At 64.7% G+C, this 53,487-nt stretch carries 57 protein-coding genes (1 of these 57 only partly in view); 30 read left to right on the top strand and 27 right to left on the bottom strand.

The annotated features are described in order from the left end of the window. Together ABZO33_RS25025 and ABZO33_RS25020 are read left to right on the top strand one after the other, a co-directional pair. A protein-coding gene (locus tag ABZO33_RS25025; protein WP_414538235.1) for an OsmC domain/YcaO domain-containing protein crosses the window boundary here: on the top strand, positions 1 to 499 show its 3' end. The gene continues 1,700 nt to the left of window position 1, outside the view; only the last 499 of its 2,199 coding nucleotides appear in the window; its start codon lies beyond the left edge, outside the window; the stop codon is at positions 497 to 499. 337 nt (positions 500 to 836) lie between these two features. Beyond that, positions 837 to 1,739, top strand: coding sequence for a DMT family transporter (locus ABZO33_RS25020; RefSeq protein ID WP_414538234.1), 903 nt, complete (start codon positions 837 to 839; stop codon positions 1,737 to 1,739). Between the two features lie 72 nt (positions 1,740 to 1,811). Here ABZO33_RS25020 and ABZO33_RS25015 read toward each other — a convergent pair whose 3' ends face one another. The 4 genes from ABZO33_RS25015 to ABZO33_RS25000 all read right to left on the bottom strand — a co-directional run bounded on the left by ABZO33_RS25015 (position 1,812) and on the right by ABZO33_RS25000 (position 3,998). After that, a complete protein-coding gene (locus ABZO33_RS25015) occupies positions 1,812 to 2,321 on the bottom strand; it encodes a cysteine hydrolase family protein (protein WP_414538233.1) in 510 nt (169 codons plus the stop codon). A gap of 91 nt (positions 2,322 to 2,412) precedes the next feature. Beyond that, entirely contained in the window at positions 2,413 to 3,486 is a 1,074-nt protein-coding gene (locus ABZO33_RS25010) for an NAD(P)H-dependent flavin oxidoreductase (protein WP_414538232.1), read from the bottom strand. A 31-nt stretch (positions 3,487 to 3,517) separates the two neighbouring features. After that, entirely contained in the window at positions 3,518 to 3,688 is a 171-nt protein-coding gene (locus ABZO33_RS25005) for a hypothetical protein (RefSeq protein WP_094011390.1), read from the bottom strand. Between the two features lie 7 nt (positions 3,689 to 3,695). Continuing rightward, positions 3,696 to 3,998 carry a DUF1883 domain-containing protein gene (locus tag ABZO33_RS25000; RefSeq protein WP_046855131.1) on the bottom strand — a complete coding sequence of 101 codons (303 nt, stop codon included), beginning with the start codon at positions 3,996 to 3,998 and terminating at the stop codon, positions 3,696 to 3,698. Positions 3,999 to 4,159: 161 nt separating this feature from the next. Here ABZO33_RS25000 and ABZO33_RS24995 point away from each other — a divergent pair, with 161 nt between their 5' ends. The 7 genes from ABZO33_RS24995 (at position 4,160) to ahpF (ending at position 11,280) form a co-directional block, all read left to right on the top strand. Beyond that, on the top strand, positions 4,160 to 4,519 hold the full coding sequence (locus ABZO33_RS24995) for a hypothetical protein (protein ID WP_414538231.1): 360 nt from the start codon (positions 4,160 to 4,162) through the stop codon (positions 4,517 to 4,519). Positions 4,520 to 4,664: 145 nt separating this feature from the next. Beyond that, the gene (locus ABZO33_RS24990; RefSeq protein ID WP_414538230.1) at positions 4,665 to 5,315 is read left to right on the top strand and encodes a c-type cytochrome; all 651 of its coding nucleotides are present in this window, start codon (positions 4,665 to 4,667) and stop codon (positions 5,313 to 5,315) included. Then, on the top strand, positions 5,312 to 6,226 hold the full coding sequence (locus tag ABZO33_RS24985) for a c-type cytochrome (RefSeq protein ID WP_414538229.1): 915 nt from the start codon (positions 5,312 to 5,314) through the stop codon (positions 6,224 to 6,226). The genes ABZO33_RS24990 and ABZO33_RS24985 overlap by 4 nt, the downstream gene beginning before the upstream one ends. A 232-nt stretch (positions 6,227 to 6,458) precedes the next feature. Next, positions 6,459 to 7,298 (top strand): UTP--glucose-1-phosphate uridylyltransferase GalU, encoded by an 840-nt coding sequence (galU, locus tag ABZO33_RS24980; protein WP_010223914.1) that lies wholly within the window; start codon positions 6,459 to 6,461, stop codon positions 7,296 to 7,298. A 96-nt stretch (positions 7,299 to 7,394) separates the two neighbouring features. Then, positions 7,395 to 8,750, top strand: a complete 1,356-nt coding sequence (gene gorA / locus ABZO33_RS24975; RefSeq protein WP_414538228.1) for a glutathione-disulfide reductase — start codon at positions 7,395 to 7,397, stop codon at positions 8,748 to 8,750. 264 nt (positions 8,751 to 9,014) lie between these two features. Further along, complete coding sequence (ahpC, locus tag ABZO33_RS24970) at positions 9,015 to 9,578, top strand: alkyl hydroperoxide reductase subunit C (RefSeq protein WP_414538227.1); 564 nt, start codon at positions 9,015 to 9,017, stop codon at positions 9,576 to 9,578. 139 nt (positions 9,579 to 9,717) lie between these two features. Beyond that, positions 9,718 to 11,280, top strand: a complete 1,563-nt coding sequence (ahpF, locus tag ABZO33_RS24965; RefSeq protein ID WP_414538226.1) for an alkyl hydroperoxide reductase subunit F — start codon at positions 9,718 to 9,720, stop codon at positions 11,278 to 11,280. A gap of 70 nt (positions 11,281 to 11,350) precedes the next feature. On the opposite strand, the gene ABZO33_RS24960 is transcribed toward ahpF, so the two are convergent. Both ABZO33_RS24960 and dkgB read right to left on the bottom strand, forming a co-directional pair. Further along, the gene (locus ABZO33_RS24960) at positions 11,351 to 12,532 is read right to left on the bottom strand and encodes an MFS transporter (RefSeq protein ID WP_414538225.1); all 1,182 of its coding nucleotides are present in this window, start codon (positions 12,530 to 12,532) and stop codon (positions 11,351 to 11,353) included. A gap of 58 nt (positions 12,533 to 12,590) precedes the next feature. Then, on the bottom strand, positions 12,591 to 13,394 hold the full coding sequence (gene dkgB, locus ABZO33_RS24955) for a 2,5-didehydrogluconate reductase DkgB (protein WP_414538224.1): 804 nt from the start codon (positions 13,392 to 13,394) through the stop codon (positions 12,591 to 12,593). A 307-nt stretch (positions 13,395 to 13,701) separates the two neighbouring features. Here dkgB and ABZO33_RS24950 point away from each other — a divergent pair, with 307 nt between their 5' ends. Beyond that, positions 13,702 to 14,562: an AraC family transcriptional regulator gene (locus tag ABZO33_RS24950; RefSeq protein WP_414538223.1), complete on the top strand. Its 861-nt coding sequence runs from the start codon at positions 13,702 to 13,704 to the stop codon at positions 14,560 to 14,562. A 77-nt stretch (positions 14,563 to 14,639) separates the two neighbouring features. Here the strand turns inward: ABZO33_RS24950 and ABZO33_RS24945 are convergent, their stop codons facing one another. The 3 genes from ABZO33_RS24945 to ABZO33_RS24935 all read right to left on the bottom strand — a co-directional run bounded on the left by ABZO33_RS24945 (position 14,640) and on the right by ABZO33_RS24935 (position 18,505). Then, complete coding sequence (locus ABZO33_RS24945; RefSeq protein ID WP_414538222.1) at positions 14,640 to 16,205, bottom strand: hypothetical protein; 1,566 nt, start codon at positions 16,203 to 16,205, stop codon at positions 14,640 to 14,642. 169 nt (positions 16,206 to 16,374) lie between these two features. After that, positions 16,375 to 16,869 (bottom strand): DUF934 domain-containing protein, encoded by a 495-nt coding sequence (locus ABZO33_RS24940; protein WP_023629994.1) that lies wholly within the window; start codon positions 16,867 to 16,869, stop codon positions 16,375 to 16,377. Next, positions 16,853 to 18,505: a nitrite/sulfite reductase gene (locus tag ABZO33_RS24935; protein ID WP_414538221.1), complete on the bottom strand. Its 1,653-nt coding sequence runs from the start codon at positions 18,503 to 18,505 to the stop codon at positions 16,853 to 16,855. Before ABZO33_RS24935 ends, ABZO33_RS24940 begins: the two co-directional genes overlap by 17 nt. A gap of 216 nt (positions 18,506 to 18,721) precedes the next feature. Here ABZO33_RS24935 and ABZO33_RS24930 point away from each other — a divergent pair, with 216 nt between their 5' ends. After that, positions 18,722 to 19,798, top strand: coding sequence for an ABC transporter substrate-binding protein (locus ABZO33_RS24930; protein ID WP_414538220.1), 1,077 nt, complete (start codon positions 18,722 to 18,724; stop codon positions 19,796 to 19,798). A 304-nt stretch (positions 19,799 to 20,102) separates the two neighbouring features. Here ABZO33_RS24930 and ABZO33_RS24925 read toward each other — a convergent pair whose 3' ends face one another. Both ABZO33_RS24925 and ABZO33_RS24920 read right to left on the bottom strand, forming a co-directional pair. Further along, entirely contained in the window at positions 20,103 to 20,321 is a 219-nt protein-coding gene (locus ABZO33_RS24925) for a DUF2970 domain-containing protein (protein ID WP_094011402.1), read from the bottom strand. Between the two features lie 46 nt (positions 20,322 to 20,367). After that, positions 20,368 to 21,309, bottom strand: coding sequence for a LysR family transcriptional regulator (locus tag ABZO33_RS24920; RefSeq protein WP_414538219.1), 942 nt, complete (start codon positions 21,307 to 21,309; stop codon positions 20,368 to 20,370). A 140-nt stretch (positions 21,310 to 21,449) separates the two neighbouring features. On the opposite strand from ABZO33_RS24920, the gene ABZO33_RS24915 reads away from it, so the two are divergent. The 4 genes from ABZO33_RS24915 (at position 21,450) to ABZO33_RS24900 (ending at position 25,550) form a co-directional block, all read left to right on the top strand. Further along, positions 21,450 to 22,679: an acyl-CoA dehydrogenase gene (locus tag ABZO33_RS24915; RefSeq protein ID WP_414538218.1), complete on the top strand. Its 1,230-nt coding sequence runs from the start codon at positions 21,450 to 21,452 to the stop codon at positions 22,677 to 22,679. Positions 22,680 to 22,857: 178 nt separating this feature from the next. Further along, positions 22,858 to 24,255 carry a PAAR domain-containing protein gene (locus ABZO33_RS24910; RefSeq protein ID WP_414538217.1) on the top strand — a complete coding sequence of 466 codons (1,398 nt, stop codon included), beginning with the start codon at positions 22,858 to 22,860 and terminating at the stop codon, positions 24,253 to 24,255. After that, positions 24,248 to 24,646, top strand: coding sequence for a hypothetical protein (locus ABZO33_RS24905; RefSeq protein ID WP_414538216.1), 399 nt, complete (start codon positions 24,248 to 24,250; stop codon positions 24,644 to 24,646). The genes ABZO33_RS24910 and ABZO33_RS24905 overlap by 8 nt, the downstream gene beginning before the upstream one ends. 508 nt (positions 24,647 to 25,154) lie before the next feature. Then, the gene (locus ABZO33_RS24900; protein ID WP_414538215.1) at positions 25,155 to 25,550 is read left to right on the top strand and encodes a hypothetical protein; all 396 of its coding nucleotides are present in this window, start codon (positions 25,155 to 25,157) and stop codon (positions 25,548 to 25,550) included. Positions 25,551 to 25,775: 225 nt separating this feature from the next. Here ABZO33_RS24900 and ABZO33_RS24895 read toward each other — a convergent pair whose 3' ends face one another. Further along, positions 25,776 to 27,188 (bottom strand): purine-cytosine permease family protein, encoded by a 1,413-nt coding sequence (locus tag ABZO33_RS24895; protein WP_414538214.1) that lies wholly within the window; start codon positions 27,186 to 27,188, stop codon positions 25,776 to 25,778. A gap of 270 nt (positions 27,189 to 27,458) precedes the next feature. On the opposite strand from ABZO33_RS24895, the gene ABZO33_RS24890 reads away from it, so the two are divergent. Beyond that, the gene (locus tag ABZO33_RS24890; RefSeq protein WP_023631215.1) at positions 27,459 to 27,884 is read left to right on the top strand and encodes a bifunctional (p)ppGpp synthetase/guanosine-3',5'-bis(diphosphate) 3'-pyrophosphohydrolase; all 426 of its coding nucleotides are present in this window, start codon (positions 27,459 to 27,461) and stop codon (positions 27,882 to 27,884) included. Positions 27,885 to 27,890: 6 nt separating this feature from the next. On the opposite strand, the gene ABZO33_RS24885 is transcribed toward ABZO33_RS24890, so the two are convergent. The 3 genes from ABZO33_RS24885 to ABZO33_RS24875 all read right to left on the bottom strand — a co-directional run bounded on the left by ABZO33_RS24885 (position 27,891) and on the right by ABZO33_RS24875 (position 30,129). Beyond that, positions 27,891 to 28,580 (bottom strand): endonuclease, encoded by a 690-nt coding sequence (locus ABZO33_RS24885; protein ID WP_046855152.1) that lies wholly within the window; start codon positions 28,578 to 28,580, stop codon positions 27,891 to 27,893. A 6-nt stretch (positions 28,581 to 28,586) separates the two neighbouring features. Continuing rightward, positions 28,587 to 28,829 carry a DUF1654 domain-containing protein gene (locus tag ABZO33_RS24880; RefSeq protein WP_414538213.1) on the bottom strand — a complete coding sequence of 81 codons (243 nt, stop codon included), beginning with the start codon at positions 28,827 to 28,829 and terminating at the stop codon, positions 28,587 to 28,589. Positions 28,830 to 29,040: 211 nt separating this feature from the next. Then, positions 29,041 to 30,129, bottom strand: coding sequence for an asparaginase (locus tag ABZO33_RS24875; RefSeq protein ID WP_050705237.1), 1,089 nt, complete (start codon positions 30,127 to 30,129; stop codon positions 29,041 to 29,043). Between the two features lie 342 nt (positions 30,130 to 30,471). Between ABZO33_RS24875 and ABZO33_RS24870 the strand changes: the two genes are divergently transcribed. From ABZO33_RS24870 to ABZO33_RS24840, 7 genes are all read left to right on the top strand, one after another. Beyond that, positions 30,472 to 31,416: a sugar ABC transporter substrate-binding protein gene (locus tag ABZO33_RS24870; RefSeq protein ID WP_414538212.1), complete on the top strand. Its 945-nt coding sequence runs from the start codon at positions 30,472 to 30,474 to the stop codon at positions 31,414 to 31,416. Positions 31,417 to 31,570: 154 nt separating this feature from the next. After that, positions 31,571 to 33,124 (top strand): sugar ABC transporter ATP-binding protein, encoded by a 1,554-nt coding sequence (locus ABZO33_RS24865; protein WP_414538211.1) that lies wholly within the window; start codon positions 31,571 to 31,573, stop codon positions 33,122 to 33,124. Beyond that, positions 33,121 to 34,113 carry an ABC transporter permease gene (locus tag ABZO33_RS24860; protein ID WP_414538210.1) on the top strand — a complete coding sequence of 331 codons (993 nt, stop codon included), beginning with the start codon at positions 33,121 to 33,123 and terminating at the stop codon, positions 34,111 to 34,113. Before ABZO33_RS24865 ends, ABZO33_RS24860 begins: the two co-directional genes overlap by 4 nt. A gap of 4 nt (positions 34,114 to 34,117) precedes the next feature. Continuing rightward, the gene (locus tag ABZO33_RS24855) at positions 34,118 to 35,143 is read left to right on the top strand and encodes a LacI family DNA-binding transcriptional regulator (RefSeq protein WP_414538209.1); all 1,026 of its coding nucleotides are present in this window, start codon (positions 34,118 to 34,120) and stop codon (positions 35,141 to 35,143) included. 9 nt (positions 35,144 to 35,152) lie between these two features. Next, positions 35,153 to 36,061 (top strand): ribokinase, encoded by a 909-nt coding sequence (gene rbsK, locus ABZO33_RS24850; protein WP_414538208.1) that lies wholly within the window; start codon positions 35,153 to 35,155, stop codon positions 36,059 to 36,061. Next, a complete protein-coding gene (rbsD, locus tag ABZO33_RS24845) occupies positions 36,058 to 36,462 on the top strand; it encodes a D-ribose pyranase (RefSeq protein WP_414538207.1) in 405 nt (134 codons plus the stop codon). The genes rbsK and rbsD overlap by 4 nt, the downstream gene beginning before the upstream one ends. A 151-nt stretch (positions 36,463 to 36,613) precedes the next feature. Further along, a complete protein-coding gene (locus tag ABZO33_RS24840) occupies positions 36,614 to 37,624 on the top strand; it encodes a nucleoside hydrolase (RefSeq protein ID WP_414538206.1) in 1,011 nt (336 codons plus the stop codon). Here ABZO33_RS24840 and ABZO33_RS24835 read toward each other — a convergent pair. Then, positions 37,596 to 37,808: a hypothetical protein gene (locus ABZO33_RS24835; RefSeq protein ID WP_023632517.1), complete on the bottom strand. Its 213-nt coding sequence runs from the start codon at positions 37,806 to 37,808 to the stop codon at positions 37,596 to 37,598. The two genes, ABZO33_RS24840 and ABZO33_RS24835, sit on opposite strands and share 29 nt — an antisense overlap. Positions 37,809 to 38,096: 288 nt before the next feature. On the opposite strand from ABZO33_RS24835, the gene ABZO33_RS24830 reads away from it, so the two are divergent. Next, positions 38,097 to 38,414 carry an I78 family peptidase inhibitor gene (locus ABZO33_RS24830; protein ID WP_046855162.1) on the top strand — a complete coding sequence of 106 codons (318 nt, stop codon included), beginning with the start codon at positions 38,097 to 38,099 and terminating at the stop codon, positions 38,412 to 38,414. Between the two features lie 49 nt (positions 38,415 to 38,463). Here the strand turns inward: ABZO33_RS24830 and ABZO33_RS24825 are convergent, their stop codons facing one another. Continuing rightward, positions 38,464 to 39,078, bottom strand: a complete 615-nt coding sequence (locus ABZO33_RS24825; protein WP_414538205.1) for an NAD(P)H-dependent oxidoreductase — start codon at positions 39,076 to 39,078, stop codon at positions 38,464 to 38,466. A gap of 93 nt (positions 39,079 to 39,171) precedes the next feature. On the opposite strand from ABZO33_RS24825, the gene ABZO33_RS24820 reads away from it, so the two are divergent. Next, positions 39,172 to 39,768 (top strand): TetR/AcrR family transcriptional regulator, encoded by a 597-nt coding sequence (locus tag ABZO33_RS24820; RefSeq protein ID WP_414538204.1) that lies wholly within the window; start codon positions 39,172 to 39,174, stop codon positions 39,766 to 39,768. Between the two features lie 25 nt (positions 39,769 to 39,793). Here ABZO33_RS24820 and ABZO33_RS24815 read toward each other — a convergent pair whose 3' ends face one another. Continuing rightward, positions 39,794 to 40,699: an AraC family transcriptional regulator N-terminal domain-containing protein gene (locus tag ABZO33_RS24815; RefSeq protein WP_414538257.1), complete on the bottom strand. Its 906-nt coding sequence runs from the start codon at positions 40,697 to 40,699 to the stop codon at positions 39,794 to 39,796. Between the two features lie 177 nt (positions 40,700 to 40,876). Between ABZO33_RS24815 and ABZO33_RS24810 the strand changes: the two genes are divergently transcribed. Further along, entirely contained in the window at positions 40,877 to 41,929 is a 1,053-nt protein-coding gene (locus tag ABZO33_RS24810; protein ID WP_414538203.1) for an NAD(P)-dependent alcohol dehydrogenase, read from the top strand. A gap of 14 nt (positions 41,930 to 41,943) precedes the next feature. On the opposite strand, the gene ABZO33_RS24805 is transcribed toward ABZO33_RS24810, so the two are convergent. Together ABZO33_RS24805 and ABZO33_RS24800 are read right to left on the bottom strand one after the other, a co-directional pair. After that, positions 41,944 to 42,603, bottom strand: a complete 660-nt coding sequence (locus ABZO33_RS24805; protein ID WP_414538202.1) for a DUF3313 domain-containing protein — start codon at positions 42,601 to 42,603, stop codon at positions 41,944 to 41,946. Then, entirely contained in the window at positions 42,600 to 42,938 is a 339-nt protein-coding gene (locus ABZO33_RS24800) for a hypothetical protein (RefSeq protein WP_414538201.1), read from the bottom strand. The genes ABZO33_RS24805 and ABZO33_RS24800 overlap by 4 nt, the downstream gene beginning before the upstream one ends. Before the next feature lie 121 nt (positions 42,939 to 43,059). On the opposite strand from ABZO33_RS24800, the gene ABZO33_RS24795 reads away from it, so the two are divergent. Next, complete coding sequence (locus tag ABZO33_RS24795; RefSeq protein ID WP_414538200.1) at positions 43,060 to 43,806, top strand: response regulator; 747 nt, start codon at positions 43,060 to 43,062, stop codon at positions 43,804 to 43,806. Then, positions 43,803 to 45,137 (top strand): ATP-binding protein, encoded by a 1,335-nt coding sequence (locus ABZO33_RS24790; protein ID WP_414538199.1) that lies wholly within the window; start codon positions 43,803 to 43,805, stop codon positions 45,135 to 45,137. The genes ABZO33_RS24795 and ABZO33_RS24790 overlap by 4 nt, the downstream gene beginning before the upstream one ends. A gap of 5 nt (positions 45,138 to 45,142) precedes the next feature. Here ABZO33_RS24790 and ABZO33_RS24785 read toward each other — a convergent pair whose 3' ends face one another. Next, positions 45,143 to 46,450, bottom strand: coding sequence for a substrate-binding domain-containing protein (locus tag ABZO33_RS24785; protein ID WP_414538198.1), 1,308 nt, complete (start codon positions 46,448 to 46,450; stop codon positions 45,143 to 45,145). 122 nt (positions 46,451 to 46,572) lie between these two features. Further along, positions 46,573 to 47,970 carry a purine-cytosine permease family protein gene (locus ABZO33_RS24780; RefSeq protein WP_414538197.1) on the bottom strand — a complete coding sequence of 466 codons (1,398 nt, stop codon included), beginning with the start codon at positions 47,968 to 47,970 and terminating at the stop codon, positions 46,573 to 46,575. Positions 47,971 to 48,231: 261 nt separating this feature from the next. On the opposite strand from ABZO33_RS24780, the gene ABZO33_RS24775 reads away from it, so the two are divergent. Further along, entirely contained in the window at positions 48,232 to 49,119 is an 888-nt protein-coding gene (locus tag ABZO33_RS24775) for an EamA family transporter (RefSeq protein WP_414538196.1), read from the top strand. A gap of 16 nt (positions 49,120 to 49,135) precedes the next feature. Here the strand turns inward: ABZO33_RS24775 and ABZO33_RS24770 are convergent, their stop codons facing one another. The 4 genes from ABZO33_RS24770 to ABZO33_RS24755 form a co-directional block, all read right to left on the bottom strand. After that, positions 49,136 to 49,720 (bottom strand): LysE family translocator, encoded by a 585-nt coding sequence (locus tag ABZO33_RS24770; RefSeq protein ID WP_414538195.1) that lies wholly within the window; start codon positions 49,718 to 49,720, stop codon positions 49,136 to 49,138. Between the two features lie 49 nt (positions 49,721 to 49,769). Continuing rightward, a complete protein-coding gene (locus ABZO33_RS24765) occupies positions 49,770 to 50,600 on the bottom strand; it encodes an AraC family ligand binding domain-containing protein (RefSeq protein ID WP_414538194.1) in 831 nt (276 codons plus the stop codon). An 80-nt stretch (positions 50,601 to 50,680) separates the two neighbouring features. After that, positions 50,681 to 51,295 carry a LysE family translocator gene (locus tag ABZO33_RS24760; RefSeq protein WP_414538193.1) on the bottom strand — a complete coding sequence of 205 codons (615 nt, stop codon included), beginning with the start codon at positions 51,293 to 51,295 and terminating at the stop codon, positions 50,681 to 50,683. A gap of 34 nt (positions 51,296 to 51,329) precedes the next feature. Then, a complete protein-coding gene (locus ABZO33_RS24755) occupies positions 51,330 to 52,250 on the bottom strand; it encodes a LysR substrate-binding domain-containing protein (RefSeq protein WP_414538192.1) in 921 nt (306 codons plus the stop codon). A gap of 103 nt (positions 52,251 to 52,353) precedes the next feature. On the opposite strand from ABZO33_RS24755, the gene nfsB reads away from it, so the two are divergent. Beyond that, on the top strand, positions 52,354 to 53,007 hold the full coding sequence (gene nfsB / locus ABZO33_RS24750) for an oxygen-insensitive NAD(P)H nitroreductase (protein WP_414538191.1): 654 nt from the start codon (positions 52,354 to 52,356) through the stop codon (positions 53,005 to 53,007). Between the two features lie 240 nt (positions 53,008 to 53,247). Here nfsB and ABZO33_RS24745 read toward each other — a convergent pair. Then, a partial coding sequence (locus tag ABZO33_RS24745; protein ID WP_414536749.1) for a PAAR domain-containing protein occupies positions 53,248 to 53,487 on the bottom strand: 240 nt, incomplete at its 5' end.

The following is a 53,487-nucleotide window of genomic DNA, read 5'->3' as shown; positions in this document are numbered from 1 at the left end:
GCTGGACAACCGCTCGCTGAAGCTGCTGCTCAAGCGTCTGGACAATGCCGAGGTGGACGACTACACCACCATCACCACGCTGATCGGCGTCGAGTTCGACGACAACACGGTGTGGGGCCAGTTGACCATCCTCGAGCTGAAGCTGTTGATTCACCTGGTGCTGCAGCGCTTCGAGGACGCCAAGGAACTGGTCGAGATGTTCCTGCAGTTCAATGACAACACCGTCGAGCGCGGGCTGTTCTATCAGGCGTTGAACGTGGTGCTGGAGGTGGTGCTGGACGATGAGCTGGAAATGGCCGACTACGAAACCAACTTCCGCCGCATGTTCGGCAACGAGCGGATGGACGCGGTGCTGGGCTCGGTGGACGGCAGCGTGCGTTTCCATGGTTTGACCCCCACCAGCCTGAAGCTCGAGGGGCTCGACCGCCACCTGCGCCTGGTCGAGAGCTACAAGAAGCTGCACGCCGCACGGGCGAGGGCGGCCGGGTTGAACAGCTGATCACGTCTTGAATGCCAAGGGCCGCGTAAAGCGGCCCTTTTCATTTGCAACGGAGTGCTCTGTAGGCGCGCATGGTCTTTGTCGTTTCCCGTCGCATGATGCGTCGCAATCAGACAAGCACCTGTCTGCGCCGATCTGCTTGCTTGGCCCTTGGATCTGAATAATTGATCCATCAGTCAACCCCGCGCCAAGGGCTGGCTGGCGCAACAGATTCGAGTAAGCAGCCTCGCCTCACAATTCCAACGCTGCGGCGCCCCACAACTACAGCCCCAGAAACCCATGGCGCACACGCGGCCGGCCACGGCAGCGACGTGCGCGCTTGTGAGACTTGACTGCCATGATCGCTACTTCCGTTTCCGCCGCCGATACATCGGGCGGCCATCGCAATGCATTGCTTGTCGCCCATCTCGCGGCGATCCTGTTCGGCCTGACCGGCATCCTCGGCGCGCTGATCCAGGCCGATGCCAGCCTGATCACCGTTGGCCGCGCCACCTTCGCCTTCATCGCCCTGGGCTTCGTCGCCGGGCTCAAGGGCACCCGCCTGCTCGATGCGCTGAAGCGGCGCAACCTGCCGGTGCTGGCGCTGACCGGCGCACTGCTGGCGGCGCACTGGCTGACCTTCTTCGTGGCCGTCAAGGTCGGAGGTGTGGCGGTGGCCACCCTGGGCTTCGCCAGTTTCCCGGCCTTTATCGCACTGATCGATGTGCTGGTGTTCCGTGAACGCATCGGTGCCGTCGAGATGCTGTTGCTGCTGATGGTCACGGCCGGACTGGTGCTGGTGGTGCCGTCGTTCGACCTGCTCGACAGTGGCACCCAGGGTTTGCTGTGGGGCCTGGCCTCGGGGCTGTCGTTTGCCTTGCTGGCGGTGGCCAACCGCCGTCGCCCGGCCGGCATGAACGCGATGCAGGTGGCTTTCTGGCAGAACCTGGTGGTGGCACTGCTGGTGGCGCCGTTTGCGTTCAACCACCTGGAAGGAGCCCGCCTGGATGGCGCCGACTGGGTCAACCTCGCCTTGCTGGGCGTGTTCTGCACCGGGCTTGCGCAGTTCCTGTTCGTCAAGAGCCTCGAGGGCCTGGAGGCACGCACGGCGGGCATGATCCTGGCCCTGGAGCCGGTGTATGCCATCGCCGGTGCGTGGTGGTTGTTCGCTGAGCAGCCATCACCACGCATGGCTGCGGGGGCGGCATTGATCGTGCTGGCGACCGTGTGCTGCGCCTGGCGCAAGGCGCCGACGCACTGAGCGTTGGCCTCCAGCTGTGACGATGCCAGGCCCGAGCTGGCCGGGCGGATAACGGGCGAAGCTCAGGCCGGGCTAGTTGTTTCTGGGGCGCGTAACATCGCGCTGATCGTGCAGCGCAGCCAGCACGTCGGCGGCAGTGGTGACATGACCGAAATGGTGTTTCCACAGGTCGATGCCCAACTGCCCGGAGCGGTCCAGCGAGGAACCCAGGGTCAGGTCGGTGACCAGTGTCGGGGTAAGCCCTGCATCGAACAGGGCGAAGCCTGCGGCCAGCACGCAGGTCTCGGTCTGCAGCCCGCAGACCAGCACGCGCTCGACGCCGAGGCTTTTGATGTAGTCGAGCGTCTCGGCGGTCTGGCCGTAGCCATGCTTGACGAATACCTTGTCCGCCTCGACCAGGGCCACGTCCTCGCTGGCCGGGTGCCAACCGAGCTGGCGCTGGAACGGCGTGACCTGCTCGTCGTGCAGTTCGACCGAAGCGATCGTGGGGATGTGCGCGGACAACACGCGGATGCCGTCCACCAGTTTCTCGGAAGGGCTGAAGGTGGATTGCACATCGACGATGAGCAGGACTTGCTGCATGACGGTTTTCCGGGCGAGTTTCGAAAGCTGGCGAGTATACCGCCGCACGCCAAGTTATTGCGGCAAGGGGCTCTCCATGAACGTGTCGCGTTTACCGGACAATCCGCTTCAGGGCCTCGCCTGCAATTTCGCGGGTCAGTTCCTCTGCACCCATGTGCCTTCCCAGGCGCAACGCCTGCCCGGACCACAGGTTGCTGAAATCACTGTTGCCTTGCGGGTCGGTGATCGCGCGCAGCGGCATCAGCGCGCCGCCGGCCAACGGGAAACGCGGGGCGAGGGCGCTCATCGGGCCTAGCTCGCGCATGAGGCGGTTGTTGATGCCGCGGGCCGGGCGGCCGGTGAACAGGTTGGTCAGCGCGGTATCGCTGGCGGAGGCGCTTTCCAGGGCGCGGCGATGGGCCGGGGACACCTTGGCCTCGGGACAGAACAGGTAGGCGGTGCCGATCTGCACGGCCGAGGCGCCCAAGGCCAGGGCGGCGAGCAGGCCGCGGTGATCGGCCACGCCGCCTGCCGCGATCACCGGCAGGCTCACCGCATCGACGATTTGTGGTATCAGGGCGAAGGTACCGATCTGGCTGGTAATGTCGTTGCTGAGGAACATGCCGCGATGGCCGCCGGCTTCATAGCCCATGGCGATGATCGCGTCGCAGCCGTGCTGTTCCAGCCAGATCGCTTCCTCCACCGTGGTGGCGCTGGACAGCACTTTGGCGCCTGCCGCCTTGACCCGCTGCAGCAGCGCCGGCGCTGGCAGGCCGAAGTGGAAGCTGACCACTTCCGGGCGCAGTTCCTCCACCAGCTTGCAGCTTTGTTCGTCAAAGGGCGCGCGATTGGACACCGGCGTCGGCGCCTCGAAGTCCGCGCCGACTTCCTCGTAGAAGGGCTTGAGCGCCTGTTTCCAGCGAGCGTCCTGCACAGGGTCTGGCGCTGGCGGTTGGTGGCAGAAGAAGTTCAGGTTGAGCGGGCCCTGGCAGGCGGCGCGGAAGGCTTGGATTTCGCCACGCAACTGCTCGCTGGAGAGCATGGCGCAGGGCAGGGCGCCCAGGCCGCCGGCATTACCGACGGCAATGGCCATGGCTGAGCCGGTGGCGCCGGCCATGGGGGCCTGGAGGATGGGCAGCTCGATGCCAAGCAGGTCGAGGATGCGACGGTCTTGCCAGGTGCACATGGGCGACTCCTTGAGTGCGGTGCCAGCGATGCTACAGGGCCTTGCTGACCTGGATGTCGCTGATCTTGTCGGCGTCGTCGCCATGGATCTTGCGCAGGGCTTCTTGCGCCTGTTCCAGGGAGGCGTCGGGCATCAGGGCGAAATCCCAGCGGCGTTCGCCGTCGAGCTTGTACTTGATCACGTACTTGATGGTCTGGGTCATGCTGGCCTCATCCGAGTTTCGACGACGAGCGGCGAATGATCTTGATCTTGTGGGTCAGGGTTGGCTTGCGCGTCACGGAGATCGGGCGGGTGGTCACGGTGTCGATGGTGATGTTCCAGAAACCGGTGCTGGGCACGGTGATCTTCGCCGGGAATTTCTCGAAGTGGCCGCCGTGGTAGGTATGTCGGCCGCCATTCTTGAAGCTGCGGAAGTTGGCGTCGTTCATCAGGCGGATATTGCAGCGCTGGGAACACTCGATGACGACGATATCGTCCTCGTTCAGGTGTTCGCGCTGGTGTACGAATTTCATGGGGCGCTCCGCAAGGATTGTTTCTGCAAACGCGAAAGATATCACGATGTGAGGTTACACTTGCGCCCGGGCTGACCAAGCCAAGGATATTTCCGCCAGACGTGGGAGCAAAAACGCCTGGACGTGGTCAGAGGATGACTTTGAAGTTGGAGAGTGTGTGCATGAAATGGGTAGTAGCGGCAGCGGTGCTGGCATTGGGGGGCTGTGTCAGCGTGGCGGAACTCGAGCAGTCCCATGCCACCTTGGACGTGATCTCTGGCAAGACGCCACGTGAATACGCCGACTGCGTGAAGCGCAAGCTGGCTGAGACACGCGATCCTTTGCAAGAGGAGGTGCGTGGTGAAAACCTGCGCCTGACCGTGCCGCAGAAGCTGACGTCTGGCGCGGGCCCAGCGGCGCTGCTCGACATCGACAAGCGCGGCAGCGGCAGCGCGATCAAAGTCTACGAGCGGTTGAACAACTTCCCGCTGCGTCTGGGCGACGTGCGCACTGCCGCGACCCAATGCATCTCCGGTTCTTGATCCAGCTCAGTTAATCGGCAATTAGCTGGCGTATTGCCATTTTCCTTCCCGGCGGCACGTTGTCGCAGGCCGGGGAATAGGCCTAGTATTTCTGGGCTTATATCGTTTGAGCCTAAGCTTATAACAAGGAAATGGAGCCTCCGTGATGAAACCCCTGAGCCATGTCGTGATCGGCAGCCTGCTGATCTTGGCCTGGCCCTCGGCGCACGCTGCCGATGGCCAGAAAATCTTCAACCAGGGCGGGCAGAATCCCGCCGCCATGGCTTGCCTCGGCTGCCATGGCGCGGACGGCAAAGGTATCGCCGCCGCCGGCTTTCCCCGCCTGGCCGGCTTGCCTGCCGGTTATCTGAGCAAGCAATTGCAGGACTTTCGCAGTGGCAGCCGCAAGCAGGCGGTGATGGAGCCCCTGGCCAAGGCCCTGGACGATGCGGAAATCGAAGCGGTCAGCGCCTACCTGGCCAAGCTGCCGGCCGATACCGCACCTGACACGCGGCGTCAGCAGATCGCCACCGATCCGGTGGCCCGCCTGGCCATCTATGGCGACTGGAGCCGCAAGATTCCTGGTTGCGTGCAGTGCCATGGCCCGGGCGGCAGCGGTGTCGGCGAGCACTTCCCGCCGTTGGCCGGGCAGCCGGCCGGCTACCTGGTGGCACAACTCAACGCCTGGCGCGATGGCAGCCGCAGCAACGACCCCAACCAGCTGATGGTGGATGTCGCCAAAGCGATGACCGAGGCCGAGGTCAAGGCGGTTGCCGACTACTTCGCACAGCCGGCAAGCCAGGAGGTCAAGCCATGAAGACCCTTATGCCAAGCCTGTTGCTGCTGGCCATGGGCGCTGCCCAGGCCACCCCTATCGCAATGGAAGACCAGTCCCAGCTCAAGGTGCCGGGCGTGCAGGCGGCCCCGCAATTCGTGCCGCCTGCGGAAAGCACCATCCCGGACAACGCCTTTGGCAAGATGGTCCGTGAAGGGCATGCGCTGTTCGTCGATACCCGCAGGCTGATGCCCGAAGCCGTCGGCAATGGCCTGAACTGCAGCAACTGCCACCTCGACCAGGGCCGCCTGTTCCATTCCGCACCGCTTTGGGGTGCTTATCCGATGTACCCGGCGTATCGCAAGAAAAACGACAAGGTCAACACCTTCGCCGAACGCATCCAGGGCTGTTTCAGCTTCAGCATGAACGGCAAGCCGCCGGCGGCCGACAGCCCGCAGATGACCGCGCTGAGTGTGTATGCCTACTGGTTGTCGACCCAGGCGCCGACGGGGGTGGAGATCGCCGGTCGCGGCTATCCGGAAGTGCCGAAGCCCAAGGATGGCTACGACTTCAAGCGCGGCAAGCAGGTGTATGACAAACAATGCGCGATCTGCCACGGCGGCAACGGCGAAGGGCAGAAGGTGGCCGGGGAGTACGTGATGCCGCCGCTGTGGGGCAAGGACTCCTATAACTGGGGGGCCGGCATGCACCGGATCAATACCGCAGCGTCGTTCATCAAGTACAACATGCCATTGGGCAAGCCCGGCAGCCTGAGCGACCAGCAGGCCTGGGACGTGGCAGCCTGGATCAATCGCCATGAGCGGCCGCAGGATCCGCGCCTGGTCGAGGGCTCGATCGAGAAGACCCGGCTGAAGTTCCATGCCAATGACGGGGTCAATCTGTATGGGCAGAAAGTCGATGGCGTGTTGATCGGGCAGGGGATCGGCGGTTGAGCTGAAACCCTCGCGGGGCAAGCCCGCTCCCACGCCCAGCAAGGGACGATCGTGGGGGCGGGCCCGTCTCGCCATGACGCCGTCAGGCGCTTAAAATTCACGGCCTTCAGGAACTATCTACACTGGAATATCTCTATGATGGCATCGGCCAGCGCGGGGGGCATTGTAAGGTGACCGCCGCCTGATTAGACTGCGCCGAATTTCGTACGCAAAGCCCTTGTTAAGGACGTATATGATCAAGAAATGCTTGTTCCCGGCAGCCGGTTACGGCACCCGCTTCCTGCCCGCTACCAAAGCCATGCCCAAGGAAATGCTGCCGGTGGTCAACAAGCCACTGATCCAGTATGGCGTTGAAGAAGCGCTGGACGCCGGCCTCAACGAGATCTCCATCGTCACCGGCCGTGGCAAGCGCGCCCTGGAAGACCACTTCGACATCAGCTACGAGCTGGAAAACCAGATCAAGGGCACCGACAAGGAGAAGTACCTGGTCGGTATCCGCCGTCTGCTCGACGAGTGCTCGTTCTCCTATACCCGTCAGACCGAAATGAAAGGCCTGGGCCACGCGATCCTGACTGGCCGCCCGCTGATCGGCGACGAGCCGTTCGCCGTGGTGCTGGCCGACGACCTGTGCGTCAACCTCGAAGGTGACGGCGTACTCAAGCAGATGGTCAAGCTGTACAAGCAGTACCGCTGCACCATCGTGGCGATCATGGAAGTCGACCCACAGGAAACCAGCAAGTACGGCGTGATCGCCGGTGACCTGATTGGTGACGACCTGTACCGTGTGCGCAACATGGTCGAGAAGCCAAAGCCGGAAGATGCACCGTCGAACCTGGCGATCATCGGTCGCTACATCATGACCCCGGACATTTTCAAGCTGATCGAAGAAACCGAACCGGGCAAGGGCGGTGAAATCCAGATCACCGACGCTCTGATGAAGCAGGCCCAGGACGGCTGCGTCATCGCTTACAAGTTCAAGGGCAAGCGTTTCGACTGCGGTGGCGCCGAAGGCTACATCGAAGCGACCAACTTCTGCTTCGAGAACTTCTACAAGACCGGCAAGGCTTATTGAGTCCTCGGTGTTGTCTGGAAAGCCACCTTCGGGTGGCTTTTTTGTTTGCGGCGGCCAACGGCGCTATGCTGGGCGCCTGCCTAGGAGAGTGAATGCATGGCCTACGATTTTGATCTGTTCGTGATTGGCGCCGGTTCCGGCGGTGTGCGCGCGGCGCGATTCGCCGCAGGCTTCGGTGCCAAGGTGGCGGTGGCCGAGAGCCGTTACCTGGGGGGCACCTGCGTCAACGTCGGCTGCGTGCCGAAGAAACTGCTGGTGTACGGCGCCCATGTCGCCGACGAGCTGGAGCAGGCCGCCGGCTTCGGTTGGACCCTCGAGGAGGGTCATTTCGACTGGGGTACGCTGATCGCCAACAAGAACCGCGAGATCGAGCGTCTCAATGGCATCTATCGCAACTTGCTGGTCAACAGTGGAGTTACCCTGCTGCAGGGGCATGCCCGGATCACCGGCGCCAATGAAGTGGAGGTCGAGGGCCAGCGCTACACCGCGGCCACCATTCTGATCGCCACCGGTGGCTGGCCACAGGTGCCCGACATCCCCGGCAAGGAGCTGGCGATCACCTCCAACGAAGCCTTCTACCTCAAGGCATTGCCACGTCGCGTGCTGGTAGTGGGTGGCGGTTATATCGCCGTGGAGTTCGCCGGCATCTTCCAGGGCCTGGGCGCCGCTACCACGCTGCTGTATCGCGGCGACCTGTTCCTGCGCGGCTTCGACGGTTCGGTGCGCACGCACCTGAAGGAAGAACTGGAAAAGCGCGGCATGGACCTTCAGTTCAACGCCGATATCCAGCGTATCGACAAACTCGACGACGGCAGCCTCAAGGCCACCCTCAAGGATGGTCGCGAGCTGGTGGCCGATTGCATCTTCTATGCCACCGGGCGGCGACCGATGCTGGATAACCTGGGCCTGGAAAACACCGGTGTGGAGCTGGATCCGCGTGGTTTCATCCGAGTCGATGAGCAATTCCAGACCACCGAGCCTTCGATCCTGGCCATCGGTGATGTGATCGGCCGGGTGCAACTGACGCCGGTGGCCCTGGCCGAAGGCATGGCCGTGGCCCGACGTCTGTTCAAGCCTGAGCAGTACCGTCCTGTGGATTACCAGAACATCCCGACCGCGGTGTTCAGCCAGCCGCCGATCGGCACCGTCGGCCTGACCGAGGAACAGGCGCTAGCCGCCGGGCACAAGGTGCAGATCTTCGAGAGCCGCTTCCGGGCGATGAAGCTGACCCTCACCGACATCCAGGAGAAGACCCTGATGAAACTGGTGGTCGACGCCGACACCGACAAGGTCCTGGGTTGCCACATGGTCGGCCCGGATGCCGGCGAGATCATCCAGGGGCTGGGTATCGCCCTGAAGGCCGGGGCGACCAAGCAGCAGTTCGACGAGACCATCGGCGTGCACCCGACCGCTGCCGAAGAGTTCGTGACCATGCGCACTGTCACCCGCTGATAGGCGTTATCCCCGATCGCGGGGCAAGCCCGCTGCCACGCCGGAATACCTCCTGGCGTGGGAGTGGGCTTGCCCCGCGATGCTTTTGAGCCCGCGCAATCCTTTGCTCAGCCCAATCCCTTCTATTAATAATCCCGCCTTATAGCCAAAACCAATCACCAGCATGAGCTTTGCCAATGAGCCTTCATCGGGGCCAGCGGTTAGGATTCTCTCCGTCAACTGATTTCAACCCATTGAAATTCAATCCATGAAGGAGCGTCTCTCATGCCTATCATCAACAGCCAGGTCAAACCGTTCAACGCCACCGCTTTCCACAATGGCGAATTCGTCCAGGTCAGCGAAGCCGACCTGAAAGGCAAGTGGTCCGTCGTGTTCTTCTACCCGGCCGACTTCACTTTCGTCTGCCCGACCGAACTGGGCGACCTGGCCGACAACTACGCCGAGTTCCAGAAACTGGGCGTGGAAATCTACGGCGTGTCCACCGACACCCACTTCACCCACAAAGCCTGGCACGACACCTCGGACACCATCGGCAAGATCAAGTACCCGCTGATCGGTGACCCGACCCACGTCATCTCGCGCAACTTCGACGTGCTGATCGAGGAAGCCGGCCTGGCCGATCGCGGTACCTTCGTGATCAACCCTGAAGGCCAGATCAAGATCGTCGAACTGAACGACGGTGGTGTAGGCCGCGATGCTGCCGAGCTGCTGCGTAAAGTCAAAGCTGCCCAGTACGTTGCCGCTCACCCAGGCGAAGTCTGCCCGGCCAAGTGGAAAGAAGGCGAAGCTACTCTCGCCCCGTCGCTCGACCTGGTCGGCAAGATCTAAGGCGAAGCCTTTGATCATGCGCCAATCGCGGGCGGTAGCCAGCCGCCAAAGCTGACAGCAGTTACCGCCCCGTAAAAACGCCCGGGCGACCTCGCCTGGGCGTTTTTGTATCCGAGTTTTGAATAAAGGAATCGCCCGTATGTTGGACGCCACGCTTAAATCGCAACTGAAAACCTACCTGGAGCGGGTCACCCAGCCGATCGAGATCGTTGCCTCCCTCGACGACGGCGCGAAGTCCCGCGAACTGCACGACCTGCTGGTGGAAATCGCCGGCCTGTCGAACCTCATTACCTTCAGCGCGGATGGCAATGACGCCCGTCGTCCTTCGTTCTCGCTGAACCGCCCGGGGGCCGAGATCAGCCTGCGCTTCGCCGGCATCCCCATGGGCCACGAATTCACCTCCCTGGTGCTGGCGCTGCTGCAGGTCGGCGGCCACCCCTCCAAGGCCAGTGCCGAAGTGATCGAGCAGATCCAGGCGCTGGAAGGCGAGTTCACCTTCGAAACCTACTTCTCGCTGTCGTGCCAGAACTGCCCGGACGTGGTCCAGGCGCTGAACCTGATGGCGGTGCTCAACCCCAATGTGCGCCACGTCGCCATCGACGGCGCGCTGTTCCAGGATGAAGTCGAAACCCGCAAGGTCATGGCCGTGCCGAGCATCTACCTGAACGGCGAAGTGTTCGGCCAGGGTCGCATGGGGCTGGAAGAGATTCTCGGCAAGATCGACACCAATGCCGGCGCCCGCCAGGCGGAGAAGATCAATGCCAAGGACGCCTTCGACGTTCTGGTGGTCGGCGGTGGGCCGGCCGGTGCCGCCGCAGCGATCTACGCCGCGCGCAAAGGCATCCGTACCGGTGTTGCTGCCGAGCGTTTCGGTGGCCAGGTGCTCGACACCCTGGCCATCGAGAACTTCATCTCGGTGCAGGAAACCGAAGGGCCGAAGCTGGCCACGGCCCTGGAAGAGCACGTCAAGCAGTACGACGTCGACATCATGAACCTGCAGCGCGGCGAAGCGCTGATCCCGGCCAGCGACGGCGGCCTGCACGAAGTACGCCTGGCTGGCGGCGCCTCGCTCAAGGCCAAGACCGTGATCCTCGCCACTGGCGCCCGCTGGCGTGAAATGAACGTGCCGGGCGAGCAGCAATACCGCGCTCGCGGCGTGGCCTACTGCCCGCACTGCGATGGCCCGCTGTTCAAGGGCAAGCGCGTGGCGGTGATCGGTGGCGGCAACTCTGGTGTGGAAGCGGCCATCGACCTGGCCGGCGTCGTTGCCCAGGTGACCCTGATCGAGTTCGACAGCCAGCTGCGTGCCGACGCCGTGCTGCAACGCAAGCTGCACAGCCTGCCGAACGTCAAGGTGATCACCAGCGCGCTGACCACCGAAGTGGTCGGCGACGGCGAGAAGGTCACCGGCCTGCGCTACAAGGACCGCACCACCGAGGCGCTGCATGACCTGGCGCTGGAAGGCATCTTTGTGCAAATTGGCTTGCTGCCCAACACCGACTGGCTCAAGGGTACGGTCGAGCTGTCGCCGCGCGGCGAGATCATCGTCGACGCCAAGGGCCAGACCAGCATCCCGGGCGTGTTCGCCGCCGGTGACGTGACCACGGTGCCGTACAAGCAGATCGTCATCGCAGTGGGCGAGGGCGCCAAGGCGTCGCTGGCAGCCTTCGATCACCTGATCCGCACTTCGGCGCCGGCCTGACCGCCTGCGGTGCAACGCAAAAACGCCGCCATCCCTCGGGATGACGGCGTTTTTGTGTGTGTCGCCTACCTCAGGCCGGCTTGCCCAGCGCCTCGTCGGTGGCCTTGCCACGCCCGCCCAGCCATACCAGCAGCAACCCGGCCGCAGCCAGCAGGCCACCGGCCATCGGCACCGCCGCGTAACCCAGGTCCAGGCTGATCACCGCGCCACCCAAGGCCGCGCCGACGGCATTGCCCAGGTTGAACGCACCGACGTTGATCGACGACGCCAGCCCCGGCGCTTCGGCCGCGGCGATCATTACCCGCATCTGCAGCGGCGGAACCACGGCGAAGGTGAACACCCCCCAGACCAACAGCGCAAGCGCAGCGCCGACATGGCTGCCCAGTACCAACGGCATCAGCAACATGATTGCCGCCAATGCGCCGAGGAAAATCCTTGCGGCACCGTCCAGCGACCAGTCGGCCAGCTTGCCGCCCAGGCTGTTGCCCAGGGTGAAGCCGACACCGATCAGCACCAGGCCGAGGGTGACGAAGCTGGCGGAGGCGCCGGTCAGCTCGGCGAGCACCGGCGCGACATAGGTGTACAGGGTGAACATGGCGCCTGCGCCGAGCACGGTGGTGGCCATGGCCAGCAGCACGTTGGGACGGGCGATTACCGCCAGCTCCTTGCGCACATGGGGCACGTTGCCGCGCTCGCCCTTGGGCAGCGCATACCACAGTGCGGCGATGGCCAGCAGGCCGAGCACTGCGGTGCCGGCAAAGGCCATGCGCCAGCCGACCTGCTGGCCGAGCCAGGTGGCGGCCGGCACGCCGCCGATGTTGGCGATGGTCAGGCCCATGAACATGGTGGCCACGGCGCTGGCCTGCTTGTCCCGGGGCACCACGCTGGCGGCCACCACCGCGCCCAGTCCGAAGAAGGCGCCATGGTTGAGGCTAGTGATCAAACGCGAGATAAGCAGGGTGTAGTAGTCCGGCGACAATGCCGACAGCAGGTTGCCCAAGGTGAAGATGCCCATCAGCATCATCAGCGCGGCGCGCTTGCCGAAGCGGCTGAACAGCAAGGTCATGATCGGCGCGCCGACCATGACGCCGATGGCATAGGCGGTGATCAGCATGCCGGCGCTGGGAATGCTGGCGCCGACGCCGTCGGCGATCACCGGCAGCAGGCCCATGGGCGTGAACTCGGTGGTGCCGATGCCGAAGGCGCCGATGGCCAGGGCGAACAGCACCCGTTTGGAGGAAAGCGTGCTCATTGGGAGCTCCGAAAAGGCGGTTGAGAGCGGGGTAGTGGGCTTCCATGCCCGGCGGATATCAGTCCCAGGCCGGCGCCAGGCCGTCCGGGCTGACTTCGCGGCCGTCGCGCTCCAGGGTGGCGATGCGCGCCATGTCGTCGGCGTCCAGGCGCAGGCTCTGGGCGAGCAGGTTGCTGGCCAGGTTCTCGCGCTTGGTCGATGAAGGGATCACCGCGTAGCCCAATTGCAATGCCCAGGCCAAGGCCACCTGGGCCACGGTGGCCTTGTGCTTGGCGGCGATTTGCGCCAGCAGCGGATCTTTCAGAACCTTGCCATAGGCCAGGGTCATGTAGGAGGTTGTGGTGATGCCTTGTTCCGCGAGGAAGGCGGTGAGCTTGCGGTTTTGCAGATACGGGCTGAGCTCGATCTGGTTGGTGGCGATCTCGGCCTGGCCGACCACGGCGATGGCCTGGCGGGTCAGTTCGATGTTGAAGTTGGAGATGCCGATCTGGCGGGTCAGGCCCTGGCGCTTGGCCTCGGCCAGGGCCTGCATGTATTCGGGCAGCTCGACGCCATTGCCGGGTGCGGGCCAGTGGATCAGCAGCAGGTCGACATGCTCGGTGCGCAGTTTGGCCAGGCTCTCGCGCAGGCTGGGGATCAGTTTGTCGGCGGCGTAGTTGTCGACCCAGATCTTGGTGGTGATGAACAATTCGTCGCGCGGCACGCCGCTCTCGGCGATGGCCTGGCCGACCTCGGCCTCGTTCTTGTAGATCTGCGCGGTGTCGATGGCGCGGTAGCCCAGCTCCAGCGCCGACTTGACCGAATCGATGACGGCCTGGCCGGTAAGGCGGAAGGTGCCCAGGCCGAAGGATGGAATGCTCATGAATATGCTCCTGTCGAGTGAGGGGATCGAAGCCCGGACAGTGGGTACGGGTTCGAACGGGTAGGCGTAGTGTGCGGTGTTCGGCGGGATTGATTAAGACGCCGATGAGCCAAGGTCCTTTGACCTGGAGTCATGAATTAGGGAATGGGTTGTGATTGCTGGTTGGGTAATAAAGGTTTCAGGAAGATGATGCATCCCGCATCATGGCAAACCTGCAGGTGGCTGTGATTGAGCAAACGCGGCTAGGCAGGCCTGAGCGCGGATCGACGAAGCTGTGGCCTGCCGTATTCCCAGGAGCACACTGACCTTGCCCGTCAACGTTCATTACAAGAACCGCTTCGATGCCGTGCTTGCCTATATCCAGGACAACCTGGAAGGCGATCTCTCAGTGGAGGCCCTGAGCGCGGTGGCGCACTTTTCGGTGTTCCACTTCCATCGCCAGTTCAGCGCCTATGTGGGTGTACCGGTTGCCCGCTATGTGCAACTGATGCGCCTGCGCCGTGCGGCCCACCGGCTGCTCGGCCAGCCCACGCAGCCGGTGCTGGAAGTGGCAGTGGAGGCGGGCTTCGAAAGTCCGGAAGCGTTCAGTCGGGCGTTTCGCCGGGCCTTCGGGCATGCGCCCAGCGCGTTTCGCCGCCGGCCCGACTGGCTGGTGTGGAATACGGTGTTTGCCATCCCTCATTTTTCCAGGAGCATCACCATGCAGGTACGAATCGTCGATTTTCCCGCTGTACGCCTTGCGGCGCTCGAGCACCGTGGCCCGGCCAATCAGGTCAGCGAAACCGTGCGCCGGTTCATCGACTGGCGCATGAGCAGCGGGCAATCGCCCGTGGCCAGCAGCCGCAGCTTCGGCATCCCCTACAACAACCCGGACACCACCGCGCCGCAAGATTTTCGCTTCGCCATCTGCGGGGAAATCCACGAGGCCGTGGTGCCGAACGTCCAGGGCGTGCGGGAGTCGAGCCTGCCCGCAGGGCGCTGCGCGGTGGTGCGGCATGTCGGCTCGCCGGATCATATCGGCGAGACGATCTACCCGATCTACCGTGATTGGCTACCGGGCAGTGGCGAGGAGTTGCGTGATCATCCGCTGTTCTTCCATTACCTGAGCATCTATCCGCAGACGCCTCTGGAACAATGGCAGACGGATATCTACGTGCCGATACGCTAAGCGCCAAGGCCGAGCGCAGATGAGCCCGCTTCTGCAGTCCTTGCAGGGGTGGGCTCGTCTGCGCGGCGGCGCCTCGGTCAGTCGTGGATCTTCGCCGGGTCGGTTTGCAACTGCCACAGCCCGGCATGGGCCGCCAGTTGCGCGTCGAGGTCGTACTGGCTGCCGTTGCGCCGGGCCTTCTCATCGGTCTTGAACAGATCGTCGAGCAGGTTCAGCAGGTTGCGCGAGCGGCTCACCGACTCGGGCGTGCTGACATCGGACTCGAGCTTGCCACCCTCGTAGGTGAGCACGCGCTTGGTGCTGGTGGCCTCCTGGGTGGCCTTGGCTTCCTTGAGCACATTGTCGACGAACGACAGTTCGGTGGTGCTGCTCGCCGTTTCGCTGAGCGTGTGGTAACGGTAGTTCTTCTCGTCGAACGGATCCGCTTCGGTGAGCTTGGCCGCGGACGCCAGGCTCGAATGCCAGGCGGCATCCAGCTTGGCCTCCTGGCGTTGCTGACGGGCAATGGTGGTGCCCTGGCCACTGGTCGAGGTCGATTGCGATACCTCGTAGGCGAAGCGGTCCTCCTCATCCAGGCGTCGCGCGTTCAGGCGGCTGGACGGTTGCACGATCGAGGCCTTGAAGTCGGCCAGACCGCTGAGCAGCGCACGGCTGTAGGTGTTCACCGCGTCGTTGTGGCCCGCCGGGCGCGGGCTGTTGTCGTCGATGCTGTTCAGTTGGCTGAAGGCATCCTTGAGCAGCGAGGTCAGTTGCGCATCGCCCTTGCCGCGTTTCTGCGCCTCGTCGAACTGGGTCATGTAGTTGTTCAGGGCGGCCTGGCGCTGGGCCTTGCCGCCGAGCAGCGCGCCGCCCTGGCTATCGAGGTCCAGCTGCACCTGGCCACTGGGTCCATCGAGTTTCAGGCTGCGCGTGGAGCCGTCCAGGCGCAGGTCGAAGGTTTGTTGCCCACCGCTGGGCAGGTCCAGTTTGGCGTTCATCTGCAGACCGCTGAACAGGCTCGGATCGAGCTTGACCAGCGCGCCGAGTTGCAGGCTCGGCGGTTGCCGGGTCAGGCCATTGATCGCCGACTGGAAACCGTCGGCCAGGGCGGCCAGGCCCTTGAGCTCGTTGGCGTTCAACTCGCCGCCCTGGACCTCTGCGTCAACCGCCAGGCCCCGTTCACCGTTGTACAAGCCCAGTTTCACCGTGGCGCCGGAGGCGGTGGTAAGGCTGAGGGTCACGGTATTGCTGGCGAACTCGCGCAGGCGTGCCTGCTGCAGACTGAGCGGGGTGGTGTCGGTCTCGATAACCTGCAAGGCTGACTGAGAGACGCGCTGGCCGCCGCTGGCCGCCAGCTGCTCCACCAGGGCACTGCCCAGGCCCTGGAAGCGGGCGGCGGTGGAGGTCGACTTGACCGCGCTGAACATGTACATGCTCAGTTTGTCCAGCCCGTCCTGTTCCCAGGTGTAGCTGGGCTGCGCGCTATCCAGCGTGCCTTTTGCGGTATAGGTCTCGCTATCGGGAATGCGCGTGTCCTGGCCCAGGATGACCTGGGCGCCTGGGGCGCTGGCGACGCTCGCGGGCTGGCGAACGATCAGGTTCTGCGCGGGAGCAGGTGGCATTTGGATCGGCGTCAGGCGTAGTGCCGAAGTGATCGGGCTCATCGTCGCTTTCCTTGCGGAGTGAAAAGGATATGCCCTGATATCGGCATGCCATCAGAAAACCTGAGCAAGCGTTCGGATTTTTCCTCGGTCATATCCGCACTGGTCGTCTTGCGGGTGCAGAAACGAATCGGCCCGCCAGAAGGCGGGCCGAGCGAACTGCAAACGACGATCAGCGGCGGCGGAACAGCGGCAGCGGCTCGTCGGTGGCGCCCTGGTAGGTCACCGAGAAGTCTTTCAGGCTCTGCAGCGCGTCTTCCGGGTCCTTGTCGGCACGAATGGCGAACGCGTCGAAACCGCAGCGGGCCATGTAGAACAGCTGGTCGCGCAGTACGTCGCCAATGGCGCGCAGCTCGCCCTTGAACTTGTAGCGGTCCCGCAGCAGGCGCGCATTGGAGTAGCTGCGCCCGTCGGTGAAGGCCGGAAAGTTCAGGGCGATCACCTGGAAGTGCTCGACGTGCTCGCCGATTTCCTCGGCTTCTTCGTCGCTGTCCAGCCAGATGCCCAGGCCGCCGTCGCGGGCCTTGAGCAGGCTCGGATGGTCGCGCCACAGCTGCAGCGGCACGATGTAGTCGTCGCAGTTGGTCAGTTCGTCGATCGAGACGTCCTTGGGCAGCAGGTGCCAGGTTTCGTCGACGATCTGGTTGTTCTTAATGATTCGCTGCATAGACGCGTTCCTTGAAGGGGTCGATGCCGATACGCTGGTAGGTGTCGATGAAGCGCTCGTCTTCGGTGCGCCGCTCGACGTACACATTGATCAGCTTCTCGATCACGTCGGCCATGTCGTCCTGGGCGAAGGAGGGGCCGAGGATCTTGCCCAGGCTGGCGTCGCGCGCGGCATTGCCGCCCAGCGAGACCTGGTAGAACTCCTCGCCCTTCTTGTCCACGCCAAGGATGCCGATGTGGCCGACGTGGTGGTGGCCGCAGGCGTTCATGCAGCCGGAGATATTCAGGTCGAGCTCGCCGATGTCGAACAGGTAGTCCAGGTCGTCGAAACGGCGCTGGATGGACTCGGCGATCGGGATCGACTTGGCGTTGGCCAGCGAGCAGAAGTCACCGCCCGGGCAGCAGATGATGTCGGTCAGCAGGCCGATGTTCGGTGTGGCGAAGCCTTGCTCGCGCAGCTCCAGCCACAGCGCGTGCAGCTGACGCTGCTCGACGTCGGCGAGGATGATGTTCTGCTCGTGGGAGGTGCGCAGGTAGCCGAAGCTGTAGCGCTCGGCCAGGTCGGCAACCGCGTCGAGCTGCTTGTCGGTCAGGTCGCCCGGGGCGACGCCGGTGGGCTTGAGCGACAGGGTCACGGCAACATAGCCCGGCTTCTTGTGCGCGCGGGTGTTGCGCGAGCGCCAGCGAGCGAAGCCCGGGTGCTCGGCGTCCAGCGTGCTGAAGTCGGTGTTGTCCAGGGCCAGGTACTCGGGGTCGACGAAGTGGCAGGCAACACGCTGTACTTCAGCCTCGGTCAGGGTGGTGTTGCCGCCACGCAGGTGGACCATCTCGGCCTCGACCTTCTCGGCGAACACTTCCGGGGTGAGGGCCTTGACCAGGATCTTGATCCGCGCCTTGTACTTGTTGTCACGACGGCCGTAACGGTTGTACACGCGTAGGATGGCGTCCAGGTAGCTGAGCAGGTCCTGCCAGGGCAGGAACTCGTTGATGAAGGCGCCGATCACCGGGGTACGGCCCAGGCCGCCGCCGACCAATACGCGGAAGCCAAGCTCGCCTGCGGCGTTGCGCACCGGCTCCAGACCGATGTCGTGCACCTCGATGGCGGCGCGGTCGTCGCTCGAACCGTTGACGGCGATCTTGAACTTGCGTGGCAGGTAGGCGAATTCCGGGTGGAAGGTAGTCCACTGGCGGACGATCTCGCACCACGGGCGCGGGTCGACCAGCTCGTCGGCGGCGACACCGGCGAACTGGTCGGTGGTGACGTTGCGCAGGCAGTTGCCACTGGTCTGGATCGCGTGCATCTGCACGGTGGCCAGCTCGGCGAGGATATCGGGGATGTCTTCGAGCGCCGGCCAGTTGTACTGCACGTTCTGGCGCGTGCTGATGTGCGCATAGCCCTTGTCGTAGTCGCGGGCGATCTTCGCCAGCATGCGGGTCTGACGTGCGTTCAGCTGGCCATAGGGCACGGCGACTCGCAGCATCGGCGCGAAACGTTGGATATACAGGCCGTTCTGCAGGCGCAGAGGGCGGAATTCTTCTTCGCTCAGCTCACCGGCCAGGTAGCGGCGGGTCTGATCACGGAACTGCTTGACGCGGTCCTCGATGATCCGCTGATCGTACTCGTCGTATACGTACATATAAGTCCTGTCTCAGGCTGCATGCAGCTAATCGCGCGCACGGCCGCGCACTCCGGGGCGGAGCGGAGGAACGATAGCAGAGTGGGTTTATGCGCTAAAGTGATGTTTTTGCATATGAAAAGAACCATTTGGACTAAGTGAGACTGACTGGCATTTGTCCGCTGTGGTACATCGCAGGGCTATAATCCGGGGTTTGCTTCGCAGGGATGTAACAGCATGCTCAAGGCCTTGTGCCAGAGCCTGTGCCTGAGCCTGCCACTGGCGGCGAGCGCGCAGGCCGCTTCGGTGGTATTTCTCAACCCGGGCTACTCCGATGAAACGTTCTGGGTCGACTATTCACGCTTCATGCAGGCCGCCGCCAGCGACCTGGGCATGACCTTGCGCGTGCAGTACAGCGAGCGTCGCGCCGACCTTGCGCTGAACCAGGCTCGGGAGGCGCTGCAAGGACCGCAGCGCCCGGACTACCTGGTGCTGGTCAACGAGCTGTATATCGCCCCCGAGATCATCCGCCTGTCGCGGGGGACCGGGGTCAAGCTGTTCCTGGTCAACAACGGCCTCACCGACAGCCAGGCACACAGCGTTCAGGCGCAGCCGGACAAATATCCTGAAGTGCTCGGCACGTTGGTCAGCAACGACGAGGAGGCCGGCTACCAGATGCTCAAGGCGCTGGCGGCGCAACTGCCCGCCGCAGCCGGGCCGGTCGACCTGCTGGCCTTCGCCGGGGTCAAGACCACGCCGGCCTCGCAATTGCGCGTGCAGGGCATGCACCGGGCACTGGCCGAGTTCCCCCAGGTGCGCCTGCGCCAGGTGGTGTACGGCGGCTGGAGCCGCCAGCGCGCCTTCGAGCAGGCGCAGATGCTGCTCGAGCGCTACCCCGACACCCGCCTGGTGTGGGCGGCCAACGACCAGATGGCGTTCGGTGCCATGCAGGCGTTCGAGGCGCTGGGCAAGATGCCGGGGCGCGATGCCCTGTTCAGCGCGGTCAACAGCTCGCCCGAGGCCCTGCGCGCGCGAATCGACGGGCGTTTGAGCGTGCTCATGGGTGGGCATTTCACCTTGGGCGGTTGGGCCATGGTCATGTTGCACGACGACGCCCAAGGGCTGGCGGTGGACCGTGACGGCCAGCGTGAGCACAGCGCGCCCGCCCTGCAACTGATCGACCCGGCCAAGGCCAGGCGCTGGCTCAAGCTGCTGGAGCAGGATGGCCACGGTATCGACTTCCACCGTTTCAGTGCCGAAGGGCGGCCGGCGGATTTCCGCTACCCGTTTCTCACGTCACCCGTCGAGTATTGAAAGACCCTGCTTGAGCGAAGGGCATTGCTGGACTTAACTGCTGCTTGTGAAGTGCATTCCCATAACCACTACAAGAGGCAATGCAATGGGAAACTCTACCAAGGTCCGCAAAGCTGACAGCAGTGTCGATGCCTGGGCGATCCTGTGTCTGATCGTGCTGGTGGTGGTCACCGCGGTGTACTGGGTCAGCCATCAATAGCGGATAACTGCTCAAGACCGTGAGAAACACCTGAACCGCCCGCGGAAGGGATATCCGCGGGCGGATTGCGTTTTGGCAAGCAGTATTGGCGGATCTGCCCCGCGACTAGCGCGCCGTCAGGTGCATCGCCAGCTGCACCAGGCCGATCAGCACGAAGATGAAGATCAGTGTGAACACTGTCCCCATCACGATGAAATGGCTGGCCTTGCCATAGGTGAAGTCGCGGGCGCGGTTCTTGCCGCTTTGCACGCCAAACGCCGCGGCAAGGATGCTCTGCAGCATCTGCCAGAAGGTCGGTGGCTTGCCATGTTGGCTGTCGTCCATGAGTGGCTCCTGGGTTTCAGAGGCAATCACCGACAGTGTAGGCGACTCAGGCCGATGCGATTGCCGGGCTTGCCTGCTCCTGGTCGTCCTGGGCCACCACCCGCTCGCACAACTCGATGATCTGCTCGCGCATCCAGCGGTTGGCCGGGTCCTGGTCGGTGCTCTCGTGCCAGTACAGGTGGGTCTCCAGCGCCGGTACCTCTACCGGCAGCGGTTGGTGGCGCAACTGGTGGCGGCGGGCGAAACGCTCGGGCACGGTCATGACCATGTCGGTCTGCTGCAGTACCTGGGAGGCCATCAGGTAGTGCTGCGAACGCAGGGCGACACGGCGCTGCACGCCCATCTTGCCCAGGGCCAGGTCGACGTAGCCCAGGCCGTTGCGGCGGCTGGAGATATGGATGTGGGTCATGGCCAGGTAGGTGTCCAGGGTCAGCTTGCTGTCGGCCTGGGGGTGGCCGGGGCGCATGGCGCAGACGTAGCGGTCTTGCATGAGCTTGACGTGGCGCACTTGCGGGTCGGTGTTCAGCGGCGCGTCGACGGCGAAATCCAGGCGCCCGGCGGCCAGCTCCTTGGTGGTTTCACGGCGCTTGCACAGAAAGCTCTCGATCACCAGGGCTGGCGCGAGCCGCCGCAGGCGCTGGAACAGCGGCGGCAGGATCACCGCCTCGGTGAGGTCGGTCATGCTGATGCGGAAGGTCTTGCTCGCCTGCAGCGGGGTGAAGATGCGGCTTTCCTGTACCGAGGTGCGCAGCAGCGACAGCGCGTTGCGTACCGGGCCGATGATGTTCTGCGCCATGGGCGTGGGCACCATGCCCTGGGCGGTGCGCACGAACAGCGGGTCGTTGAACGTCTCGCGCAGACGTGACAGGGCGTTGGACACCGCCGGTTGGGTGATGCCGACGATCTGCCCGGCGCGGGTCAGGTTGGCTTCGGTGTAGATCGCGTCGAAGACTATGAACAGGTTGAGGTCGACCTTGCTGAGGTTCATGGGCGCCGCTCTTTGTTGGAGTTATGGATCGATCATATATTGCTTATGAATGTTTATACACGAAGAAAATAGACTAGGTGGATGAAGGGTGGCTGTTCTAGGCTCAGGTCCATGTTCTTCATTGACGGAAGGTCGCCCCGATGGATTTCGCCTATTCGCCCAAGGTCCAGGCACTGCGCGAGCGCGTCAGCGCATTCATGGATGCATACGTCTACCCGGCCGAGCCGGTGTTCGAGCGCCAGGTCGCCGAGGGCGACCGCTGGCAGCCTACCGCGATCATGGAGGAGCTCAAGGCCAAGGCCCGTGACGAAGGGCTGTGGAACCTGTTCCTGCCCGAGTCCGAATATGGCGCAGGGCTGAGCAACCTTGAGTACGCGCCGTTGGCAGAAATCATGGGCCGCTCGCTGCTGGGGCCCGAGCCGTTCAACTGCTCGGCGCCGGACACCGGCAACATGGAAGTGCTGGTGCGCTACGGCAGCGAGGCGCAGAAGCGCCAGTGGCTCGAGCCGCTGCTGCGTGGCGAGATCCGTTCGGCGTTCGCCATGACCGAGCCGGACGTGGCCTCTTCGGATGCCACCAACATGGCCGCCACAGCCGTGCGCGACGGTGACGAGTGGGTGATCAACGGCCGCAAGTGGTGGACCTCCGGCGCCTGCGACCCGCGCTGCAAGGTGATGATCTTCATGGGCCTGTCCAACCCCGACGGCCAGCGTCATCAACAGCACTCGATGATCCTGGTGCCCACCGACGCAGCCGGCGTGAAGATCGTTCGCCCGCTGCCGGTGTTCGGCTACGACGACGCGCCACACGGCCATGCCGAAGTGTTGTTCGAGAACGTGCGAGTGCCTTACGAGAGCGTGCTCCTCGGCGAGGGCCGTGGCTTCGAGATCGCCCAGGGCCGCCTCGGGCCTGGGCGCATCCACCATTGCATGCGCTCGATCGGCATGGCCGAACGCGCACTGGAGCTGATGTGCAAGCGCTCGGTCGAGCGCACGGCCTTTGGCCGGCCGCTGGCGCGGTTGGGTGGCAATGTCGACAAGATCGCCGACTCGCGGATGGAGATCGACATGGCCCGCCTGCTGACCCTGAAGGCCGCCTACATGATGGACACCGTCGGCAACAAGGTGGCGCGCAGCGAGATCGCCCAGATCAAGGTGGTGGCGCCGAACGTTGCGCTGAAGGTGATCGACCGGGCCATCCAGATCCATGGCGGGGCAGGAGTGAGCGGTGATTTCCCGCTGGCCTACATGTACGCGATGCAGCGCACCCTGCGCCTGGCCGACGGACCGGATGAGGTGCACCGGGCGGCGATCGGCAAGTATGAGATTGGCAAGTATGTGCCGAAGGAAATGTTGCGTAGCGGGCACTGACGAGCATCGTGACCAGCCCGCTCAGGTTCGGCTGCACGCCTGAACAGGCTGGTTACAGGGTTGGTTTTAAGACTTTTCTCTAGGCGGAGTAGGAAAGGTCTCTTTCGCTTTTTCTCGGGTAACAGGGCGAACTTCATTTGTTAGGTTCTTGAGCTTTCAGGGCAAAAGGAACCTGCTCATGTATCGCGTCAGTCTTGATGGGAAAGGCCAGGCAGTAGATGGTGATGTCACCACCACGGGTGCAATCTGCATTGCCAGCGGTGAGGGTTACATCTGTGATGGGCGCAAGGTCCTGCGGGTCGGGGACTCAACTACCGAATGTCCGCTCTGCTGCCAACCTGGCGTCGTTGTAGAGGGCTACCACGGGTGGATTTCCGACGGTCAGCCACTGGCGATGGATGGTTCACTGGTTGCCTGTGGCTGCCCGGACGGCAGTAACAGGGTGGTTGCTCCTTTGGGTGGAATGGCGCCGTCCAGTCAGCCCATGCATGGCAGGCAGACGAACGCGGCGACGGCCCCCGACGCCCGCTCTCTCCATGCCCCAGCCAACGCACAGATGCCTGGCGCCATCGCGTCTGCGCAAGCCGGGTTGGAACCCGGTTTTCATATCGTTCCCCGCAGCATGTCCGGTCCCCAGGTACTGGCGCAGTTGTTGGCGCAGGACAGCACACTGCCTATTGCACGTATCGAGCGCCTGAACCCCACCTTCGACCAAGGTTTCAAGGCCGGTGAAATCTTCGTCCTCGGTGACCCCGACAACCACCACGCCTGCACCCGCGAGGAAGCCGACCTGATGGCTGCGGCGCAGCGGGCGCGGCAGGCACTGGCTGTGCTCGACGAGCAGGAGGCCAACTTCATGATGCAGCACATCGGTGAAATTGCGGGCGTGCTCAATGGCGCTAGCCAGTCCATGGGGGTGGGTAAAGACATGCTGGCCCGTGGGCTGGGGCAGGTGGAGGATACGCTCAAGGGGATTGTGCGGCTGCATCAGCGCGAGTTCGGTCTGCATGGGCACCTGAAAAGCCCGCAGTTCTTCGCGTCGCGCAGTGCGTTGTATCAACAGCTGAACGCGCAACTGCGCAGTGCATTCGTGGGCAAGTACCTGAACCTAGGGGGGCATGAAAGCTTGCGCAAAGGGCTGGGGATTTCCACCAGGAGCCTGGTTCATCATTGGTCCAAGGCCGGAGCGCCGGGGGCGATACCGGGATATGCGACGCACCTGGATGAGGTGGCGAAGATGGCCCGTTATCTTAAATATGGTGGCTACGTTGGCGTGGGATTTGGGGCAAGCTCGTCGTATCTTAAAGTTCAAGAAGCGTGCAAAGCGGGTGAAACAGATGAGTGCAAGAAGATTCGATTTACAGAGGCAGGTGGCTTTGCGGGCGGCTTGGTGGGCGGTGTTTTTGGTGGAGCTGCGAGTGGTGTTGCGATAAAGGCTGTCTGCAATTTTGGAGTCTGGGGAAAAGCGATCTGTGGTATCGCAACTGTTGGAGTGGGCTCATTCGCCGGCAGTGGCGGGGGCGTGGCCGGAGGAGAATGGCTGGGCGAGGTTCTTTACGAGGGTATTCATGATTGACTTGAGCGGGTGGCCCGCCAGCATGAAGCTCATACTGATTTCCCTACCTTTTCTGTTAATCATCACAGGGGGGCTGATCAATACCTACATCGCAGGTTCAAGTCACTTCGACGTCATGTGCCGGGCCTTTCGGCGCAGTAGTGGCCTTCGCGATGAAATTATGATTTGGGGGACCCTCAGTCAGAAGTCACGCATGGTGATTGTGAGTGCCATGACTTTAGGCCTGATATGGCCGTCTTTAGGTTATCGTCAAGGATGGTTGAGTATTGAGGACACTAAGGACTTTCCTGGCTACTTGAGCCGGCTGATGAAAATCAGCAGCTGCTGCTTGCTCTCGGGCTTTGCAATCCTGTTCTTGCTGATCTGCTTCACGAAGCTCACCCGATCATAATTGTGTGATGAAGGTCGATAAGTACCTGAAGTTGGGTGGACATGAAACCTGCGAAAAGGTCTGGGGATTTCCACCAGGGGCCTGGTGCATCAATGGTCCAAGGCCGGTGGGCCAGGGTCGATACCGGGGTATGCGACGCATTTGGATGAAGTGGCGAAGATGTCGAAGTATTTGAAGTATGGGGGGCATGTGGCGGTAGGGTTAGGTGCGACATCGTCCTACCCGAAAGTACAAGAAGTATGTCGTGCAGGGGAAACCGAGAAATGCAGAAAGGTTCGCTTCACTGAAGCTGGCAGCTTTGCTGGCGGGCTTACCGGTGGCGTTCATGGTGCACGGGTAGGCACCATGGTGGCCACCTTCTCTTGTGGTGCCGTAGGTGCTGTTAAAGCTGGCGTAGGGGTGCTGCGTGCAGTCTAGTGTTCGTGGGGGCAGGTTCATTCATCGGGGCCACAGGTGGTGGTATGGGAGGTGAGTGGCTAGGAGAAGCTTTGTATGAGTGGCGATCGAAATGAGCAGTTTCTGGTCGACGGGATGGGCCATGGTGTTTATGACGATACCGTTTTTGCTTTGCCAGATCGGATTGATCATGAGTTTAATGCTTACTCGTGATAGCTGTTGCGACCGTGTTGTCAAAGCGCTCCCCAGAAGTGCTTGGGTGGAACAGTGGAGACGTTCCTTCGATGAGCTAAGTTTCAGATCCAGGTGGTACTTTATAAATACAGTCAGTGGAGCGTTTCTCTACCCTTCTTATGTCATTCGCAAAGGCCTTTTTGACGAGGGCGAGGTAGTGGCTTTCCCTGCCGGTCTTCGATGCATGATGGTTGTATCTGCCTGGTTTTCCATTGTTGGATTTTTATGGTTGATATTTGCAGTGGCGTTGCTGGTGTTTACACGGGCTGGTTGAGCATCATTTACCCGTTAAGGTTACAGCTACAGGTCTGTTTATGATTGATTTGAGCTGGTGGCCTGTGGAGTTGAGGATAGTGTTGCTACTCACTCCTTTCGTCATTGTGCAGTCAGCTAAGTCCGCCTGCCATGTAGGATGATTCTTGGTGGTTGGTGGGTATGCCTGAGAATGGCAGAAGACCCGCCGCAGCGGGTCCCCTTGTCAACTTTCAGCCAGGCGGACTCAGACCCCCGCCGCCAGCTTCGCACCCACCTGCCGACGACGATACGCGCTGTCACGACTGGCCAGCCACCAGTACAGCGGCGAGGTGATCGCCAACCCCACCAGCCACGACAGGTCGGCGCCATTGATGTGTACGGACACCGGCCCGACATACAGCGGCGTGTTCATGAACGGGATCTGCACCGCGATGCCCACCGCGTAGGCAATCAGCGCCTGGGGGTTGTAGCGGCCGTAGATGCCGCCGTCGACCTTGAAGATCGAGTCGATGTCGTAGTCGCCCTTGTGGATGACATAGAAGTCGATCAGGTTGATCGCCGTCCACGGCACCAGCACCACCAACAACACCAGCACCATGTCGACGAAGTGGCCGATGAAGTCCGCCGAAGCGAACACCGCCACCACGCAGCAGGCGGCGAGGACGATCAGTGACAACACGGCGCGGCTTTTGGCGGTGGGGATCCAGCGGTAGGCGAAGGTCTGTACCAGGGTGATGATCGACAGCACCGCGCCGTACAGGTTGAGGGCGTTGTGGCTGATCACGCTGAGCAGGAACAGCACCAGCATCAGTGGGCCGAGGGTGCCGGTGGCGAGCTTGACCGCGTCCATGGTGTCCATCCCGGCAGGGATCGCCAGCACCGCGACCGCGCCGAAGATGAACGACAGGCTCGAGCCCAGGGCCGAGCCCAGGTAGGTGGTCCAGAAGGTCGAGGAAACCTTGACGTCGGCCGGGAGGTAGCGCGAGTAGTCCGACACGTAGGGCGCGAAGGCGATCTGCCACAGCGCCGCCAGCGACACGGTGGCCAGCCAGCCGGCCAGGTTGAAGCCGCCGCGGGTGAGGAAGTCGTCGCTCTGCACATGGCTGAAGATGTAGCCGAAGCCGACCACGATGCCGATGCCCAGCACCCAGGTGCCGATGCGGTTGAGCACATGGATGAAGCGGTAGCCGATGATGCCGATGATGCCGGAGCCCAATGCACCGATGACGATGCCCACGGACACCGGCACCGACTCGACCACGCCATGCAGCGACTTGCCGGCCAGGACGATGTTGGAGGCGAAGAAGCCGATGTACATCACCCCGGCGATCACCACCACCAGCAGGGCGCCGAGCGAACCGAACTGGGCGCGGCTCTGGATCATCTGCGGGATGCCCATCTGCGGGCCCTGCGCCGAATGCAGGGCCATGAGCACACCGCCGAGCAGATGGCCGACCAGGATGGCGACGATGCCCCACACCAGGTTGAGGTGGAACAGCTGCACGCCCAGCGCGCCGGTGACGATGGGCAGCGGCGCGATATTGCCGCCGAACCACAGTGTGAACAGATCCCTTACCTTTCCATGGCGGTCTTGCGGCGGCACGTAGCCGATCGTGTGTTTCTCGATGAGGGGTGCCGAATTGGCTGCACTGGTCATGACTGACTCCAAGGCAAGGTGGGGCATCGGGGGAGGCCCGGGTGCGTGCCGGCAAGGGGCGACGCGTTCTTGTTAGCGCGATGATGCGGCGCGGGCGGGGATCGAGAAATTAGTAAATTTGTGCTCATGAGCCTTAAAAAACCTAAGGCTGGCAAAAGCTATGGCGGGGGCGGCGCAAGCCCGCCGCCATGACGCGCTGGCGCCGAGTGAACACGCCCGTGGAGCAACGGCTATGCTGTCTAGTGCGCGGGTTGAGTGGGGGAGCGCCTCATGGCGACGCTGGAACGGGCCATCGCGATGGCCATCAAGGCACATGAAGGGCAGTTCGACAAAGGCGGGGCGGCTTACATCCTTCACCCGCTGCGGGTGATGGGGCGGGTGATCACCCCCGAGCAGCGCATTGTCGCGGTGTTGCATGATGTGCTGGAAGACACGCCGTTGACCCTGGCCGACCTCGCCCGTGAAGGTTTCCCGCTGAAGATCCTCGCCGCGCTGCTGGCGCTGAGCCGGCGCGAGGGCGAGAGCTACGAAGCGTTCGTCATTCGCCTGGGTGTGGACCCCTTGGCGCGCCAGGTGAAGCTGGCGGACCTGGCCGACAACAGCGACCTTTCGCGTATCCCCTGCCCAGGCCCGGCCGATGTGGCCCGGCTCTGCCGGTACCAGCAGGCCAGCGCCTACCTGCAGACGCTGGCCTGAGGGCCCTCAGCCGCAGGCCTTGAGGTTGACCGGGCCGACGAAGGCGTTACCGCGCCCCATCACGCATGCCACCTGCTGGTTGCGCTGCAGCTCCCAGGCCTGCGGCGGGTAGGTCTTGTTCCAGGCCTCGAACAACTGGCGGTCCTGTTTGGACAGGCGCAGGTCGTACTGCTTGCTCATGTAGAAGTAGGTGCGTGCGATCATCCCGCGGATCGACGGGCGCGGCATGACCTTCTTGGCCTTGAAGTCGACCTGGGTCAGGCAACTGCCGTACTGGCCATGCTGCTCGGGCAACCAGCCGAAGCTGAAGTTGCTGCGGTCGCCGTTGACCTCGCCGATGCTCGGCACCAGGTTGTGCAGGTCGGCCTCGGCGCGCTGGTAGACCTTGTCGTTGCGCGAGCAGTTCTTGCGCCCGCCGTCCTGCCAGCACTGGCGCTGATGGCCGATCTGCCAGGCCGGGACAATGTGCTCCCACTCGATCCGCGAGGCGCGGTTGAGGTTCTTGCGCGGCGCATAGCCGCACGAAGCCAGGTCGACCTTGTTGCCCTGGTACTTGCAGCCGCAATAGAACTCGGTGGACTGCGGCGCGTACAGCTTCCAGGCGACCTTCTTGGCCTCCTGGAAGGTGCGCGGGGCGTCGGCGTGGGCGAGGGGGGTGAGCAGCAGCAGGCAGGCAGCGAAAAGCGAAACTCTCATGTGCAATCAGTCTTCCTTCGGCACGGTCCAGAACACCTGCACACCGCCATCGTCGCGGTGGGCGAGGGTGACGTTGTCGTTCTCGGCGATTTCCTCGAGCAGCGTGGTCCAGTCGTCGGGCGATTCGTGCTCCAGGCGGAAGATCAGGGCGGCGCGGCTGCGCTGGGCGGTGGGGCTGTTGATGATCTTCTGGATGCGCTGACCCAGTTGCTCATAACTGCTTGGCGACGCGGAGGCGGGTTTGGCCACGGGGCTGTTCCTTGTTTTGCTGTATGCGCATACAGTATTTCACTGTAAGCCGTTTCGCAACAGCAGGTAGGATGAAAGCCGTATAAGACCGTGCTAGAGGGATTGGTTCCATCGACAGCAACGCGGGGCAAGTCGCATCGGCGGTTCGCCGATGCCACTTGCCCCGCGATGGGCCGGTATGTTCAACACACCAGCCCCAGGTGCAGGCCTGTCAGTATTCCCAGAAGATCCGCTGCAGCTCCTTGCTGTCCTGGGTCTTGGTCATTGCAACCATCGCCAGGATCCGCGCTTTCTGCGGGTTCAGGTCATGGGCGACGACCCAGTCGTTCTTGTCGTCAGGCTGTTCGGCGTTGCGCAGGACGAAACCGCCCTGGTTGACGTGGGACGAGCGGATGATCTGCACGCCTTCCTTGCGCAGCTCCTGCAGCGCCGGTACCACACGCGACGATACCGAACCATTGCCGGTGCCGGCGTGGATGATCGCCTTGGCGCCGCCTTGGGCCAGCGCCTTGTAGGCGGTGTCGGTCACGTTGCCGTAGCCGTAGGCGATGTCCACGGCCGGCAGCTTGCTGATGGTCTTGATGTCGAACTCGGAGTTGACGGTGTGGCGCTTGGCCGGCAGGCGGAAGAAGTACGACTTGCCTTCCACTACCATGCCCAGCGGGCCCCACTGGCTCTTGAAGGCTTCGGTCTTGATGTTGACCGCCTTGCTCACGTCGCGACCGGACTGGATCTCGTCGTTCATGGTCACCAGCACGCCCTTGCCGCGTGCGTCCTTGCTGCTGGCCACGGCCACGGCGTTGTACAGGTTGAGCATGCCGTCGGCGGACATCGCGGTGCCCGGGCGCATCGAGCCGACCACGATGATCGGCTTGTCGGTCTTCTCCACCAGGTTGAGGAAGTAGGCGGTCTCTTCCAGGGTGTCGGTGCCGTGGGTGATGACGATGCCATCGACGTCCTTGCTGTCGGCCAGTTCGGCGACGCGCTTGCCCAGTTTGAGCAGGTCGTCGTTGCCGATGCTTTCCGAAGCGACCTGCATCACCTGCTCGCCGCGCACGTTGGCCAGGTCCTTCAGCTCTGGCACGCCGGCGATCAGCTTGTCGATGCCTACCTTGGCAGCCTGGTAGGTGGCGCTGTTGGCGGCGCTGGCGCCAGCGCCGGCGATGGTGCCGCCGGTGGCGAGGATGACCACGTTGGCGAGCTTCTGTTGTTGCGCGGCTTCCTTGGCGGAAACGGTGGTCGGCAGTACCAGCAGCAGCGCCAGGGCGCTCGGTGCGAAGGTCTTGATAGCGGTTTTCATCATTTCTGCTTCTCTCTTCCTGGAGGAGATGTGCGTTATGTCGCACTGGAGTAAAGGCAGATTTCGTACCAGTAACTACCGTTCGTCGTATTTCATCTTGAAACCCCTGTTGCGACTGGGGGTACTCGACGCGACCACAGGGTCAGCGGAGGGTGCAAGTGTTCGGTTGACCGAATTTTTGCAGGAAATATGTTCGGTTTTTCGGATGAATTGCGGATAATCCGACGCGCGTAGCTGTGGCGGCCTACGCAATGGATTTGACAAAACTGGCGCCTGTTTCCATAGTTGGTCACCGCAAACGTTTGCGATCCGATAAAAACCACAAGATTCGGAGTCATTTCCATGAAACTGCCGTTCCCCGGCCGTCCGCTGGCCCTCGCCGTTTTCTCCTCGCTGCTCTTTTCCCTGTCCACCGCCCACGCCGAGGAAGCGCCCAAGGTCGCCCTGGTGATGAAGTCCCTTGCCAATGAGTTCTTCCGCACCATGGAAGACGGCGCCAAGGATTATCAGAAAACCCATGCCAGCGAATTCGAGCTGATCGCCAACGGCATCAAGAACGAGACCGACACCGGCGAGCAGATCCGTATCGTCGAGCAGATGGTCAACTCAGGCGCCAAGGCCCTGGTCATCGCCCCGGCCGACTCCAAGGCGCTGGTATCGGCGGTGAAGAAGGCCATGGACAAAGGCGTGATCGTGATCAACATCGATAATCGCCTCGATCCCGAAACCCTCAAGAGCAAGGGCATCAGCGTGCTGTTCGTGGGCCCGGACAACCGCAAGGGTGCCCGTGACGTCGGTGACTACCTGGCCAAGCAGCTCAAGGCCGGTGACCAGGTTGGCATCATCGAAGGCGTGCCGACCACCACCAACGCCCAGCAGCGTACCGCCGGCTTCAAGGACGCCATGCAAGCCGCGCAGATGAAGATCGTCTCGGTGCAATCCGGCAACTGGGAGATCGACAAGGGCAACGCCGTGGCCGCCTCGATGCTCAACGAATACCCCGACCTGAAGGCGCTGCTGGCCGGCAACGACAGCATGGCCCTGGGGGCTGTCTCGGCCGTGCGCGCCGCCGGCAAGACCGGCCAGGTGCAGGTGGTCGGCTACGACAACATCAAGGCCATCGAGCCGATGCTCAAGGATGGTCGCGTGCTCGCCACCCTCGACCAGGCGGCCAGCCAGCAGGCGGTGTATGGCATCCAGGCGGCGCTGAAGATGCTCAAGGGCGAGCAGCCGGGCGTGGATGCCGACAACGTCATCCAGACCCCGGTCAAGCTGATTACCAAGTGAAGTGATATCGCGGGGGCGTGGGAGCGGGCTAGCCCCGCGATGGCGTCGGAAGATGCAGCAAAAGTGTCTGCCCTGACGCCATCGCGGGGCAAGCCCGCTCCCACGAAAGCCCGCCTTATAAACGCGTCATGCTTCATCCTAGGAGAGAATGGCCATGTCAGTACCGGCCAATGAAATCGTGCTAGCCGTCAGCGGCCTGGGCAAGACCTACGCCCAGCCCGTGCTCGGCGATGTCACCCTCGAGCTGCGCGGCGGCGAGGTGCTGGCCCTGACCGGCGAGAACGGCGCGGGCAAGTCGACCCTGTCCAAGCTGATCAGCGGCCTGGAGATTCCCACCACCGGGCAGATGCTCTACCGCGGCCAGCCCTACGCCCCCGGCAGCCGCGCCGAGGCCGAGCGTCTCGGCGTGCGCATGGTGATGCAGGAACTCAACCTGCTGCCGACGCTGACCGTGGCCGAGAACCTGTTCCTCGACAACCTGCCCAGCCGCCTCGGTTGGGTCAACCAGAAACGTCTGCGCCAGCTGGCCAGCGCAGCCATGGCCCAGGTCGGCCTGGATGCCATCGACCCCGACACTCCCGTCGGCGAGCTGGGTATCGGCCATCAGCAGATGGTCGAGATCGCCCGTAACCTGATCGGCGACTGCCATGTGCTGATCTTCGACGAACCCACGGCCATGCTCACCGCCCGCGAGGTGGAGCTGCTGTTCACCCAGATCGAACGCCTGCGCCAGCGCGGCGTGGCCATCGTCTATATATCCCACCGTCTTGAAGAACTGCAGCAGGTGGCCCAGCGCATCGCCGTACTGCGCGACGGCAAGCTGGTGTGCGCCGAGCCGATCCAGCGCTACAACAGCGAGCAACTGGTCAACCTGATGGTCGGCCGCGAGCTGGGCGAGCATATCGACCTGGGCCAGCGCAGCATCGGCGCGCCGCTGCTCAAGGTCGACAAGCTCAGCCGTGGCGACAAGGTGCGCGAAGTGTCGTTCGAGGTCAGGGCAGGGGAGATCTTCGGCATCTCCGGCCTGATTGGCGCCGGGCGCACAGAATTGCTGCGCCTGATATACGGCGCCGACCGCGCCGACAGTGGCCAGGTCGCCCTCGGCCAGCCGCCGGTACCGGTGACCATCGACTCGCCCAAGGCTGCGGTCAAGGCCGGCATCGCCCTGATCACCGAGGACCGCAAGGGCGAAGGTCTGCTGCTGAGCCAGTCGATCAGCGCCAATATCGCCCTGGGCAACCTCGGCGCCGTGTCCCGTGCCGGCGTGCTCGACGCGGACGCCGAGCGCGAACTGGCCGAGCGTCAGATCGGCGCCATGCGCATCCGCAGCGCCAGCCCCGCCCAGGCCGTGGGCGAGCTGTCCGGCGGCAACCAGCAGAAGGTGGTGATTGGCCGCTGGCTGGAGCGCGACTGCCAGGTACTGCTGTTCGACGAGCCGACCCGCGGCATCGATGTCGGTGCCAAGTTCGACATCTATGGCCTGCTCGCCGAGCTCGCTCGCCAGGGCAAGGCCTTGGTGGTGGTGTCCAGCGACCTGCGCGAGCTGATGCTGATCTGCGACCGCATCGCCGTGCTCAGCGCCGGCCGCCTGATCGACACCTTCGACCGCGATCATTGGACCCAGGACCAACTGCTCGCCGCTGCCTTCGCCGGCTACCAGAAACGTGATGCCCTGCTGCACGACGCAGCTCCCAGGATGGACGCATGAAAACCACAACAAACACCTCGGGCGCCGCGCCCGTGCGCCGCAGCGGAACCTATTTCGGCCTGGGTACCTACCTGGGCCTGGCCGGCGCCTTGCTGGCGATGATCGTGCTGTTCTCGCTGCTGAGCAGCCACTTCCTGTCCTACGCTACCTTCAGCACCCTGGCCAACCAGATCCCCGACCTGATGGTGCTGGCGGTGGGCATGACCTTCGTGCTGATCATCGGCGGCATCGACCTGTCGGTGGGCTCGGTACTGGCCCTGGCCGCTTCGACGGTCAGCGTGGCGATCCTTGGCTGGGGCTGGGGCGTGCTGCCCGCCGCGCTGCTGGGCATGGCCGTGGCGGCCCTGGCCGGCACCGTCACCGGCAGCATCACTGTGGCCTGGCGCATCCCCTCGTTCATCGTCTCGCTGGGCGTGCTGGAAATGGCCCGGGGCCTGGCGTACCAGTTCACCGATTCGCGTACCGCCTACATCGGCGATGCCTTCGCCTGGTTCTCCAACCCGATTGCTTTCGGCATTTCCCCGGCCTTCATCATTGCCTTGCTGGTGATTGTGCTGGCCCAGCTGGTGCTGACCCGTACCGTGTTCGGCCGCTACCTGATCGGCATCGGCACCAACGAAGAGGCTGTGCGCCTGGCCGGTATCGACCCGCGCCCCTACAAGATCCTGGTGTTCGCCCTGATGGGCGTGCTCGCGGGCCTTGCCGCGCTGTTCCAGATTTCCCGCCTGGAGGCCGCCGACCCCAATGCCGGCTCGGGCATGGAGCTGCAGGTGATCGCCGCCGTGGTGATTGGCGGCACCAGCCTGATGGGCGGGCGCGGCTCGGTCATCAGCACCTTCTTCGGCGTGCTGATCATCTCGGTGCTGGCCGCCGGCCTGGCCCAGATCGGTGCCTCTGAGCCGACCAAACGCATCATCACCGGGGCGGTCATCGTCATCGCCGTGGTACTCGACACTTATCGCAGCCGGCGTGCGAACCGGCGGAACTGAAACCATGGCAACCATCAAAGACGTCGCGGCACTTGCGGGTATTTCCTACACCACCGTGTCCCATGTACTGAACAAGACCCGCCCGGTCAGTGAACACGTGCGGCTGAAGGTCGAGGCGGCGATCGCCGAGCTCGACTACGTGCCCAGCGCCGTGGCCCGCTCGCTGAAGGCGCGCAGCACCGCCACCATCGGCCTGCTGGTGCCCAACAGCGTCAACCCGTACTTCGCCGAGCTGGCCCGGGGTATCGAGGACGCCTGCGAGCGCAACGGCTACTGCGTGATCCTGTGCAACTCCGACGACAACCCGCAGAAGCAGCGCAGCTACCTGCGCGTGCTCCTGGAAAAGCGCATCGACGGCCTGATCGTCGCCTCGGTGGGCGAGGACCAGGACCTGCTCGACAGCCTCAGCGGCGTGCGCACGCCGATGGTCATCGTCGACCGGGCCCTGGACGGCGTCGAGGCTGACCTGGTGCGGATCGACCACGAGCAGGGCGCCTACCTGGCCACCCGTCACCTGCTCGAACTCGGGCACCGCGAGATCGCCACCATCGGCGGCCCGGTGGACACCGGGGTCAGCCAGCTGCGCCTGGCCGGGTTCCGCCGGGCGATGGCCGAGGGCGGCGTGCGCGTTGCCCCGGGCCATGTGCTGCACAGCGACTTCACCAGCCTCGGCGGGCATGCCGCCGCGGCGCGCCTGCTCGATGGCGAGCGGCCCACGGCGATCTTCGCCGGCAACGACATGATCGGTTTCGGCGTGTTGCGTGCCGCCGCCGAACGCAATATCGACGTGCCGGGCGAGCTGTCGGTGATCGGCTTCGATGACATCGAGCTGAGCCGCTACGTGTACCCGGCGCTGACCACGGTCGGCCAGTCGATCCGCGAGCTGGGCGAGAGCGCCGCCGGGCTGTTGCTGTCGCGCATCGTCACGCCGCGCCGCGACGGCGCTGCCGAACAGCGCATCGTCGCCCCGCGCATCGTGCTGCGTGAATCCACCGGGCCGCGCCCGGACCTGTTCAACGATTACCGTTAAGGAATACCCATGGATGCCAAGGTGGTAGTGGTCGGCAGCCTCAACATGGACCTGGTGGCCCGCGCCCAGCGCCTGCCCCGGGGAGGCGAGACCCTGACCGGCGACAGTTTCTTCACCGCGCCCGGCGGCAAGGGCGCCAACCAGGCGGTGGCCGTGGCCCGGCTGGGCGCCAGCGTGGCGATGGTCGGCAACGTCGGCGACGACGCCTACGGTCAGCAACTGCGCCAGGCGCTGCTCACCGAGGGCATCGATTGCCAAGGTGTGAGCGTGTGCCCGGGTGTGTCCAGCGGCGTGGCACTGATCGTGGTGGATGCCGCCAGCCAGAACGCCATCGTCGTGATCCCCGGTGGCAACGGCCTGCTCAGCCCCGAGTCGGTGAGCCGTTTCGATGCCCTGCTGCAGCGTGCCGAAGTGATCATCTGCCAGCTGGAGGTGCCGAGCACCACCGTGGCCTGGACCCTGGCCCGCGGCCGCGAGCTGGGGCGCACGGTGATCCTCAACCCGGCGCCGGCCAGCGGGCCCTTGCCCGCGGAGTGGTACGCCTACATCGATTACCTGATCCCCAACGAGAGCGAGGCCGAGGCCCTGGCCGGGGTGCGGGTCAACGACCAGGAAAGCGCCCGTCGCGCGGCCGAGCGGCTACTCCAGCTGGGGGCGGGGAAGGTGATCGTGACCCTTGGCGGCGATGGCGCCTTGCTGGTCGACGCCAGCGGCAGCCGGCACTTCCCGGCACCACGGGTGCAGCCGGTGGACACCACGGCGGCCGGCGATACCTTTGTTGGTGGCTTTGCCGCCGGCCTGGCGCGGGGCTTGTCGGAAGAAGAGGCGATCGGCTTCGGCCAGCGCGCCGCCGCATTGTCGGTAACCCGGGTCGGCGCGCAGCCGTCCATTCCCCTGTTGAAGGAGCTGGCGCCATGAAAAAGACGCCACTGCTGAACGTCGCCCTGTCGCGGACCATTGCCGGGCTCGGCCATGGCGACATCCTGGTGATCGGCGACGCCGGCCTGCCGGTACCGCCAGGCGTTGAGCTGATCGACCTGGCACTGACGCCGGGTATCCCGGATTTTGCCAGCGTGTTGCGTGTGCTCCTGAGCGAGATGCAGGTCGAGCGGCATGTGCTCGCCGATGAAGTGTTCCAGGCCCTGCCGCCGGGGTTGGCCGAGGTCGAGCGTCTGCACGCGGGCGGTGAACTGGGCCAGCGCCAGGTGCTGAGTCACGCCGACTTCAAGACCCTGTGTCGCCAGGCCCGGGCCGTGGTGCGCACCGGGGAGTGCAAGCCGTACAGCAATATTGCCCTGGTGGCTGGCGTGACTTTCTAGACCGAATGCGAGGGCTTTGCCCTCGATCGCGGGGCCAGCCCGCTCCCACGCCAGAACACTCATGCGGTGCTGGCGTGGGAGCGGGCTTGCCCCGCGATAGGCCGCAAAGCGGCCCCCTGTGAATCCATCCCCTAGCAACAAGGAGTGCTGAATGTCCCTCAAGAACCTGCTCCAAGGAGCCGTCCTCATGTCCGCGCTGGCCGCGACTTCCCTCATGGCCGCGCCCCGCGACCTGATCATCGACACCGACCCCGGCGCCGACGATGTCGTCGCCCTGCTGCTGGCCATGGCCTCGCCCGAGGAACTGAAGATCCGCGCCATCACCACCGTGGCCGGCAACGTGCGCCTGGAGAAGACCTCGCGCAACGCCCGCCTGGCCCGTGAGTGGGCTGGCCGCGAAGAGATCCCGGTGTACGCCGGGGCAGGGCGGCCGATGGTGCGCACGCCGATCTACGCCGCCAACGTGCACGGCGAGGAAGGCCTGACCGGCGTCCAGGTCCACGAGCCGAAAAAGCCGCTGGCCCAGGGCAACGCGGTTCAATACCTGATCGACACCTTGAGCGCCGCCGAGCCTCACAGCATCACCGTCGCCATGCTTGGCCCGCAGACCAACCTGGCCCTGGCATTGATCCAGAAGCCGGAGATCGTCAACGGCATCAAGGAAGTGGTGGTGATGGGCGGCGCCCACTTCAACGGCGGCAACATCACGCCGGCAGCGGAATTCAACCTGTTTGCCGACCCACACGCCGCCGAGGTGGTGCTGGCCAGTGGCGTGAAGCTTACCTATCTGCCGCTGGACGTCACCCACAAGGTGCTCACCAGCGAAGCCCGCCTCAAGCAGCTCGCTGCGGTCAACAACAATGCCAGCAAGCTGGTGGTGGACATCCTCAACGCCTACATCAAGTTCGACATGGACAACTACGGCATGCCCGGCGGCCCGGTGCACGACGCCAGCGTCATCGCCTACCTGCTCAAGCCCGAGCTGTTCAAGGGTCGCCAGGTGCACATGGTGGTCGACAGCCGCGAAGGCCCGACCTTCGGCCAGACCATTGCCGACTGGTACGGCGTGCTCAAGCAGCCGGCCAATGTGATGTGGATCGAGGAGGGCGACGCCCAGGGCTTCTTCGACCTGCTCAGCGCCCGCCTGGCCCGATTGAAATAGTGTCGTGGTGCGCGTAGCGCTCGAACACCTGGTCGATGAAGCTGCGCGCCGCCTCGCTGCCACGATCGCGTACCAGCAGGTCGATGGCGATCAGCAATAGCTCCTCGGGGGTCCCCGGGCTGTAGGCGCTCTGGCCTTCGTCCCACTTGACCTTGATATCGGCGTCGATGCTGTGGCTGCTCATGGGGCGGTTCTCGCTTGGGCCTGGGTGATAGGTCGAATACCGCGTCCTGGCGTTCGAAGGGGAGGTGTTTCATGCTCCACTTCTTGCAGTAAATCATGCCTTTGCGCAAGGGGATCTGCGACTTAGGCATAAGCCCTGCATTTGGCCGAACCTGCGGTTCGGTGCAAAATCCGGTGACGATTGCGTTTCGCATCCCCTGGCCGCGTCAGGCAGAATCTTGCGGTTTTGCAACAAACAGTTAGAGGAACTGTCGCATAAGGCAGTTCCCGGATCTATTTAGGAGGATTCATGTTCCGTACCCGCGCTTCCCTGGCGACCCTGCTGGTGGCTACCGTCCTGGCAGGTTGCAGCACCGGTGGCTCTTCGGGCGCCAGCGCCCCTGCCGCTCCGGCCGGCAATGACGGCCGCTGCGAAGCCAGTGGCGCCGATTTCACCGTCGGCAAGCCGGCCAGCGCCGAGCTGTTGGAGCAGGCGCGCAAGGCCAGCGGTTCGCAGATGGCACGCATCCTCAAGCCGCACGATGTGATCACCCTGGAATACCGCTCCGAGCGGTTGAACCTGAATGTCGATGACAAGGGTGTGGTGACCCGCGTCAACTGCGGCTGATTGCCCGCACGCTGTCACCTGGCGCGGGCTGGCCCGCGCCTTCCCGCTCTCACTCCACGCTTGCCGGTTCGTGCCGTTCCTCGCGCGTGAACAACCCCTCTCCCAAGGCGCGTGCGGCTCGCAGATGCCGTGCTGGATCCTGTCCTTCGCTGTCGTCCAGCAACGTCGAACTCAACACTTGAGCGCCGCAGTAATCGAAGATGCCGTGCTCGATCTGCACGCGCATGGCCTCGCCGTAGCCGTGGCGCTCGAAGGTGCCGGCATCGGCCCCGGCAACGCCGAGCAGATGCGCGGTCAAACCGTGCAGGCGCTTTGTGGTACTACCGTCCGCGGCCTGGTAGAAGGCCCAGCCATTGCTGAACACTCGTTCGACCCAGCCCTTGAGCAGGGCCGGGAGCGACCACCAGTAGATGGGATAGACCAGCACCACGGTGTCGGCGCGTTCGATGCGCGCCTGCTCGGCCAGCACATCGGCCGGCGGCGGCCCCAGGCGGCGGTGCACGGCGTGGTCGGCCAGGCTGAAACGGGGGTCGAAACCTTCCCGGGCCAGGTCGGCGAACTCGCTGGTGTGACCCGCCGCGCGCAGCCCTTCGGCGACCTGTTCAGCAAGGGCATGGGTGAGGGAGCCGGTGTCGTGGTGGCCGATGACGATCAGGGCGTGCATGGCAGAATCTCCAGAATCAGGATGCGAGGGCCTCGGGAGCGCTATATACTCCCAGTAAGTTACGCTTAGTAAGTTACTTTTGGTAGGTAATCGATGTCAAGCGAGGAAAAAACCGCGCCGCGCAAACGCCTGTCCCGCGAGGAGCGTCGCCGGCAACTGCTGGATGTGGCCTGGCAGCTGGTACGCGAAGAAGGCACCGATGCCCTGAGCCTGGGGCGTCTGGCCGAGCAGGCCGGGGTGACCAAGCCGGTGGTGTATGACCACTTCGAAACCCGCAATGGATTGTTGCTGGCGCTGTACCAGGAGTACGACGCGCGCCAGACGGCAATGCTCGACACGGCCCTGGCCGGTTGTCCGGCGGACCTGCCGGGGCGGGCCTGGGTGATCGCCGAGGCCTATGTGGACTGCGTGGCGACCCAAGGGCGCGAGATCCCAGGTGTCAGCGCCGCATTGGCCGGCTCGCCGGAGCTTGAGGCGCTCAAGCGCGGCTATGAGGGGCCCTTCATGGACAAATGCCGGGAAGCCTTGGCGCCGTTCGCGCCGGGCGGCGATATCGGCGTGGCCGGCCTGTGGGTGCTGGTGGGGGCGGCAGAGGCGCTGTCACTGGCGGCGGCAGCCGGCGAATTGGCCGCCGAGGCCGCCAAGCGCGAATTGCAGGCGACCATCGTGGCGATGGTCCTGCGTCAGTAACTGACGGCGCGGCGCCGGTCAGCAATCAAGCCGGCAGGCTCTGGTACGTCTGCTCATCGCCAGGGCTGCGGGCGAACTGGCGCTTGTACTCGCGGCTGAACTGCGAGGTGCTCTGGTAGCCCACCCGATGCGCCACCTGGGCCACGCCCAGGCCTTCGCCGATCAGCATCTGTTGCGCCTTGAGCAGGCGCAGGCGCTTGAGGTACTGCATCGGCGCCAGGTCGGTGCAGCGCTTGAAGTGCTCATGGAAGGTCGACACGCTCATGTTCGCCCGCCCGGCTAGTTCATCCACCCCCAGCGGCTCGGCGTAGTGCTCGCGCAGGTACGCCAGGGCCGAGGCGATCCGGGCAAAATGTCCCTGTTGTTCGACCAGTGCCCGCAGCACCCCGGCCTGGGGGCCGCGCAACGCGGTGTAGAGCACCTCGCGCACCCGCGCCGGCCCCAGCACCCTGGCGTCCAGCGGGTCTTGCAGGCACTGCAGCAGGCGCTCGACACTCTCGCGCATGGCCGTGTCCAGCGCCGCCGAGGTCATCGACTGCGGGGTCTGTACCTGAACCGCGGCATCCGGCCCCAGGTTCATGCTTTGCACCAGCTCGCTGAGCATGGCGCGATCGATGTCCACCGCCACGCCCAGCAACGGCGCCTGGGGGGTGGCGAAGGTCTCGCAGAGAAAGGGCACCGACAGCGCCTGCACCAGGTAATGCCCGGCGCCGTACTCCAGGGTGCGCGGGCCCAGGCGCGCCAGCTTGCTGCCTTGGGCGACGACGATCAGGCTGGGTTCGTAGATCTGTGGGCTGCTGGCCACGTAGTGGTCCCAGGTCAGGATCTGGACCTGGGGCAGGGCGGTGGGCACGAACCCCGGGCGCGTGGCGAGGGTGCGGATCAGTGAGCAGAGCGTGGCATTGGCATCCACGTGGCAAGTCAGGTGCATGGCGAAACCGGGCAGAGAATCGGACACTGGCATCTTCGCAGATTAGCTGTCTGGCGCCAGAGGGTAGCGGGTAGGTCCGGAGAATCAGGCATGCATGCCGGAGAATCGGCCGTGGCCGGGACGGGCCAGGCTGCGCAAAATGCGCCGCCTGAACCGTTTCATCTGAGAGAGGTCCGCATGTACACCGCCATCGGCTACGCCGCCCAGTCCCCCACCAGCCCCCTGGCCCCCATGACCTTCCAGCGTCGCAGCCCGCGGACCGACGATGTCGCCATCGAGATCCTCTACTGTGGCGTGTGTCACTCCGATATCCATCAGGCCCGCAACGAGTGGGGCATCGCCGTCTACCCGCTGATGCCGGGCCACGAGATCGTCGGTCGGGTCACCGCGGTGGGCGCGCAGGTCAGCCGTTACCAGGTGGGCGATCTGGTCGGGGTCGGCTGCATGGTCGATGCCTGCCGTCACTGCGAAGCCTGCCGCCAGGGCGTCGAGCAATACTGCCTGGAAGGCCCGACCATGACCTACGCCACCCCCGACCGGGTCGATGGCAGCAATACCATGGGCGGCTACTCCAGCAGCATCGTGGTCAGCGAGGATTTCGTCCTGCGCATTCCAGAGGGCATGGACCTGGCCAACGCGGCGCCGATTCTTTGCGCCGGCATCACTACCTACTCCCCCCTCAAGCATCACGGCGTAGGTCCTGGGCACAAGGTGGGCGTGCTGGGCATGGGCGGCCTGGGGCACATGGGCATCAAGCTGGCCAAGGCCCTGGGCGCGGAAGTGACCCTGTTCACCCGCTCCGCGGCCAAGGCCGAAGAAGCCCGTCGCCAGGGCGCCGATCATGTGATCGTCTCCACCGATGCCGAACAGATGTACAGCGCGGCGGGCCGCTTCGACTTCCTGCTCGACACCATCCCGGTGCAGCACGACCTCAACCCCTACCTGCAAACCCTGAAGTTTGGTGGCGTGCACATCCTGGTCGGACTGATCGAACCGGTTGATCCACCGGTACATGCGGCCAACCTGGTGATGCAGCGCCGGGTGCTGGCAGGCTCGCTGATCGGCGGTATCGCCGAAACCCAGGAGGTGCTCGATTTCTGCGCCGAGCACGGGATCAGCTGCGATATCGAGATGCTCGACATCCGCAACATCAACCAGGCCTACGAGCGAATGATCGCGGGCGATGTGAAATACCGTTTCGTCATCGACATGGCTACGTTGAAGGCCTGAGTCGACGCGGCACGTTACCTGAGGGGCGCCGCATACGCCTGGCGCAGGTCGACGCCCCAACCATCGAGCACGGCCTTGACGTTGTCGGCCGTCATCACCTGGCGGTCGTTATCAAGCGGCACGCCAGTGCCTGCGAGCATCGCTTCGCCGACCACTCGCCCGCTGGTGCCGGCTTCGAACGACAGTTCGGTGGCGATCTCGCTGTCCCGGTCGCGCATCCCCACGGCACTGCTTACTCCAGCCGCGACCAGGGTGATCGGCAGCCACTCGTAGTACCGCAAGCTTTGTGCGTCGGCGCTGATGCGGGTAATGGCCGGCCTGACCACCAGCGTGTTCGGGCCGGGGGTATCCACTACCTTCATCACCTTGCCTATTTCCTTGCGCAGTACCGCGTCGTAGTAGTGGCTGATCGAGGCGAGGGTGGCCTGGGGAATACGCGGGCTCGGTTCGGGTGTCGGGTAGAAGCGGCTGGGCGCCAGGTAGACCTCGATATAGCGCCCCCGTGGCCACTTGGGGTCGGCCCAGCTCAGTACGGTAGCGCCAGACGGCGCCTGGTGCGGGGTGAGCAGGCCGTAGTCGTTGAGAAACCCGGCCGGTGCCGGTTTGTTGCTGCTGCATGCCGAAAGGCTCAGGGTGCTGCTCAGCATGACCGTTAGCAGATGCCGCCGGCTCATGGGCGGCGCTCCTCTTGCGCGGCGGCCTGCAAGGCCTGGGTCGGGGGCGCGTCCTGCGAGGCCTGGATCTGCAACTTGCCATGCGCCATCAGCCAGTGGACCAGCTCACGGATGGGCACGGTATGGCTGTATTCGACCCATTCGCCATAGCCCGGATCGTAATGCTCGAAGTAGCGCCGCAAGGTGATGTAGCCCAGGTCGTCCGCCAGGCCCAGGCTCTCCTGCTGCACGATCAGTGAGCCTGCCTGGCCGCGGCTGGTGTGGCGCTGGCTGAGGATCAGGGGGGCGCAAGCTTCTTGAACATCGGTGCTGTTGCGGCTGTCGGCTATCTTCATGGGGAGCCCTCGGCAAGTGGAAGGCCCGCAGAGTGCAGGGCAATGTTTGCCAGGTGATGTCCGAATCGTGTCGGGCGTGACGGAATGTTGCCCGATTGAAATAAATGACCCGGGCGGCGCAATGGTTTTAGATACGCCTTTTTTCCGGACCTGTACCACCGTGAGCAGACTGCTGATCGTCGATGACGATGTGGAAATCCTCGCCCTGCTGAAGCAGTTCTTCGTCCAGCAGGGTTACGAGGTGGACCTGGCCGCCGAAGGCCAGGCGATGTGGGCGGCCATCGAGCGCCAGCGCCCGGACGCGATCATCCTCGACCTGATGCTGCCGGGCGAGGGCGGCCTGAGCCTGTGCCAGAAGCTGCGTGCGCAGGTCGGGGTGCCGATCATCATGCTCACCGCCATGGCCGAGCTGAGCGACCGCATCATCGGCCTGGAACTGGGCGCCGACGACTACCTGACCAAACCTTTCGACCCGCGCGAACTGCTGGCCCGCCTGCGCGCCGTGCAGCGCCGTGCCGGCGAGCAGGCCCCGCGCGGCGAGGCGGCCAGGCCGGTGATCGGCTTCGCCGGCTGGCACCTGGACGTCACCTGCCGCGAGCTGCGCTCGCCCGAGCAGGTGATGATCCCGCTGTCCGGCGCGGAGTTCGACCTGTTGGTGGTGTTCCTCGAACATCCCCAGCGCATCCTTACCCGCGAGCAGTTGATCGACCTGACCCGTGGCCAGGGCCATGACGCCTACGACCGCAGCATCGATGTGCAGGTCAGCCGCCTGCGGCGCAAGATCGAGCCCGACAGCAAGCGCCCGGACCTGATCCGCACCGTGCGCAATGGCGGCTACCTGTTCACTGCCAAGGTCACTCGCTCGTGATCCGTCGCCTGCTGGGCCGCGACACCTTGCGCAAACGCATCGCCCTGACCATCTTCGTCGCGTTGCTGGCCTCGTTGGCGTTCAACGCCTTGTTCGTCCAGCTGGCAGGTAGCTGGGCGCGCCCGCCCATCGACCGCACCGGCCTGCTCGAACAGATCGCCGTCACCACGCGGGTGATCGAGCGCGCACCGCCGGCGCTGCGCAGCCAACTGGCCCAGGCGGCGAGCACGCCGACCCTGGAGGTGACCTGGAGCACCCAGCGCAGCGACTTCGGCCTGCCCGGCCCTGGCGTGCAGCTCAACTCCGGCCAGGTACCGGCGATGGGGCAGTTGCTGGGGCCGGCACGCCCCATCGAGGTCTACAACCCCGACGACTGGCCCAAGGGCAGCCCCGAGGCTCACTATGTGGCGCTGGTCGCTCTGGCCGATGGCAGCTGGCTGTTGTTCGTGCCGCCGGAGCGCAGCTGGGGCCTGAGCGTGTCGGCACGCCTGGCGGTGGTCATCGGCCTGGGGTTGCTGGCGACCTTGCTGGTGGCCTGGCTCGCCACTCGCCAGCTGGCCGCGCCGTTGCAGCGCTTCGCCAGTGCGGCGCGGCGCTTCGGCGGCGACTTCCAGGCGCCCCCCATCGATATCGAAGGGCCCGAGGAGATCCGCCAGGCGATCATCGCCTTCAACACCATGCAGGCGCAGATCCAGCACTTCATTGGCGAGCGTACCCACATGCTGGCGGCCATCTCCCACGACCTGCGCGCCCCGCTGACACGCATGCGCCTGCGCAGCGAGTTCATGGAAGACCTGGACCACAAGCACAAGCTGATCCGCGATGTGGAAGAGATGCAGAGCATGATCAACGAGGCCCTGGCGTTCTTCCGCGAAGGCACGCAGCTGGAGCAGCGCACGGCCTACGACCTATCGGAGCTGTTGCAGACCCTGGTCGACGACTACCGTGACCAGCAGCTCGACATCGCCTTCAAGGGCCCGGCGCACCTGGTGCATGACGGCCGTCCGCTGGCGACCAAGCGGGTGATCGTCAACCTGGTGGAAAACGCCATGAAGTATGCCCGCGAGCCGCAGATCGTGCTGAGCCGCGCCGCCCACCTGATCGTCATCGAAGTCAGTGACCGTGGGCCGGGCATCCCCGAGGAAGCCCAGCAGCGGGTGTTCGACCCGTTCTATCGGCTGGAAGGCTCGCGTAACCGCGACACCGGCGGCGTAGGCCTCGGGCTCTCGGCCGCCCGTGCCAGCGTGCGTGAGCAGGGCGGTGAGCTGACCCTGCGCAACCGCAGCGGCGGCGGGCTGGTGGCCCGGGTCGAACTGCCCGACGGGCGTTGAGCGGGTCAGTACACCCAGACCTCGACTCGGCGGTTGCGCAGGCGCCCTTGTTCCAGGTCGTTGTCGGCCACCGGCAGTTCGTCGCCCATGCCCGTCACGTCCCTGGGCTGGACCCCGGCCCGGGCCAATTCGCGACGTACCGCCATGGCCCGCAGCCGCGACAGCAGGGCGGCGCGACCGGGTGTTTCCTTGGGGTCGCCGAAGCCCACCAGCACCACCTTGCCCTGCAGCTTGCCGGCCTGGCGCAGGTAGTCGCCAACCCGTTGCACATCGCGCAGGGCCTTGTTGTCGAGGCTGGCGCTGCCTTCCTGGAAGCGAAAGTTGACGCTCAGGCGTTGCGCTTCGCTGGCCAGTGCCTGGTAGCGCGGCGGCATGTTGGCCTGGGCCGGTACCGGCTGTGGCTTGATTTGCTGGGAGATGAACCCCTGGTCGGCGACGATCGCTTGTCCGGCGGGGCTCTGGGCGAACTCCGCCAGAGCCCTGGCCCGGGGCGTGGGGTGGGCGGGCAGGTAGAAGAACAGGCGACGCGACAGCGGGTAGTCTTCGCTGGCCACCAAGGCGCGGCTGGGGAGCAGGGCAGGCGCGTCACCCTCGGCCACCGCCAGCACCTTGGCCTGGTGGACCGTGCCCAGGCCGCTGAAGCCGATGGCCTGGCGGTCGGCCATGACCTGGGCGGCCAGCGCATCGGCGGATTCGAAGCGGCGTGCCTGGGTGGCCAGTGCCTGGTTGTGCGGGGCAAGCACCAGGGCCTTGAAGGTCTCGAAGGTGCCGGAGCGGTCGTCGCGGGCATACAGGTGGATCGCCCCACCGGGCACGCCCAGCTGTTCCCAGCGCTGCAACTGCCCGGAAAACACCTGCGCCAATTGCGCGGAGGTCAGTTGCGCGAGGGGGTTGTCCGGATGGGTGATCACCGCCACGCCATCCAGGGCGATGACCTGCTCCGATTCCGCGCCACGCAGGTTGCCCAGGGCCCGCAACGCTTGCGCCTCGCTGTCGCTGATCGGGCGCGAGGCCGCGGCCAGGTCGGCCTCGCCCCGTGCCAGCGCGGCAAAGCCGGTGCTGGTGCCGTGGGCGGCGATGTCGATGCGCAAGGGCAGGCCGTTGCGATCAACAGCGTGAAGCGTGGTCTCGTTGGCGGAGGCACCAGGCCGGCGCTCGATGGCGCTGGCGCGCTGTGCCTGCAACATGCCCTGTACCAGGGCCGGCCCCAGGGCGGCGCCGATGGTGTTGGAGCCCTGGATACGCAGTTGCGCGGGCCCGGCGCAAGCCAGGCCCGGGAGCAGGCACAGCAGAAGGAGAAGCAGGCGAGGCATGCCGGAGACCTGTGGCACAGAGTTGCACCGCAGATTACGACAGTTGTTTGACCGAAAGATGACAGGTCTGGCTCCCGCAGCAGCCACGCTCGCTGCTGCGGGATCTGTACCCGCGACTAGGCTCAGCGTGCTTCAGGCACGATGATGCTCGCCGGTGCCTCGGCCGCCCGACGGCGCGCCACGCAGTAGTACAGCACGCTCGGCACCACCAGGCCGATCAGCCACGACACGTCCACGCCGCCCAGGTGCGCGACCATCGGCCCGGTGTACAGCTTGGTATCGATGAACGGCATCTGCACCAGCACGCCGAAGGTGTACACGCCGATGCCCGGCCAGTTCCAGCGCCCGTAGCGGCCCTCAGGGTCGGCCAGCGCCGGGATGTCGTAACGCTCCTTGGTGATGAAGTAGTAGTCCACCAGGTTCACCGCGCTCCACGGCACGAAGAAGGTCAGCAGGAACAGGATGAACGACTTGAACGCGCTGAGGAACGAGTGCTGCCCGAGCAGGGCGACCAGGGTGGCGGCGCCGACGATGCCGAGCACGAACACCAGGCGCTGCACACGGCTGATCTGCAGGTGGCCACGGAAGCCGCTGATGATCGTGGCGATGCACATGAAGCTGCCGTAGCTGTTGAGGGTCGAGATGGTCACCTTGCCGAAGGCGATGCAGAAGTACAGCAGCGCCGCCGTGGTGCCGGCACCGCCCAGGCCGACGATATAGGCCACCTCGCGCCCGGAGAACTGGCCACCGGCGATGGCCGCGGCGAACACGCCGAGGATCATCGAGGCCTGGGCGCCGAGCACCGAGCCCAGGCCTGCGGCGAGGAAGGTCTTGAGCGGCGAGGTGTGGCTGGGCAGGTAGCGCGAGTAGTCGGCCACGTACGGGCCGAAGGCGATCTGCCAGGAGGCGGCCAGCGACACCGCCAGCAGGAAGCTGGCCCAGCTGAAGTGGCGGTTGTCGAGCAGCTGGCCGATATCGGCGAGCATCAGGATGCGGCTGAACAGGTAGACGAAGGCGATGATCCCCAGCACGCTGGCCACCCGGCCGATCCAGTGGATCACCCGGTAGCCGGCCAGGGTCGCCAGCACGATCACCCCGGCGAAGATGAGGATGCCGGCGCTGTCGCTGATGCTCAGCAACTGGCCGATGGCCTGGCCGGAGAGCACCGTGCCGGTGGCGGTGAAGCCCAGGTACATCAGGCACACCAGGGCCATGGGAATGGCCGCGCCGTACACGCCGAACTGCACGCGGCTGGAAATCATCTGCGGTAGCCCCAGGCGCGGCCCCTGGGCGGCATGCAGGGCCATCACCGCGCCGCCGACCAGTTGCCCGATCAGCAGGCCGATCAACGACCAGAACACATCGCCGCCCAGCACCACGGCCAGGGCGCCGGTGACGATCGCGGTAATCTGCAGGTTGGCTCCCAGCCACAGGGTGAATTGGCTGTAGACGCGTCCATGGCGCTCAGACTCGGGGATGTAGTCGATCGAGCGGCGCTCGATCACGGGTTTGCTGGACATCGGGGAGGCTCCGCTTCGTTGTTTTTGTGAAAGGCGGCGGCTATCGGCGGGACGCAGGGCGGATGGCCGAAGCCTGATATGAGCATGTATATACAAGTCTGGTCAAGTGAAGCTTGCGCAGGGTGATCGCGGGCGTCCGGCGGCCATCACAGCCGACTGTTACACAAGGCTGGTTCGCAACTGTGCTGGTCCGCAGTGGCGTGATGCCCGTATGCTGTAACCAAATATGTCTACAACAAGCCTGAAGAAGGAATGCCTGCAATGCCACTCAAGGACCTGCTGATCGCCCTGGTGGTGATCATCGCCTGGGGCGTCAACTTCGTGGTCATCAAGGTGGGGCTCGACGGCCTGCCGCCGATGCTGCTTGGGGCATTGCGCTTTCTGCTGGTAGCGTTCCCGGCGGTGTTCCTGATCAAGCGTCCGAACCTGCCCTGGCGCTGGCTGATCGCCTATGGCGCGACCATCTCCCTGGGGCAGTTCGCCTTCCTGTTCCAGGCCATGGCCAGTGGCATGCCGCCGGGGCTGGCCTCGCTGGTGCTGCAGTCCCAGGCGTTCTTCACCCTGGGCTTCGCCGCCATGTTTCTCGGCGAGCGGCTGCGCCTGGCCAGCGTGCTGGGGCTGCTGGTGGCCGCCGGCGGCCTGGCGGTGATCGGCAGCGAGGACAGCGGCCATGTACCGTTGCTCGCACTGCTGCTGACCCTGTGCGGCGGCGCCATGTGGGGCATGGGCAACATCATTACCCGGCGCTTCGGCAAGGTCGACCTGGTCGCCCTGGTGATCTGGGGCGGGCTGATCCCGCCGCTGCCGTTCCTGGCGCTGTCCTGGTGGCTGGAGGGGCCCGAGCGCATCGGCCATGCCCTGGCCAACATCGGCTGGAGTTCGGTGCTGGCCCTGGCCTACCTGGCGTTTGTCGCCACCATGGTCGGCTACAGCCTGTGGAGTACCCTGCTGTCGCGCCACCCGGCGGGCAAGGTGGCGCCGTTCTCGCTGCTGGTGCCGGTGGTCGGTCTGAGCTCCTCGGCTCTGTTGCTGGGCGAGCGCCTGAGCGAGGCCCAGGGCTGGGGCGCGCTGCTGGTGATGCTCGGGCTGTTGATCAATGTGTTCGGGCCGCGCCTGGGTATGCGCCTGCGCACGGCCAGCGCGCGCTGATAGCGAGTGCGTATCGTCACACCAGCAAGGCCGACCATGCCGACACCAGCAGCAGCCCGGCCAGGCCCTGGTTGAACATCCGCAGCGCCCGGGGCGAGCGCAACCAGCGTGTGCTGCCGATCCCCATCAGCGCCCACGCGGTCATGCTCGGCAGGGCGATCAGCAGGAACACCAGGGTCAACCACCACATCGGCAGTGCCGGGCCGGCGAACAGGCCGACCATCGCCACCGCGGTCACCCACACCTTGGGGTTGACCACCTGCAGGGTCGCCGCGCTCAGCGGGCCAAGGCCGCTATCGCTGCCCGCCTGCAACGGCGCACCGGCGCTGCGCAGCATCTTCCAGGCCAGCCAGCTGAGCCACAGGGCGCCCACCCAACTCATGGCCTGCTGCGCCAGCGGGTAGCGCAGCAGCAGCTCCCCCAGCCCCAGGCCCACCAGCAGCACCACTGCCGCCGCCGCGCAGCAGGCCGTCACTATCGGCGCCAGGCTGGCGCGCAGGCCGCGCCGGGCACCGTGGGCGAGGATCAGCAAGTTGGTCGGCCCGGGGCTGATGCTGGCGGCCAGGGCGAAAAGGATGAAGGGCAACAGCGTGTGCGACATGGTCAAGGCTCCGAATGATCGAAGTGCCATGGTCGCGGTGGGCGCCGGTTCAGTCTGGAAGGTTTGAGCAGCGCTTGCGGTAGTCCGCCGGGGTCAGCCGGTAGGCGCGGCGGAACCAGCGGCCCATGTGGCTCTGGTCGGCAAAGCCCAGGGCGGTGGCGACGCTGGCCGGCGTTTCACCCTGGGCCAGCAGCCGCCGCGCGCGGGCCAGGCGCAGCTGGATCAGGTAGGCATGCGGGGCCAGGCCGAAGGCCGCCTTGAACGCCCGGGTCAGGCGGAAGCGGTCGACACCGCAGACCTGTGCCAGCTCTTCCAGGCCGATGTCCTGGTCCAGGTGCGCGTGCAGGTAGTCGCGGGCGACCTGCGCGCTGAGCGGCAGGCGCGGGTCGGGGTCCAGGCGTTTGCGCCAGTGCAGGTGGCCGGTGAGGCAGGCCAGCAGGTCGTCCAGGGCGGTCTGGCGGAGGATGCGCAGGTCGTTGTAGTGCACCGTCTCGAAAGCCCGGGCGGTGGCGCCGGCCAGGCGCGAATCCTGGTGCAGCAAGGTGCCGAAGCTGGGCAGGGCGCCTGAGGGGGCGTGTTCGAACAGGGCGCGCAGCTCGGTTTCCAGCCAGTTGGCATCCAGGTACAGGGTCGAATAGGTGAAACCCTCAACGGTCGGTGCGTGACCGTCGTGCAGGTCGCCCGGCTCGAGCACGAACACTTGGCCGGGGGTGCTGTTATGGCGTTCGCGGCGGCAGTTGAACTGCTGCACGCCCTGTTCGGTCACCCCGACCAGGAAGCTGTCGTGCCAGTGCGGGTCGTAGGCATGGCCGGTGAAATGGGCGCGGACCGACTCGATGCCGGTGTCGGCGTCCTGTCTGAGGTCGATCCAGTTGCTCATGGGGGCGGGCCGTGTGGGTGGTCGATGGAAGACCTTAACGCACAAACGGCCCGGGCGTTTAGAACGATTGTGCAGCCCTGTCAGCGCTGGGCGAAGGCCAGGTTGATGCCCAGCCCGGCGAATGAGGCGGCGAAGCTGCGGCGTAGCCAGGCCTGTACCTGGGGCGAGTCGATCACGGCGCGGCGGAACAGGTGGGCGAGCAGGCCGTAGATCACGAAGACGACGAAGGTCATGGCCATGAACACCGCGCTCAGGCTGAGCATCTGCACGGTCGCGGAACCGGCCTGGGGGCTGATGAACTGTGGCAGGAAGGCGAGGAAGAACAGCGTCAGCTTGGGGTTGAGGATGTTCAGCAGGCAGGCCTTGAGCACCAACTGGCTGGCAGCGGCAGGGGTGGCCTGGGTGTCCACGGCGAAGGCCGCACGGTCGCGCCAGGTGGCGTAGGCCAGATACAGCAGGTAGGCGACGCCAGCGAACTTCAGGCCCTGAAAGGCCAGGGCGCTGGTGTGCAGCAAGGCCGAGAGCCCCAGCACCGAAGCCAGCAGGTGCGGGACGATGCCCAGGGTACAGCCGGTGGCGGTCCACAGGCAGGCGCGGCGCCCGGCCACCAGGGCGCTGGAGACGGTGAGGATGACCCCGCTGCCGGGAATCAGCACGATGATCAGCGCGGTGACGAGAAACTCCAGGCTCGGCATGAATGACAGCTCCTTGCGGTCGGGGGTGGATGCACTATACGCCCGGCGACAACGGCTGCAACATGTCGTCCGGGCGCAGCGCGGCGAAACGCTCGCGCAGCCACAGGTGCAACTGGGCCACGGCGGGGGTGAGCTGCTTGCGGTGCGGGCACACCAGGGTCACCGGGGTCAGCTCGCCGGGGTATTCGGGCAGCAGCAGCTCCAGCTCGCCAGCGGCGACATCGGCGCTGACATCCAGCCACGACTTGTAGACGATGCCTTCGCCTTCCAGCGCCCAGCGCCGCACCACGTCGGCATCGTCGCTGAACAGCGGCCCGCGTACCTGCACGGTGCGGTTGCCCAGGCGCCATTTGTCGTACACCCGGCTTTGCTGCAGGTACAGCAGGCAGTCGTGTTGCTGCAGGTCCTCGGGGGTCAGCGGGCGGCCATGGCGCGCCAGGTAGTCGGGCGAGGCCGCCAGCACCCGGCGGTTCCACGGCGCCAGGGGCAGGGCGATGTAGTTGGCGTCCTCGTTCTGGCCGTAGCGGATGGCGACATCCACCGGGTCGCGGTACAAGTCGGCCAACTGGTCGGAGAGGAAGAAGCGCAGGCCCAACCCCGGGTGCTCGCGGCGAAATGCACTGAGCCAGGGCCGCAGCAGGTTGCGGCCCAGGTCCGAGGGCGCCGCCACCTGCAACACGCCGCGCAGGCAGCTGTGGCTGCCATGCAGGTCCTCGCGGCCCTGGCGCAGGGCATCGATCACGCGCTGGGCGGTGGGCAGGTACAGCTCGCCTTCGGCGGTCAGGCGCAGGCTGCGGGTGGTGCGGGCGAACAGCCGCACATCGAGCTCGCGCTCCAGGCGCTTGATCGCCGCGGCCACCTGGCCGGGCAGCAGGTCGGCCTCGTGGGCCGCGGCGGTGAAGCTGCCGAGGGCGCTGGCACGGGCGAACAGTTCGAGGTCGTTGATGCGCAGCATTTTCACTCCAGGGATGAAAGTGTTGCTGCATTGTGCTGGTTTTTCTTTGCGGTCGGGAAGATAAGATGCCATTCATTCACGCACCCTTGAGGAATTGCCCTAGATGGACACCGTTGCCCTCGCCAAACGCCGTTACACCACCAAGGCCTACGACGCCAGCCGCAAAATCCCCCAGGCCACCATCGACGCATTGCTCGAGCAGTTGCGCCACAGCCCGTCCTCGGTCAATTCGCAGCCCTGGCACTTTGTCGTGGCCGACAGCGCCGAAGGCAAGGCGCGCCTGGCCAAGGCCACCGATGCGCGATTCGCCTACAACAGCGCGAAGCTGCGCGATGCCTCCCATGTGATTGTGTTCGCCGCCCGCACCAACATGACCGAAGCCCATTTGCAGGCGGTGCTGGGGCAGGAAGCCGCCGATGGCCGCTTCCGCAACGAGCAGGCCCGCGAAGTCCAGGACCAGACCCGCCGTGGTTATGTCGACCTGCATCGTCATGACTTCAAGGACCTGCAGCACTGGATGGAGAAGCAGGTCTACCTGGCCCTGGGCACCGCACTGCTGGGCGCCGCCGCCCACGGCCTGGACGCCACGCCGATCGAAGGCTTCGACGCCAAGGCCCTGGACGCCGAACTGGGCCTGCGCGAGCAGGGCTACACCAGCGTGGTGCTGCTGAGCCTGGGCTATCGCAGCGAGGAGGATTTCAATGCCGGGCTGAGCAAGTCGCGGTTGGCGGCGGGGCAGGTATTTACCTTTCTGTGATTGCCGAATCGCAGCCCGGCAATCAATGGTGAAACCAGGGATTTGTCGAATCCCTCGTTCATCCAGAGTCACGCAATGGGCCAACTCCTGATGCAATGGCGAACCCACTGGCGATAGCAAGTGCACTTCTGTTTCTGGGCTGGCAGCAGCGGGATTGGCTTTTCGCCGGGCTGTCCGTGTTCGCTGTCAGCCACCTTCTTCATGCGCATGGTGTCGTAGGTCCCAAGCCATAAGCGCTGGTCAATCGAGAAGCCATCCCGAGTCCCCCTCGACAAGCGTGCCGCCATGGCTGGTGCGATCGCCCTGGCGTGCAACGCACTTGCCATCGATGAGAAAGTGCGTAGCCCCTGTCTCGATCAGCGCCCCACAGCTGATACGGTCCCCGACTCGGGCAACGGGTTTGCCATTGAACTGATAGGTTTCACTGCCGGTTTCCACCACACCCGCGCCATGCAGCGGGCACTCGTGCAGGTGGCCTAC

The sequence above is a fragment of the Pseudomonas sp. CAM1A genome, assembly GCF_047501685.1.
GTDB lineage: Bacteria > Pseudomonadota > Gammaproteobacteria > Pseudomonadales > Pseudomonadaceae > Aquipseudomonas.
The sequence above is the reverse complement of the archived record's forward strand: the minus strand, read 5'-3'. Positions and strand labels throughout refer to the sequence as shown.

Excerpts from the sequence above, each read along its gene's own strand:
- ABZO33_RS25020 (WP_414538234.1), top strand. The coding sequence starts at position 837 with ATGATCGCTACTTCCGTTTCCGCCGCCGATACATCGGGCGGCCATCGC.
- ABZO33_RS25015 (WP_414538233.1), bottom strand. The coding sequence starts at position 2,321 with ATGCAGCAAGTCCTGCTCATCGTCGATGTGCAATCCACCTTCAGCCCT.
- ABZO33_RS25010 (WP_414538232.1), bottom strand. The coding sequence starts at position 3,486 with ATGTGCACCTGGCAAGACCGTCGCATCCTCGACCTGCTTGGCATCGAG.
- ABZO33_RS25005 (WP_094011390.1), bottom strand. The coding sequence starts at position 3,688 with ATGACCCAGACCATCAAGTACGTGATCAAGTACAAGCTCGACGGCGAA.
- ABZO33_RS25000 (WP_046855131.1), bottom strand. The coding sequence starts at position 3,998 with ATGAAATTCGTACACCAGCGCGAACACCTGAACGAGGACGATATCGTC.
- ABZO33_RS24995 (WP_414538231.1), top strand. The coding sequence starts at position 4,160 with ATGAAATGGGTAGTAGCGGCAGCGGTGCTGGCATTGGGGGGCTGTGTC.
- ABZO33_RS24990 (WP_414538230.1), top strand. The coding sequence starts at position 4,665 with ATGAAACCCCTGAGCCATGTCGTGATCGGCAGCCTGCTGATCTTGGCC.
- ABZO33_RS24985 (WP_414538229.1), top strand. The coding sequence starts at position 5,312 with ATGAAGACCCTTATGCCAAGCCTGTTGCTGCTGGCCATGGGCGCTGCC.
- galU (WP_010223914.1), top strand. The coding sequence starts at position 6,459 with ATGATCAAGAAATGCTTGTTCCCGGCAGCCGGTTACGGCACCCGCTTC.
- gorA (WP_414538228.1), top strand. The coding sequence starts at position 7,395 with ATGGCCTACGATTTTGATCTGTTCGTGATTGGCGCCGGTTCCGGCGGT.
- ahpC (WP_414538227.1), top strand. The coding sequence starts at position 9,015 with ATGCCTATCATCAACAGCCAGGTCAAACCGTTCAACGCCACCGCTTTC.
- ahpF (WP_414538226.1), top strand. The coding sequence starts at position 9,718 with ATGTTGGACGCCACGCTTAAATCGCAACTGAAAACCTACCTGGAGCGG.
- ABZO33_RS24960 (WP_414538225.1), bottom strand. The coding sequence starts at position 12,532 with ATGAGCACGCTTTCCTCCAAACGGGTGCTGTTCGCCCTGGCCATCGGC.
- dkgB (WP_414538224.1), bottom strand. The coding sequence starts at position 13,394 with ATGAGCATTCCATCCTTCGGCCTGGGCACCTTCCGCCTTACCGGCCAG.
- ABZO33_RS24945 (WP_414538222.1), bottom strand. The coding sequence starts at position 16,205 with ATGAGCCCGATCACTTCGGCACTACGCCTGACGCCGATCCAAATGCCA.
- ABZO33_RS24940 (WP_023629994.1), bottom strand. The coding sequence starts at position 16,869 with ATGCAGCGAATCATTAAGAACAACCAGATCGTCGACGAAACCTGGCAC.
- ABZO33_RS24935 (WP_414538221.1), bottom strand. The coding sequence starts at position 18,505 with ATGTACGTATACGACGAGTACGATCAGCGGATCATCGAGGACCGCGTC.
- ABZO33_RS24930 (WP_414538220.1), top strand. The coding sequence starts at position 18,722 with ATGCTCAAGGCCTTGTGCCAGAGCCTGTGCCTGAGCCTGCCACTGGCG.
- ABZO33_RS24925 (WP_094011402.1), bottom strand. The coding sequence starts at position 20,321 with ATGGACGACAGCCAACATGGCAAGCCACCGACCTTCTGGCAGATGCTG.
- ABZO33_RS24920 (WP_414538219.1), bottom strand. The coding sequence starts at position 21,309 with ATGAACCTCAGCAAGGTCGACCTCAACCTGTTCATAGTCTTCGACGCG.
- ABZO33_RS24915 (WP_414538218.1), top strand. The coding sequence starts at position 21,450 with ATGGATTTCGCCTATTCGCCCAAGGTCCAGGCACTGCGCGAGCGCGTC.
- ABZO33_RS24910 (WP_414538217.1), top strand. The coding sequence starts at position 22,858 with ATGTATCGCGTCAGTCTTGATGGGAAAGGCCAGGCAGTAGATGGTGAT.
- ABZO33_RS24905 (WP_414538216.1), top strand. The coding sequence starts at position 24,248 with ATGATTGACTTGAGCGGGTGGCCCGCCAGCATGAAGCTCATACTGATT.
- ABZO33_RS24900 (WP_414538215.1), top strand. The coding sequence starts at position 25,155 with ATGAGCAGTTTCTGGTCGACGGGATGGGCCATGGTGTTTATGACGATA.
- ABZO33_RS24895 (WP_414538214.1), bottom strand. The coding sequence starts at position 27,188 with ATGACCAGTGCAGCCAATTCGGCACCCCTCATCGAGAAACACACGATC.
- ABZO33_RS24890 (WP_023631215.1), top strand. The coding sequence starts at position 27,459 with ATGGCGACGCTGGAACGGGCCATCGCGATGGCCATCAAGGCACATGAA.
- ABZO33_RS24885 (WP_046855152.1), bottom strand. The coding sequence starts at position 28,580 with ATGAGAGTTTCGCTTTTCGCTGCCTGCCTGCTGCTGCTCACCCCCCTC.
- ABZO33_RS24875 (WP_050705237.1), bottom strand. The coding sequence starts at position 30,129 with ATGAAAACCGCTATCAAGACCTTCGCACCGAGCGCCCTGGCGCTGCTG.
- ABZO33_RS24870 (WP_414538212.1), top strand. The coding sequence starts at position 30,472 with ATGAAACTGCCGTTCCCCGGCCGTCCGCTGGCCCTCGCCGTTTTCTCC.
- ABZO33_RS24865 (WP_414538211.1), top strand. The coding sequence starts at position 31,571 with ATGTCAGTACCGGCCAATGAAATCGTGCTAGCCGTCAGCGGCCTGGGC.
- ABZO33_RS24860 (WP_414538210.1), top strand. The coding sequence starts at position 33,121 with ATGAAAACCACAACAAACACCTCGGGCGCCGCGCCCGTGCGCCGCAGC.
- ABZO33_RS24855 (WP_414538209.1), top strand. The coding sequence starts at position 34,118 with ATGGCAACCATCAAAGACGTCGCGGCACTTGCGGGTATTTCCTACACC.
- rbsK (WP_414538208.1), top strand. The coding sequence starts at position 35,153 with ATGGATGCCAAGGTGGTAGTGGTCGGCAGCCTCAACATGGACCTGGTG.
- rbsD (WP_414538207.1), top strand. The coding sequence starts at position 36,058 with ATGAAAAAGACGCCACTGCTGAACGTCGCCCTGTCGCGGACCATTGCC.
- ABZO33_RS24840 (WP_414538206.1), top strand. The coding sequence starts at position 36,614 with ATGTCCCTCAAGAACCTGCTCCAAGGAGCCGTCCTCATGTCCGCGCTG.
- ABZO33_RS24835 (WP_023632517.1), bottom strand. The coding sequence starts at position 37,808 with ATGAGCAGCCACAGCATCGACGCCGATATCAAGGTCAAGTGGGACGAA.
- ABZO33_RS24830 (WP_046855162.1), top strand. The coding sequence starts at position 38,097 with ATGTTCCGTACCCGCGCTTCCCTGGCGACCCTGCTGGTGGCTACCGTC.
- ABZO33_RS24825 (WP_414538205.1), bottom strand. The coding sequence starts at position 39,078 with ATGCACGCCCTGATCGTCATCGGCCACCACGACACCGGCTCCCTCACC.
- ABZO33_RS24820 (WP_414538204.1), top strand. The coding sequence starts at position 39,172 with ATGTCAAGCGAGGAAAAAACCGCGCCGCGCAAACGCCTGTCCCGCGAG.
- ABZO33_RS24815 (WP_414538257.1), bottom strand. The coding sequence starts at position 40,699 with ATGCACCTGACTTGCCACGTGGATGCCAATGCCACGCTCTGCTCACTG.
- ABZO33_RS24810 (WP_414538203.1), top strand. The coding sequence starts at position 40,877 with ATGTACACCGCCATCGGCTACGCCGCCCAGTCCCCCACCAGCCCCCTG.
- ABZO33_RS24805 (WP_414538202.1), bottom strand. The coding sequence starts at position 42,603 with ATGAGCCGGCGGCATCTGCTAACGGTCATGCTGAGCAGCACCCTGAGC.
- ABZO33_RS24800 (WP_414538201.1), bottom strand. The coding sequence starts at position 42,938 with ATGAAGATAGCCGACAGCCGCAACAGCACCGATGTTCAAGAAGCTTGC.
- ABZO33_RS24795 (WP_414538200.1), top strand. The coding sequence starts at position 43,060 with ATGGTTTTAGATACGCCTTTTTTCCGGACCTGTACCACCGTGAGCAGA.
- ABZO33_RS24785 (WP_414538198.1), bottom strand. The coding sequence starts at position 46,450 with ATGCCTCGCCTGCTTCTCCTTCTGCTGTGCCTGCTCCCGGGCCTGGCT.
- ABZO33_RS24780 (WP_414538197.1), bottom strand. The coding sequence starts at position 47,970 with ATGTCCAGCAAACCCGTGATCGAGCGCCGCTCGATCGACTACATCCCC.
- ABZO33_RS24775 (WP_414538196.1), top strand. The coding sequence starts at position 48,232 with ATGCCACTCAAGGACCTGCTGATCGCCCTGGTGGTGATCATCGCCTGG.
- ABZO33_RS24770 (WP_414538195.1), bottom strand. The coding sequence starts at position 49,720 with ATGTCGCACACGCTGTTGCCCTTCATCCTTTTCGCCCTGGCCGCCAGC.
- ABZO33_RS24765 (WP_414538194.1), bottom strand. The coding sequence starts at position 50,600 with ATGAGCAACTGGATCGACCTCAGACAGGACGCCGACACCGGCATCGAG.
- ABZO33_RS24760 (WP_414538193.1), bottom strand. The coding sequence starts at position 51,295 with ATGCCGAGCCTGGAGTTTCTCGTCACCGCGCTGATCATCGTGCTGATT.
- ABZO33_RS24755 (WP_414538192.1), bottom strand. The coding sequence starts at position 52,250 with ATGCTGCGCATCAACGACCTCGAACTGTTCGCCCGTGCCAGCGCCCTC.
- nfsB (WP_414538191.1), top strand. The coding sequence starts at position 52,354 with ATGGACACCGTTGCCCTCGCCAAACGCCGTTACACCACCAAGGCCTAC.